Source organism: Actinocorallia sp. API 0066, from assembly GCF_020991275.1.
Taxonomy (GTDB): Bacteria; Actinomycetota; Actinomycetes; order Streptosporangiales; family Streptosporangiaceae; genus Actinocorallia.
In genome coordinates this window covers 57,672-113,216 of sequence record NZ_JAJLQY010000010.1, presented here as the reverse complement: position 1 = coordinate 113,216, position 55,545 = coordinate 57,672, and the positions used below count along the sequence as shown (strand labels likewise).

Sequence of the window (55,545 nt, the reverse complement as noted above, 5' to 3'; positions counted from 1 at the left end):
ATCAACCCGTTCAACGGCGAGGGCATCGACTACGCGATGGAGAGCGGCCACCTGGCCGCCGACATCATCGTGCAGGCGCTGGCCCGCCCGACCGCCGCACAGCGGGAACGGGCGCTCTACGAGTACCCGCGCATCCTCAAGGAGGAGCACGGGGGGTACTTCACGATCGGGCGCGTGTTCGTGAAGGCCATCGGCGACCCGCGGGTGATGAAGTTCGCCACCCGGCACGGGCTGCCCCATCCGACGCTGATGCGGTTCACGCTGAAGCTCCTGGCCAACCTCACCGATCCGCGCGGGGGAGACGCGATGGACCGGGTCATCAACGCGATGACCCGGATCGCCCCGTCGGCCTGACCTGCCCCGCCCCGACAACTGCAAACCCCACTGGTACGGACCAATGCGCGTTCTCACTAGGATGACACAGCTCACAGCGGTGAGCTGTGTCACGAACTCTGAGGGGGGTGTGTGATCCCGTGGACCTCTACCTGCCGATCGTCGTGCTCGGGGCGTTGGCGGCGGCCTTCGCCATCGGCTCGGTGGTCATGGCTGCCTTCACCGGCCCCAAACGCTGGAACCGGGCCAAGCTCGAAGCCTACGAATGCGGGATCGAGCCGACCCCGCAGCCGGTAGGCGGCGGCCGGTTCCCCGTGAAGTACTACCTCACGGCGATGCTCTTCATCGTCTTCGACATCGAGATCATCTTCTTGTATCCCTGGGCCGCGTCGTTCGACCGCCTCGGCCTCTTCGGACTCGTCGAAATGGTGCTGTTCATCGTCACCGTCCTTGTCGCGTACGCCTACGTGTGGCGGCGCGGCGGCCTGGAGTGGGATTGATTCACCATGGGTCTTGAAGAGAAACTCCCGAGCGGCTTCCTGCTCAGCACCGTCGAACAGGTGGCGGGCTGGGCGCGGCGCAGCTCCGTGTGGCCCGCGACGTTCGGCCTCGCCTGTTGCGCCATCGAGATGATGGCGACCGGCGACCCGAGGCACGACATGGCCCGGTGGGGCATGGAGCGCGCTTCGGCGACGCCGCGGCAGGCGGACCTGATGATCGTGGCCGGGCGGGTGAGCCAGAAGATGGCGCCCGTCCTCAGGCAGATCTACGACCAGATGTCGGAGCCCAAGTGGGTGATCGCGATGGGCGTCTGCGCCTCTTCTGGAGGCATGTTCAACAACTACGCGATCGTCCAGGGCGTTGACCACATCGTACCAGTGGACATCTACCTGCCCGGGTGCCCCCCGCGTCCGGAGATGCTCCTCGACGCCATCCTGAAACTGCACGACAAGATCCAGAACACCAAGCTGGGCGTGCAGCGGGAGCGGCAGATCCAGGAGCTGGAGAAGGCGAAGCTGCGGCAGTTGCCGCTGCTCGGGCAGTCCGGAGCACGGTCATGAGCGAGACAGGCGGCGTCGCGCGCCGCGGCATGTTCGGCGCCGGCAGCACGGGCGACACCTCCGGTTACGGCGGTCTTGTCGTGCGACGTCAGGTGGCCGCCTCGTCCCCCCGCCCGTACGGCGGCTACTTCGACGACGTCGCCGACCACATGGAGCGCTCCGGTCTGGGCGACGCCATCGAGCGCACCGTCGTGGACCGGGACGAGATCACGTTCTTCGTCAAACGCGAGCGGATCCGCGACGTGGCGGCGGTCATGCGCGACAACCCCGAGCTGCGTTTTGAGCTGCTGTCGGGCGTCTCCGGGGTGCACTACCCGCTGGAGGAGGGCGGCGAGCTGCACGCGGTGTACCACCTGCTGTCGATGACGCACAACCGGCGGGTCCGGCTTGAGGTCGCGATCCCGGACGCCGACCCGCACGTCCCGTCCGTCGTCTCCGTCTACCCGACGGCCGACTGGCACGAGCGGGAGACCTGGGACTTCTTCGGGATCATCTTCGACGGGCACCCGGCGCTGACCCGCATCGAGATGCCGGACGACTGGGTCGGCCACCCGCAGCGCAAGGACTACCCCCTCGGCGGCATCCCCGTCGAGTACCGCGGCGCGGAGGTCCCGCCGCCGGACGAGCGGAGGTCGTACTCATGACCACCACCTACGACGCCTACAGTGCGGGCGCCACCGACGACGGCACCGCCGAAGGCAAGGTGTTCAACCTCGCCGGGTCCGACTGGGACGAGGTCGTCGCGGGCGCCAAGGACGCGGCCGACGACGAGCGCCTCGTCGTCAACATGGGCCCGCAGCACCCCTCGACGCACGGCGTGCTCCGGCTGATCCTCACCCTCGACGGCGAGTCCGTCGACGAGGTGAGGGTCGGCATCGGCTACCTGCACACCGGCATCGAGAAGAACATGGAGTACCGCACCTGGACGCAGGGCACCACGTTCTGCACCCGGATGGACTACCTCGCGCCGATCTTCAACGAGACGGCGTACTGCCTCGCGGTGGAGAAGCTGCTCGGCGTCACCGACAAGATCCCCGAGCGGGCCAACGTCATCCGGGTGATGATGATGGAGCTCAACCGGATCTCCTCGCACCTCGTCGCGATCGCCACGTTCGGCCTTGAGCTGGGCGCGACGACGGTGATGCTCAACGGGTTCGTCGAGCGCGAGTACACCCTCGACCTGTTCGAGGAGATCACCGGGCTGCGGATGAACATGGCTTACATCCGTCCGGGTGGTGTCGCCCAGGACATCGGGCCTGCCGCGATCGCGAAGCTGCGCGCCTACCTTGAGCGCATGCCGGAGCGGTTCGGGCAGTTGCGCAAGCTGCTGGACGCGAACCCGGTCTACCTGGCCCGCACCAAGGACGTCGCCTACCTCGACCTCACGGGCTGTATGGCGCTCGGCGTCACCGGCCCGGTGCTGCGCAGCGCAGGTCTTCCGTGGGACCTGCGCAAGACGCAGCCGTACTGCGGCTACGAGACGTACGACTTCGAGGTGCACACGCAGGACACCTGCGACGTGTACGGCCGCTATCTCGTCCGGATGGCCGAGATGGAGGAGTCGCTGAAGATCGTCGAGCAGTGTGTGGAGCGGCTCACCAAGGGCTCGGCGAAGGACGGCCCGGTGATGATCGAGGACAAGAAGATCGGCTGGCCCGCGCAGCTCGCGATCGGCACGGACGGCATGGGCAACTCGCCGGCCCACATCGGGCACATCATGGGTGAGTCCATGGAGGCCCTCATCCACCACTTCAAGCTGGTGACCGAGGGGTTCCGGGTGCCCGCCGGGCAGGCGTACGCGGCGGTGGAGTCCCCCCGCGGCGAACTCGCCGCGCACGTGGTGTCCGACGGCGGCACCCGCCCGCACCGGGCGCACTTCCGCGACCCGTCCTTCGTCAACCTTCAGGCAACGGCCGCGATGTGCGAGGGCAGTTACGTCGCCGACGTCATCGCCGCCGTCGCGTCCCTCGACCCCGTGATGGGAGGTGTCGACCGTTGAGTTCCACCAGCCACTTCCCTGAGGGCTCCCCGTACGACGTGGAGACCCGGCAGCGTCTGGAGCAGGACGCCAAGGAGATCATCGCGAGGTATCCGAAGACGCGCAGCGCGTTGCTGCCGATGCTGCACCTGGTGCAGTCGGTGGACGGGTGTGTGACGCAGGAGGGTGTGAACTTCTGCGCGGCGGTGTTGGACGTGACGCCCGCGCAGGTCACCGGCGTCGCGACGTTCTACACGCAGTACAAGCGGCGGCCGATGGGCGACTACCACGTGGGCGTGTGCATCAACACGCTGTGCGCGGTGCTCGGCGGCGACGAGATCTGGGACGCGCTCAGCGAGCACGTCGGCGTCGGGCACGACGAGGTCACCGAGGACGGGAAGGTGTCGTTGGAGCGGCTGGAGTGCAACGCCGCCTGCGACTTCGCCCCGGTGATGATGGTCAACTGGGAGTTCTACGACAACCAGACCCCCGAGACCGCCAAGCGACTCGTCGACGACCTGCGCGCCGGACGCCCGGTGCCGCCCACGCGCGGCCCGGATTCGCTCTGCACGTTCAAGCAGGCGTCCCGCGTGCTCGCCGGATTCCCCGACGGACGCGCGAACGAGGGCGTCCAGGCGGGCCCGGAATCCGTGGTCGGCCTTGAGCTGGCCAAGGAGAAGGGATGGGAGGCGCCGTGACGACACTCACCCCCGTCCTCACCAGGAACTGGGACCAGGCGGACTCCTTCACCCTCGCGGGCTACGAGCGGGACGGCGGTTACTCCTCCCTGCGTCAGGCGCTCACGATGGAGCCTTCGGCGATCGTCGAGGCGGTCAAGGACTCGGGGCTGCGCGGCCGTGGCGGCGCCGGCTTCCCCACCGGCATGAAGTGGGGATTCCTCGCCCAGGGCACCGGCAAACCCACCTACCTGGTGGTCAACGCCGACGAGTCCGAGCCCGGGACGTGCAAGGACATCCCGCTGATGCTCGCGAACCCGCACGTGCTGGTCGAGGGAATCGTCATCAGCTCCTTCGCGATCGGCGCGCACCAGGCGTTCATCTACGTGCGCGGCGAGGTCCTGCACGTCATCCGGCGGCTCCAGCAGGCGGTCGCGGAGGCGTACGAGGCGGGTTACCTCGGCACCGACATCCTCGGGTCGGGTTTTGACCTGGAACTCGTGGTGCACGCCGGCGCGGGCGCCTACATCTGCGGCGAGGAGACGGCGCTGCTGGACTCGCTCGAAGGGTTCCGGGGACAGCCCAGGCTGAAGCCCCCCTTCCCCGCCGTGGCGGGCCTTTACGGCGGACCCACCGTGGTGAACAACGTCGAGTCCATCGCGTCGGTTCCCTCGATCGTCGGCAGGGGCGCGGACTGGTTCGCCTCGATGGGCACCGAGAAGTCCAAGGGCTTCGGCATCTTCTCGCTCTCCGGCCACGTCACCAGGCCCGGCCAGTACGAGGCGCCGCTCGGCATCACGCTGCGCGAACTGCTGGAGATGGCGGGCGGCATCCGCGAGGGCCACGAGCTGAAGTTCTGGACGCCCGGCGGCTCCTCCACCCCGATCTTCACGGCCGAGCACCTGGACGTGCCGCTGGACTTCGAGTCGGTCGGCGCGGCCGGGTCGATGCTCGGCACCCGCGCGTTGCAGATCTTCGACGAGACGACGTGCGTGGTGCGGGCCGTCTCCCGGTGGACGGACTTCTACGCGCACGAGTCCTGCGGCAAGTGCACGCCGTGCCGCGAGGGCACCTACTGGCTCAAGCAGATGCTGAAGCGCCTGGACGCCGGGCAGGGCACCGAAGAGGACCTGTCCACGATGAACGACATCGCCGACAACATCCTCGGCAGGTCGTTCTGCGCGCTCGGCGACGGCGCGACGAGCCCGATCCACTCGTCGATCAAGTACTTCCGCGAGGAGTACCTGGCGCACTTCACCCACGGCGGGTGCCCGTTCGACCCCGCCAAGTCCACGAAGTGGGGCGCATAAATGACCGCGACTTCCGAGACGGGCGTCGTTCCCCGGGAGGACCTCGTCTCCCTCACCATCGACGGCTTCGAGATCTCCGTCCCGAAGGGGACCCTGGTGATCCGGGCCGCCGAACTGCTCGGCATCCAGATCCCCCGGTTCTGCGACCACCCGCTGCTCGACCCGGTCGGCGCCTGCCGCCAGTGCCTGGTCGACATCCCCGACGCCGGGAACGGGCGGGGCTTCCCCAAGCCGCAGGCGTCCTGCACGATCCCGGTCGCCGCCGGCATGGTCGTCAACACCCAGCTCACGTCCCCGGTCGCCGACAGGGCGCAGAAGGGCGTGATGGAGTTCCTGCTCATCAACCACCCGCTGGACTGCCCGGTCTGCGACAAGGGCGGCGAATGCCCGTTGCAGAACCAGGCGATGTCCAACGGGCGCGGTGAGTCCCGGTTCACCGAGCGCAAGCGCACGTTCGCCAAGCCGCTGTCGCTGTCGTCGCAGGTGCTGCTGGACCGCGAGCGCTGCATCCAGTGCGCGCGCTGCACCCGGTTCTCCGACCAGATCGCCGGCGACCCGTTCATCGACCTGTTCGAGCGCGGCGCCAAGGAGCAGGTCGGGACGGCGGACGGCGAGCCGTTCTCGTCCTACTTCTCCGGCAACACCGTGCAGATCTGCCCGGTCGGCGCGCTGACCGGCGCCGCCTACCGGTTCCGGGCGCGGCCGTTCGACCTGGTGTCGTCGCCGTCGGTGTGCGAGCACTGCTCGTCGGGCTGCGCGCTGCGCACCGACCACCGGCGCGGCAAGGTCACCCGGCGCCTCGCCGGGGACGACCCGCAGGTGAACGAGGAGTGGAACTGCGACAAGGGAAGGTGGGCGTTCACCTACGCCACCCAGCCCGACCGGCTCCGCTACCCGCTCGTCCGCAACGAGGACGGCGTCCTTGAGCCCGCGTCGTGGCCGGAGGCGCTGCGCGTCGCGGCCGAGGGGCTGGGCTGGAAGCGCGCGGGCGTGCTCACGGGCGGACGGCTCACCCTGGAGGACTCCTACGCGTACGCGAAGTTCGCGCGGATCGCGCTCGGCACCAACGACGTGGACTTCCGGGCCCGTCCGCTGAGCGCGGAGGAGGCCGACTTCCTGGCGTGGGGCGTGGCAGGGCACGGTATCGAGGTGTCGTTCTCCGATCTGGAGAAGGCTCCCGTCGTGCTGCTGGCGGGCCTGGAGCCCGAGGAGGAGGCGGCCGCCGTCTTCCTGCGGCTGCGCAAGGCCGTCCGCAAGCACGGGCTCAAGGTGCTGTCGATCGCGCCGTTCGCCAGCCGGGGCCTCACCAAGCTGAACGCCAGGCTCCTCCAGGCGGCGCCGGGCGGCGAGCCGGAGGCGCTCAGCATCTCCGGCGAGGCGGCGCGGGAACTCGCCGCCGACGGCTCGGTGATCCTCGTCGGCGAGCGGCTCGCGCAGGTGCCGGGCGCGCTCAGCGCCGTCGTGCGGCTCGCCCAGTCCACCGGCGCGCGGCTCGCGTGGATCCCGCGCAGGTCGGGTGAGCGCGGCGCCGTCGAGGCGGGCGTGCTGCCGGGCCTGCTGCCCATCGGACGGCCCGTCACCGACCCGCTCGCGCGGGCCGAGGTCGCCCGGGTGTGGGGCGTCAGCTCCGTGCCGGACGCGCCCGGCCGCGACACCCAGCACATCCTCGCCGCCGCCTACTCCGGCGACATCGAGGCGCTGGTCATCGGCGGCGTCGACCCCTACGACCTGGCCGACCCCGAGTTCGCGCTCGCCGCGCTGGACCGGACGCCGTTCATCGTCAGCCTGGAGCTGCGGGCCAGCGCCGTCACCGACCGCGCCGACGTGGTGCTGCCGGTCGCGGCGGTCGCCGAGAAGGCCGGCACGTTCGTCAACTGGGAGGGCCGCGGCAGGTCCTTCGAGCGGGCGCTGAAGGTGCCCGGCGCGCTCACCGACCTCGCCGTGCTCGGCGCGCTCGCCGACGAGCTCGACTTCCACCTGGGCCTGCCCGACGCCGCCGCCGCGCGGCGCGAGCTGGCCGAACTCGGCTCCTACAAGGGCGAGCGGCCCGAGGCGCCGACCACCCTCACCGAGTTCACCTACACGCCCGGCGACGGGGAGGCGCTGCTCGCCACCTGGCGGCTGCTCCTGGACGACGGCTCCCTCCAGGACGGCGAACCGCACCTGAAGGGCACCGCGCGGCCCGCCGTCGCCCGGATGTCGCGGGCGACCGCCGACGCCAACCGGCTGTCCGGCCTCGTGACGGTCTCCACCGACACCGGCGCGGTCACCCTGCCGCTCGTGGTGGACGACCTGCCCGACGGCGTCGTCTGGCTGCCCGGCAACAGCGGCGGCGTCCGCGTCCTGAAGGAACTGGGCGCGACGGCGGGCAGCGTCGTGAAGATCGGAGGGGTGCTCTGATGGAGGACTACCCGTATCCGACACTGTCGGACTTCGGCAAGGACCCCTGGTGGCTGATGCTGGGCAAGGTCCTGGCTATCTTCGTCTTCCTTGTCCTCACCGTGCTGCTGTCCATGTGGGTGGAGCGCCGGATCATCGGCCGGATGCAACTGCGCGTCGGCCCCAACCGGTGTGGCCCGTTCGGCCTGCTCCAGGGCCTCGCCGACGGCGTCAAGCTGGCGCTGAAGGAGGACATCGTCCCGGCGGGCGTCGACAAGGTCGTCTTCTGGTCGGCCCCGGTCATCGCCGCCGTCCCGGCGTTCATCTCGTTCGTCGTCATCCCGTTCGGCCCGACCGTGTCGGTGTTCGGCCACCAGACCCCGCTCCAGGGCACCGACCTTCCGGTCGCGGTGCTGCTGGTGCTGGCGATGGCGTCGCTCGGCGTCTACGGGTTCGTGCTGGCGGGCTGGGCGTCGATGTCGCCCTACTCGCTGCTCGGCGGGCTGCGCTCCAGCGCCCAGGTGATCTCCTACGAGATCGCGATGGCGCTGTCGTTCGTCGGGGTGTTCCTGTTCGCCGGGACGCTCTCGACGTCCGGGATCGTCGCCGCCCAGCACGACCGCTGGTTCGTGGTGATGCTGCTGCCCTCGTTCGTGATCTTCGTGATCACCATGATGGGCGAGTCCGGCCGCATCCCGTTCGACCTGCCCGAGGGCGAGGGCGAGATCGTCGGCGGCTTCCACACCGAGTACTCGTCGCTGAAGTTCGCGATGTTCTTCCTCGCCGAGTACATCAACCTCGCGACGCTGTCCGCGCTGGCCACCACGCTGTTCCTCGGCGGCTGGCGGGCCCCCGCCCCGATCTCGACGTTCTGGGCGGGCGCGAACGAGGGCTGGTGGCCCATCCTGTGGTTCCTGGTGAAGATGTGGATGTTCATCTTCTTCTTCATCTGGCTGCGCGCCGCGCTCCCGCGCGTCCGCTACGACCAGCTGATGAAGCTCGGCTGGAAGGTCCTCATGCCGGTCTCGCTCGGCTGGATCCTCCTCATCGCCACCTTCCGCGCGCTCGGCAACGCCGGGTACAGCCCGCTGGTGTTCGTCGTCGGCACCTCGGCGCTGCTCGCGATCATCGCCGGGATCTCGGTGGTGGTGGACCGGCTGCGCCGCGACCGCGCCCGCGCCGCCGAAGCCGACCAGGAGCCCGCCCGGCCCACCGCCGTCAAGCCCGACCCGTTCGCCGGCGGGTTCCCCGTACCGCCGCTGGACGCCCCGCACTACCACGGCGCCGTCCCGCGGCCCGCGACCGAGAAGAAGGAGGTCGAAAGTGGGATTCACTGACTTCCTGAACCCGGTCAAGGGGTTCGGGGTCGCTTTCCACCAGCTGTTCACCAAGGTAGAGACGGTCCAGTACCCGGAGGTCAAACTCCCGACCGCGCCCCGCTTCCACGGCAGGCACCAGCTCAACCGCTGGCCCGACGGCCTGGAGAAGTGCATCGGGTGCGAGCTGTGCGCCTGGGCCTGCCCCGCCGACGCGATCTACGTCGAGGCGGGCGACAACACCGACGAGGACAGGTTCTCGCCGGGCGAGCGGTACGGCCGCGTCTACCAGATCAACTACCTGCGCTGCATCCTGTGCGGGCTGTGCATCGAGGCGTGCCCGACCCGGGCGCTCACCATGACCAACGAGTACGAGCTGGCCGACGACAGCCGGGAAGCCCTCATCTACACCAAGGAGATGCTGCTCGCGCCGCTGCGCGAGGGCATGACCGAGCCGCCGCACCCGATGGAGCTCGGCGACACCGAGGAGGACTACTACCGGCTGGGGCTGGGCGCCAAGGACGGTGACTTCTGATGGTCACCTTCTGGATCCTCGCGGTGGTGTCCGTGGCCGCCGCGCTCGGCATGATCTTCCAGAAGAAGGCGGTGTACTCGGCGCTGCTGCTGGCGATCGTCATGCTCTGCCTCGCCGCGCTCTACGCCGTCCAGGACGCGCCGTTCCTCGCGCTCGTGCAGGTGATCGTCTACACCGGCGCGGTGCTGATGCTGTTCCTGTTCGTGCTGATGCTCGTCGGCGTCTCCACCACCGACTCACTGGTGGAGACGATCTCCGGGCAGCGGCTCTGGGCGGGGATCGCCGGGCTCGGCTTCGGCGGCCTGCTCGTCTTCGGGTTCGGCTCGGCCGTCTTCTCCGAGGACGTCGGCCTCGCCGCCGCCAACGCCGAAGGCAACGTCGTCGGGCTCGCCCGGCTGATCTTCGGCAGGTACGTGTTCGCCTTCGAGGTGACGAGCGCGCTGCTCATCACCGCGGCGCTCGGCGCGATGGTGCTGGCGCACAAGGAACGGGCCCGGCCCAAGGCGACGCAGCGGGAGCTGTCGGAAGAGCGGTTCAAGTCCGGGACGCACCCGGGCAACCTGCCCGCGTCCGGCACCTACGCCCGGCACAACGCGGTGGACATGCCCGCGCTGCTGCCCGACGGCTCCGTCTCGGAGCTGTCGCTCAACCCCGTCCTCACCGGCCGCGGCGACGACCCCGCGGAACGGCACACCGACCTCGGCGGCGTCAGCGAGGCCGAGGCGATCGAGGAGGACCTCAAGGCCGTGCAGGAGACCCAGCAGTGAGCCACTACCTCGTCCTCTCCTCGCTCCTGTTCACCATCGGCGCCGTCGGCGTGCTCACCCGCCGCAACGCCATCGTGGTGTTCATGTGCGTCGAGCTGATGCTCAACGCCACCAACCTCGCCTTCGTCAGCTTCGCCAAGCTGCACGGCAACCTGGACGGCCAGATCATCGCGTTCTTCGTGATGGTCGTCGCCGCCGCCGAAGTCGTGGTCGGGCTGGCGATCATCATGACCATCTTCCGAACCCGCAGGTCCTCGTCGGTCGACGACGCGAACCTGCTGAAGTACTAGGAGCGGGGCATTGGAGAGCCATACCCTCGCCGCGACCGGGCTCCAGGCGTACGCCTGGCTGCTCGTCGTCCTGCCGTTGGCGGGCGCCGCGATCCTGCTGCTGGGCGGGCGCGCCACCGACAGGTGGGGCCACTACCTGGCGACGCTGCTGTCCGGCGGCGCCTTCGTGCTCGGCTTCGCGATGTTCTGGCAGATGCTCGGCTACGGCGGCGAAGAACGCGCCCGCAGCCTGCACCTGTACCAGTTCCTCAAGACCGGTGACCTGAGCTTCGACCTCGGGATCCTGCTCGACCAGCTGTCCATCAGCTTCGTCCTGCTGATCACCTTCGTCGGCACGCTCATCCACGTCTACTCGATCGGCTACATGGCGCACGACGCCCACCGCCGTCGCTTCTTCGCCTACCTCAACCTGTTCGTCGCGGCCATGCTGCTGCTGGTCCTGTCGGACAACTACCTCGGCCTGTTCATCGGCTGGGAGGGCGTCGGCCTGGCGTCCTACCTGCTGATCGGCTTCTGGCAGCACAAGCCGACCGCCGCTGCCGCCGCCAAGAAGGCGTTCGTGGTGAACCGGGTCGGCGACATCGGCCTCGTCATCGCGCTCGGCATCATGGTCGCGACGTTCGGGTCGCTCGCCTTCGAAGAGGTCTTCGGCAAGGTGTCGGGGGCCTCCCAGGGCGTCATGACCGCGCTCGGGCTGATGCTGCTGCTCGGCGCGTGCGGCAAGTCCGCCCAGCTCCCGCTCCAGTCCTGGCTCCTGGACGCCATGGAGGGCCCGACCCCGGTGTCGGCGCTCATCCACGCGGCGACGATGGTCACCGCCGGCGTCTACCTCATCGTCAGGTCCGGGGTGATCTTCGAGGCGTCCGTCGCGGCCCAGACCGTCGTCGCGATCGTCGGCGCGGCCACCCTGCTCGCCGGAGCGATCATCGGATGCGCCAAGGACGACATCAAGAAGGCCCTCGCGGGCTCCACGATGTCGCAGATCGGCTACATGGTGCTCGCCGCCGGTCTCGGCCCCGTCGGATACGTCGTCGCCATCGCCCACCTCATCGCGCACGGCTTCTTCAAGGCCGGGATGTTCCTCGGCGCCGGCTCGGTCATGCACGCGATGAAGGACGACGTGGACATGCGCAAGTACGGCGCGCTCCGCAAGATCCTGCCGATCACCTTCATCACGTTCTTCTTCGGCTACCTCGCCATCATCGGCGTCCCGCCGTTCTCGGGCTTCTTCACCAAGGACGGCATCATCGAGGCCGCCTGGCACGAGAACACCGTCCTCGGGATCTGCACCATCGTCGGCGCGGCCATCACCGCGTTCTACATGTCGCGCCTGATCTTCATGACGTTCTTCGGCAAGGCGCGCTGGGACGACGACGCGCACCCGCACGAGTCGCCGCCCGTCATGTGGGTGCCGCTCGTGGTGCTCGCGCTCGGCTCCATCGGCATGGGCGGGTTCCTCATGCTCGGCGACAGGTTCGGGGCCTTCCTCGAACCCGTCACCCGCACACCGCACACCGAGCACGACTACTTCAGCGCCGTCGGCATCGTCACGCTGGCGCTCGTCGTCATCGGCGTCGTCATCGCCTGGATCAAGTACGGCGCCAACCCGGTGCCGCGCGAGGCACCCCGAGGCTCGTGGCTCACCACGTTCGCGCGGCGCGACCTGTACGGGGACGCCATCAACGAGTCGCTCCTCATGCGGCCCGGCCAGTGGCTCACCCGCCTGTCGGTCTGGTTCGACAACCGGGGCGTCGACGGCGTCGTCAACGGCCTCGCCGCCGGCGTCGGCGGCACCTCCGGCCGGGTCCGGCGGCTCCAGACCGGATTCGTCCGGTCCTACGCCCTTTCCATGTTCCTCGGCGCGGGCATCCTCGTCGCCGCACTCCTGGTGGTGAGGATCTGATGCTCTCCGCACTCATCGCCCTTCCCGCGCTCGGCGCGCTCGTCGTCGCGCTGCTGCCCAAGGGGCGCGAGGAGCTGGCCAAGCAGATCGGCCTCGGCTTCGCGCTGCTCGTGCTGATCTTCGGCGTCGCCCTGGCGACGGGCTGGGACACCTCGTCCACCGCCCGCTACCAGTTCGCCGAGACCTACTGGTGGATCCGTGACTTCGGCGTCCACTGGGCGGTCGGCCTGGACGGCATGGCTCTCGTCCTCGTGCTCATGTCGCTCGTGCTCGTCCCGCTCGTCATGCTGGCGAGCTGGACCGCCGCCGACAGGTACGGCGGCGCGTTCGAGGAGGTCGCCGCAGCCAAGGCCGCCGAAGCCGCGGCCAAGGGCGGAAAGGCGCCCCTCGGGGCGGTCGGCCAGCGCTCGGCCAAGACGTACTTCGCGCTGATCCTCCTCATGGAGGCGATGATGATCGGCGTCTTCGCGGCGACCGACGTCTTCCTCTTCTACGTCTTCTTCGAGGCCATCCTCATCCCGGTGTACTTCCTCATCGGGATCTTCGGCGGGCCGCAGCGCTCCTACGCCGCCGTGAAGTTCCTGCTGTACTCCCTGTTCGGCGGGCTCCTCATGCTCGTCGCCGTCATCGGGCTGTACGTCTTCGCCGACCGCGGCTCGTTCCTGCTCACCGACCTCACCGGGCTCGACCTCGACCCGGCGACGGCCAAGTGGCTGTTCCTCGGCTTCTTCGTCGCGTTCGCGATCAAGGCGCCGATGTTCCCCGTGCACACCTGGCTGCCGGACACCGCCGCGCAGGCCCCGGCGGGCGCGCTCGTGCTCATCGTCGGCGTGCTCGACAAGATCGGCACCTACGGCATGATCCGGTTCTGCCTGGAGCTGTTCCCCGGCGCCGCGACCTGGGCGACACCCGTCGTCATCGTGTTCGCCGTGATCAGCATCGTCTACGGGGCAGTCCTCGCGATCGGGCAGGTCGACCTGAAGCGGCTCATCGCCTACACGTCGATCAGCCACTTCGGGTTCATCGTGCTCGGCATCTTCGCGATGACGTCCATGGCGCAGTCCGGCGCGATCCTCTACATGGTGAACCACGGGTTCTCCACGGGCGCGCTGTTCCTCGCCGCGGGCTACCTGATCGTCCGGCGCGGCTCGGCCCGGATCGACGCGTACGGCGGCGTCCAGAAGGTCGCGCCGCTGCTCGCCGGGACGTTCCTCATCGCGGGCCTCTCGGCGCTGTCCCTGCCGGGGCTCTCGACGTTCGTCTCGGAGTTCATGGTGCTCGTCGGGACGTTCACCCGGTACCAGGTCGCGGCCATCGTCGCCACGTCCGGGATCGTGCTGGCCGCCCTGTACGTCCTGTGGGCCTACCAGCGGATCGCCGGCGGGCCCACCGCCGACGCGATCAGCCGCAAGGGCGCGTTCCCCGACCTCAGCAGGCGGGAACTCGCCGCGATCGGCCCGATCCTCGCCGTCATCGTCCTGCTCGGCTTCTTCCCCGGGCCGATCGTGAACGTGATCAACCCCACGGTGGACCACACACTCTCGGTCGTGCAGAAACACGACCCTGAACCCACCGTCGCGGAAGCCCCGGGAGGCAACCCGTGAGCACCGTCATCCTGGCGGCGGAGAACTTCCGCGCGCCCCACCTCGAATACGGCCAGCTCGCGCCGATGCTCATCGTCTTCGGCGGCGCCGTCCTCGGCGTCCTCGTCGAGGCGGTCTTCGGCCGGACCTGGCGCGGCCGGGTACAGATCCCGCTCGCGTTCGCCACCCTCGGCTCCGCCCTTGTCTGGCTGGCCATTCTCGCGGCCAACCAGAAACCGCACAGCGTGGACGCCGAAGGCGCGCTCGGCATCGACGGGCCCACCCTGTTCATCCAGGGCGCGATCCTCGTCATGGCGATCCTCAGCCTCCTGCTCGTCGCCGACCGGCAGCAGGAGACGTTCGTCGCCGAAGGCGCGGCGCTGCCCGGCAGCGACGCGGAGGCGCAGTCCCTGGCGCGGGGCTCGGTGCAGACCGAGATCTTCCCGCTCACCCTGTTCGCCGTCGCGGGCATGCTGATGTTCCCGGCCGCGAACGACCTGCTGACGATGTTCGTGGCGCTTGAGGTCCTCTCGTTGCCGCTGTACCTGCTGTGCGGGCTCGCGCGGCGGCGTCGCCTCCTCTCCCAGGAGGCGGCGGTGAAGTACTTCCTGCTCGGCGCCTTCTCGTCGGCGTTCTTCCTGTTCGGCGTCGCGCTCGTCTACGGGTACGCGGGCAGCGTCAAGCTCGGCGACATCGCGCTGGCCGTCAGCTCGGGGCCGGGTGCGGCCACCGGGGTGCCGGTCGAGGTGCCGTCCATCGTGCTGATCGTGGGCGTCGCGATGCTGGCGGTCGGCCTCCTGTTCAAGATGGGCGCGGTGCCCTTCCACTCGTGGAAGCCCGACGTCTACCAGGGGGCGCCCACACCCGTCACCGCGCTCATGGCCTCCGGCACGCTCGTGTCGGCTGTCGGGGCGACGCTGCGGGTGTTCTACGTCGCGTTCGAGAACATGCGGTGGGACTGGCGGCCGATGATGTGGGCCGTGGCGATCCTCACCATGGTCGTCGGCGCCGTCGTCGCCATCACCCAGACCGACATCAAGCGGCTCCTGGCCTACTCGTCCGTCGCGCACGCCGGGTTCCTGCTGACGGGCATCGTGACCACCTCCACCGCCGGGCTCTCGGCCGTGCTGTTCTACCTGGCCGCCTACGGGGCGACGACGATCGGCGCGTTCGCCGTCGTCTCCATGGTGCGGGACACCGGCGGCGAGGCAGGGCACCTGTCACGCTGGGCCGGGCTCGGACGGCGCTCGCCCGTCGTCGCGGGGATCTTCGCGTTCTTCCTGCTGGCGTTCGCCGGCATCCCGCTCACCAGCGGGTTCACCGGGAAGTTCGCGGTGTTCACCGCCGCCGTCGAAGCCGGTGCGACACCGCTCGTCATCGTCGGTGTGCTGTCGTCGGCCATCGCGGCGTTCTTCTACGTCCGGGTGATCGTCGTCATGTTCTTCAGCGAACCCGAGCCGGACGGGCCGTCCGTCGTCATCGCCCCGGCGACCGCGGCGGCGGTCGCCCTCGGGCTTGCGGCTACTGTGGTACTCGGTGTGCTGCCCCAGCCGCTGCTCGACCTGGCGGGGTCGGCGGCCGGTCAGCTGTTCGTACGTTAGCCAGAAGGGGGCGCTTTCGTGAGTGCTGCCGTTCCGTTCGATCTGCGGGTGGACGACACGCTCGCCGCGCACGTGCGGCAGGGGCTCGGTGATGTCGAGTCCCTGCTGCTGGAGACGGTGCACAGCGACTATTCACTGCTCACGGAAGCGTCCGAGCACCTGCTGAACGCGGGCGGCAAGCGGTTCCGGCCCATGCTGGTGCTGCTCGCCGCCCAGTTCGGCGACCCGAAGGCGCCCGGGATCGTCCCCGCCGCCGTCGTCCTTGAGCTGACCCACCTGGCGACGCTCTACCACGACGACGTCATGGACGAGGCGCCGCTCCGCCGGGGGGCCGCGTCGGCGAACTCGCGGTGGACCAACACCGTCGCGATCCTCACCGGCGACTACCTGTTCGCGCGCGCGTCGGACCTCTTGGCCGACCTCGGGACGGACGCCGTGCGCATCCAGGCCCGGACGTTCGCCCGGCTCGTGCGCGGCCAGATCCAGGAGACCGTGGGCGTCCCCGAGGGGGGCGACGAGCTCAAGCACTACCTCCAGGTGGTCGCGGACAAGACGGCGTCCCTCATCGCCACCTCAGGGCAGTTCGGGGCCATGCTGGCGGGCGCGTCCCCCTCGGTGGTGGACACCCTGACGTCGGCGTGCGAGAAGATCGGCGTCGCGTTCCAGCTCTCCGACGACATCCTCGACGTCGCCTCGGAGTCCTTCCAGTCCGGCAAGACCCCGGGCACCGACCTCCGCGAGGGCGTCCGCACCCTCCCCATGCTCCACGTCCTGGGCTCCGCCGCCTCCGACGAATCCCGGCTGCGCGCGCTGCTCTCCGGCCCCATCACGGACGACGCGGAGCACGCCGAGGCCCTGGCCCTGCTGCGGGCGCACCCGGCCATGGCTCGGGCGCGCGCCGACACCCGTCAGTGGGCCGAGGACGCCCGCGCGGAGCTGCTGACGCTGCCGGACATCCCGGCCCGTCAGGCCCTCACCGGCCTCTGCGACTACGTGGTGTCCCGCACGGGCTGACCCTGAACGTGCGAAGGGGACGGATCCGCTGATCCGTCCCCTTTCCGCTGCGGCCCGCCTCAGGTGCGGGAGAGGTAGAACATCCCCGCGCGGTTGTCGACGGCCTGGGTGGCCTTGGCGAGGCGGCGGATCTTCATGGTGTGGGTGCCGCCGGTGAAGTAGTAGTTGTACGGGTCCCAGACCTTGACGGTCTTGTTCCGTTTGTCGTAGCCGTAGGCGACGACGATATGCCCCGGGTTGCCCTCGTTGATCTCGCCCTTGTACCAGGGGAGTTTGCGCATGTAGACCTGGATCGGCACCGCTTTGCGCAGGACGCCCACGTTGTGGACGATCCGCTGGGTCAGCTTCTCCGGGTCGTCCACGTCGTACACGAGCGTGTACTTGTAGCCCTTGCGGGCCGCGTAGGCGTTGAGGACCTTGACGGCGGCCGTGTCATAGGTGCCCGCCGGGGCCTTTGTGCCCATCTTCTTGGCCAGCACGTTCTGCGACACGCTGATGCCGAGCGTCGCCAGCGAGATCGACGAACCCGCCGGATTGCACCACAGCGGGCGCGACTGGAAGACCTTCTTGATGTCGAGCGTGATGCGCGTCGGAGAGACCGCGACGACGCGCGCGGACGCCGTCGTCTCGCGCTGCTCGGGGACCGCCGCTACGGCGGGTGCGCACGGAGCTACGAGGAGTGCTGCGGTGAGGACGGTGCCGGGCACCAAGCTCGCGAGTACCTTGTTCACCTGGTGGGACTCCGGGCGTTCGGGGTGGTTTCGAGTAAGAGTGCCAAGCGATGCCGACCGGTGCAAGTGTCTCAAGCGCCCACGGTGACCGGTGTGGCGACCCTTGCCTTATGAGCCGTACGGAACGCGTCAAAGGTCAGGATCGCGAGGGCGAGCCAGACAAGCCCGAACCCCGCCCAACGGCTCGTCGGCATCGCCTCGTGCTGGATCGTCAGCCCGACGACGAACTGGAGCACCGGGGCGACGTACTGGAGCAGGCCGACGGTGCTGAGCGGCAGCGTCCTGGCGGCGACGTTGAACAGCATCAGCGGGCCCGCCGTGACCAGGCCGAGGGTGAGCATCAGCACGACGTTGCCCGCGCCCTCGTGGCCGAACGCGGCGGTGCCCTGCGTCTGCGTCCAGACGGCGAACGCCAGCGCCGGGACGAACAGGACGGCGGCCTCCACGGCCATCCCCTCCGCCGACGGCATCGCCGCGCGCTTCTTGAGCAGCCCGTAGGTTCCGAACGTGCACGCGAGGATCAGGGCGACCCAGGGCGGGCGGCCGTAATCAACGGTGAGGATGACGACCGCTACCGTGCCGATCCCTACGGCCGTCCACTGCTGGGGGCGGAGCTTCTCGCGTAGGAGGACGACGCCGAGGAGGACGGTGAAGAGGGGATTGATGAAGTAGCCGAGGCTCGCCTCGATCGTCCTGCCGTCGTTGACCGCGACGATGTAGGTGCCCCAGTTGATGGCGATCAGTACGGCCGCGCCGGAGAGGGCCGCCCACTGGCCCTTTGTGGTCCGCCGGAGCCAGCGCCAGTTCCGTGCGACGGCGAGGGCGACGCCGACGGTGAGGAGCGTCCAGATGATCCGGTGCGCGAGGATCTCCCCTGCTCCGGCGGGCTTCAGAAGGGGGAAATAGAGGGGGAAGACGCCCCAGAGCACGTAGGCGGTGAGTCCCGCCGCGAGCCCCCGCCGTGATTCCATGGGCGGCAGCGTACCAAGCCGTAATTAGCCAAACTCTGGTGAGTCCTGTCTTGACCGGGGGCGTATCCTGAGGGCATGTTCGGATTCGCGAAGACGACGATGGTCAGCCCGGACAAGGCGCTCCCGGGCCGTGCCGACCCTCTGCCCGTCCCGGCCCGTCACACCGTCCTGGACGCCCCGCTGGCGCCGCCCTTCCCTGCGGGCACGGAAGTCGCGGAATTCGCCCTGGGCTGCTTCTGGGGCGCGGAACGCGTCTTCTGGAAGGCCCCCGGCGTCGTCTCCACCTCGGTCGGCTACGAGGGCGGCTACACCCCCAACCCCACCTACGAAGAGGTCTGCTCCGGCCAGACCGGCCACACCGAAACCGTCCGAGTGGTCTTCGACCCCGCCGCCATCTCCTACGAGTCCCTCCTGAAACTCTTCTGGGAGAACCACAACCCCACCCAGGGCATGCGCCAGGGCAACGACGTGGGCACCCAGTACCGAAGCGCCATCTTCACCCACTCCGACGCCCAGTTGGCCGCCGCCAAGTCCTCCCGAGACGCCTACCAGTCCGTCCTGACCACCGCCGGCCTAGGCGAAATCACCACCGAAATCACCCCAGCCTCCGACTACTACTACGCCGAGCCCTACCACCAGCAATACCTCTCCGAAGCCAAAAACCCCAACGGCTACTGCGGCCTAGGCGGCACCGGCCTCTCCTGCCCCATCGGCATCGCCCCAGCGGAATGACCGGGACGGATCGCGACGAACTCGCGATCCTCTGGGCGGAACACCGCTGTCTCACCTATCCCGACGATCTCAAGTTCGCCGATGGCCTGGAAGAGTGCCTTCTGCTGGACCCGTGCATCGCCGGGGCGGTGATGATCGCCCTTCGCGGAAGTCCGTTGGACACCTGGCGCGTCCGGGCGCTGCAGGAAGGGATCACTTTTCTTCGGCGGTCTCTGCGGAGGATTCCGAAGGGCGAGGGCCGTTCCTACGCTGTCCGCCTGATCAGAATGTCCAGCCTGACCCTGAACGAGCATTACAGGGTCGTCCGGGAATGAGCGTTCACAGCTTCCGGCGCGGGACTGCTTCGGCTTGTCTCGCCTGACAGATTGAGTGCATGGCGGTACCGGCATCATCTCCGAGCGGAACTCGTGGCGTCCTCTACATCGTTGCCTGCGCGGCTCCGCCCGCCTCTGACGTGGCGGAGCTGGTCTCTCTGGCTCGTGCGGCGGGTTGGGAGCGGATTCAGGTCGTGGGGACGCCTCTCGGCATGCGCTTCCTCGATCATGAGCGGTTGGCCGTCGTGTTGGACGGTCCGGCGCGGAGTGAGTGGCGGATGCCGGGGGAGCCGAAGACACTGCCGTACGCGTCCGCCGTGATCGTCGCCCCCGCCACGTTCAACACGATCAACAAATGGGCGTCCGGCATCACCGACACTTTCGCCGTCGGCCTCCTGTGCGAACTTACCGGCGCGGGCGTCCCCATCCTCGCGGTGCCTTGTCTCAAGGCCGAGTTGGCACGGCACGTCGCGTTCTCCCGAAGCCTGGCCGACCTCCGCTCGATGGGCGTCCACGTACTGTACGAACCCGACGCCCCCGCACACTCCCGTATGCCACCCTGGAAAAAGATCCTGGCGGAACTGGACGGCATGCTGTCCCCCTGAACCCCTGACGAGCGGCCCCACGACGGCCGGGCCCGGCCCCTGCCTCCGAGTACCCGTAGGTGAATCGCCGCATCTGGCTTCTCGGTGTCGAACTCTCGGACGCGCGGCGTCACCGGCTCACCGTATCCCCGCCGTCGGGTGCGCTTTGGGGAAAGGCGGGTCATTCCCGGGACGGGTATTTAGGCTGGGGGTATGTCGGGCCTTGGGGAACGGCTCCGTTCGGTGCGCAAGCGGCGGGGCGTGACACAACGGGAGCTCGCCCGGCTGTCCGGGGTCTCGTTGTCGCTGGTCCGGAAGCTCGAACAGGGTGAGCGGGAGGACACGCGGCTGGAGACGCTGCGGCGGCTCGCGGCGGCGTTGCAGGTCCCCACGGCGGCGCTGATCGTCAGGAAAGCGGACGCGGGCGAGCGTTCGGCGCGGTGGGGGGCGCTGCGCGCGGCGCTGGACGGCACCCCGGCGAGCGGTCCCGACGACGAGCCGAGCGCCCGTGAGGTCGGCGCGACCCTGAGGGCCCTGATGCCGCTCTTCTCCGGCGACAGGTACGCCGAACTGGCCGACCTCCTTCCGCCCCTGCTCCGCAGCGCCGACGAACTTGGACAGGACGGACACCGGGTACGTGCTCGCCTCCTGCACCACACGGGATGGCTACTCACCCAGACACGCCAGTTCGACGCGGCGGAGACCGCGCTGAGCAGGGCCCTTGAGGAGTCCGACGACCCGCTCGACCGCGCCGCGATCATCAACACCCGCTGCTGGCTGCTGATGCGCCAGGGCGATCTGGGCGGGGCCACCGCGCTCGCCACCCGGTGGGCCGACGAGGTCGAGCCGCGCATGTCCCGCGCGACGGCGGCCGACCTCTCGGCGTGGGGATGGCTGCTGGTCCGGCTGAGCACCGCCGCGATCCGCAACAACCAGCCGGGCGACGCCGAGGACGCGATCCGTCTGGCCCGCACGGCCGCCGTGGCCATGGGCGGCGAGTTCGCGCCGCCCGGTGACTTCCTGCGCGCGTTCGGGCCGATGACCGTCGCGATGAAGGCCGCCGAGAACGCGATGGTCGAGAACCGTCCCGACCGGGTGCTGAGCATCGCGGAACGGGTGCCGCTCGGCGATCTGCGTCCCACTTCCAACAATCGCAACCGGCACCTTCTCGACGTCGCCAAGGCGCGGGTCCTCCTGCGGCAGTACCCGCAGGCTATCGACCTTCTGATGGGAATCCGCCGTGACGCCCCGGAATGGATCACGAACCAGCGCTACGCTCGCGACATCCTGAGCGAGATCATCGCCAAACGGCGCACCCTGACCACCGACATGCGCGACCTCGCCGATTACCTCGACCTCTCCCCATAACACCCTGTGGCACTTCCCGGCCCCACACTTTCGAAGTGCCATTGTGACTGTGCGTAGACGGCTCCTACCGTCGAGCCCATGGACTCCGAAACGGCGTACGCCACCCTCACCAAAGCCCTGAACAGCCACGGCCTGAGCGTTTCGGCACGTCCGGAGGGCGGGTTGGTCGTGCGGAACCTGTCGTCTCACCCGGGCGGGGACGGGGGTCGGGAGTTGCCTTATCTGTTGCGGCAGGAGGTGGTTTGTGCGCCGCATGGGTCGGGTGGGTTGTGGTGGTTCTGGGTGTGGACGGGGCTTGAGCGGGGTGATCCTCCCGAGTTTGAGGCGCTGTGTCCGGCTGCTGATGTTGTGTTGGCTGCGGAGCGGATTGGTCGGGTTGTGGCGTTGCCGTCGCCTGGGGTGGGGGCGTGATGGACGTGGTGGGGTGTTTGGCTCGGTTCGGGGCGGTGCTTGAGGCGTCCGGGTTCGGGGTTCTCCTACGGGAGGGGGTGGACGTTGAGCCCGTGCTGAACGTGTGGAACCCGTGCTTGCCGGGCGTCGGCGTGAGCGTCGTGGCCGTGCTTGGCGAGGAGGGCGGGCCTTGGCTGAGGGCTGCTGGGCTGCGGGATCTCGGCACGTGCGGGGATCTGGCCTTGGCGGCTCGGGAACTAGCCGCGGTGTTCGTCGAGTGGGGGCTTTCGGTTCCGGTGGTGGCCTCGTGAGCGGGCTGGGCGGGATGCGCGAGCCGGATCGGGTGTTCCTGCGGGTGGCATATCTGCGGGCGATGGTGAATCTGTACGAGCCGTGGGTGGATTTGGAGGTGTTGTCGCCGGTGGAGCGGCGGCGTGCGCGGGATCTGGTGACGCGGGCCCGGTGGGAGCTGGGCCAGTTGGAGAACGTTTGGCGAGATCTGATGGAAAGGAGCGCGTGATGGGTGAGGAGCCCTCGATGGAGGAGATGGAGCGGCTGGTTCGGGAGTCGCTGGATGATCCCGAGGTGGTGGTGGGCTGGGTGCATGGGGTGGAGGTGAAGCGTTTGTATGACGGGTTGCCTGGGGTGGGGCTGACGGTAACGATCCTGGACGGGGGTGGGGAGGTGGCGTCGGCTGTGCTGTGGGTTCCCGGTCCGGGCGTGCCGGTTCTGCGTCAGTTGTTGGGGAAGCTTCGTTCGCCGGAGTTCCTGCGGGTCTTCCCGGCTAAGCTGACGGGCCGCCCGGCCTCCCGCAAGCCGGGCAAGCGTCGTCGTCCTTGAGTGCCGGTCGAGGTCGCCGGTGGATCGGTGGGGCCTGCGGGGCCGTCGATGGGAGGCGGGTGGGGGTTGTTAGGGGGTGGGGTTCGTATAGGGGTGGACGCGGGTGGGGTCTAGGTGGAGTTCGTGGGGGCCTTGGCAGTCGGCGGTGAGGGTGGCTAGTGGGGAGCCGCAGGGGCAGGCTTGGTTGGGGCCTTGGGTGCCGGAGGGGCCGCAGCAGCCCTGGTTGTTGGTGTGGGTGGGGAGGAGGGTTGGGGCGTCGTCCGGGTGGAGGACGAAGGAGCCGGAGGGGCCGGCGGAGACTAGCCAGGTGTTGTTGATGGCCATGGGGAGGCCGCGTGGCTGGGACGGGGCCGGGGCGTTCGACGGGTGTGGGACGTAGGGGGCGCCCCAGGGCTTCGTCTCGATCGCGTAGTGGCCGAGGGGGACGGTGGAGGGTGCCAGCCTGGTCGTCCTGTCTCGGGCTTCGGCGGCGTCGGGTTCCGGGACGGTGGGGAGCTGGGTGAGGTCGGGGGTGAGGGCGGTGCCGCACTTGCGGCAGAAGAAGATGGTCATGGGGTCCTTGTGGTGGTGTGTGAGGGTGGTGGCGGAGGGGGTGGGGAGAGAGTGATTATGGATTTATATCGTTATATTGTGGAGATATGTGTATGGAGTGGGGGTTTGGGGGAAGGAGGGTGGGCGTAGGAGTCGTCGCGGAAGGTGGGATCATGGGATTTCTGGACAAGGTCAAGAATCGGGCGGAGCAGTTTAAGGGGCAGGCCAAGGAGGCTGTCGGGAAGGACGGGCGTGACAACAGGATGCAGGCCGAAGGGCGTGTGGATCGGCTCAAGGGGAGTGTGAAGCAGGCCGGTGAGCATCTGAAGGACGCGGCCAAGGATCTGCGTCGTGGCTCGAAGTGACCTGACAACCAGCTGGGGTCGGGCCGTGGGGGGAACCTCGCGGCCCGGCCCCTTTTTGTGGGGAGGATTTACGCGGTGCGGGCTTGGTCGATGTCGGGCATGTGGGATTCGGCCCAGGCGGTGAGGGTGGCTAGGACGGGCAGGAGGCTTTTGCCCAAGGGTGTCAGGGAGTAGGTGACGCTTGGGGGGATGTCGGGGGCGGTGGTGCGGGCTACGAGGCCGTCGTGTTCCAGGGAGCGGAGGGTCTGGGTGAGCATCTTCTGGCTGGCGCCCGCGACGGCCCGGGAGAGCGCGTTGTAGCGCAGCGGCCCTACGGAGAGCTCCTTGAGGATCAAGGGCACCCACTTGTCCCCCAGGACGTCCAGGAGGCGGTTGGTGGGGCAGGAGGCGGCGCGGGCGCGGTGGGCGGCGGCCGAGGCGGCGCGACGGGCTGCGGCGGTGGTGGTGGTCATCTTCCCTCCGGGTGCGCAACGCACTGTGAGGTGCGTACTGCCGGGACGTCCGGGTCGGTCCCTAGGGTCGGCGCGGTAAGGATCGTTCGGCAAGTATGGGGGTGACGGCGGATGGCCGTGATCGGAATCCTGGGCGCCGGAGGGGTCGCCCGCGCGCTGGCCCGGAAGCTGACGGACGCAGGGCGGACCGTCGTGGTCGGCACAAGGGACGTGGCGAAGTGGGACGTGCCGCAAGCGCGCGCGCTCAGCCTCGCGGAAGCGGCCGACGCAGGCGCGATCCTCGTGAACGCGCTCCCCGGCGACGTCTCCGTGGATGTCCTGGGCGGCCTGTCCAAGGAGATCGCGGGGAAGACCCTCGTGGACGTCGCCAACGCCGTCGTCACGGACGCGCACGGGTTCGCCGTCGCGCTGCGGTACCCGGAGAGCAGCCTCGCGGAGGAGCTCCAGCGGGCGCTTCCGGCCGCGCGGGTGGTGAAGGCGCTGAGCACGGCCCACGTCGCCGTGATGGCCGATCCGGGCGCGCTGGGGGACGCAGCCGACGTGTTCCTCTCCGGCGACGACCCGGAGGCCAAGGCGTCCGTCACGGCCCTCCTGGACGATCTGGGCTGGCCCGTGGCGCGGATCGTCGATCTGGGCGGGGTCGCCAGCGCGCGCGGGCCTGAGGGGTTCGTCCTGATGGTCGGGCCGCTGGTCCGCGCGCTGGGCCCGGTGCCGTTCGCGCTGGCCGTGGCCCGCTGATCCGGGCCGAGCCGTTAAGGGGTTTTTGACGTCCGTGTCCGATCCCATGGCAATCGCGGGGCCGTTTCAGAGCATCTCACCAGATATGGAACTCAGGGCGGAACACACGATGTACGCGGTGGGGACGGGCGCCGCCGTCCTCGGCTTCCTGCTGGTGCTCGCGGCCCGCGGCGACGGCCTCCCGGCCTGGATCGGCGGCGTCCTCGGCATCGCCGGCGCCCTCTGGATCTTCGAGGCCGCCGTCGTCCGCCGCGCCTTCGTCCACGGCCCCGGCCTCCTCAACACCCTCGCCCCCCTCGCCGTCCTCGGCTTGGCCGCCGAGTCCGTCCTCTACTTCCTCTTCCTCCCCTAATGCGGAGGGGCCCGTCCGCAGGGGTGGACGGGCCCCGGGGAGGGGGTTAGAGGCGGGGGAGGGGGAGGAAGAGGGTTTCGCCGGTGGCGTCTTGGGTGGCGTCGTTGTCGGTGACGATCCAGGGGCGGCCGGAGGAGGTGACGGCGAAGCCTTCGACCTTTTCCTGGATCCAGCCGTTGCGGGAGGCGAGGTCCGGAAGCAGGTCGCGGAGAAGGGTCTTCTTCAGGACGGGGAGGCCCTTGGGGGTGCCCTTCGGGATCGCGACGGTGTAGAGCTTCTTGTGCTTCGCCAGGGTGCCGGACGCCTTGTCGCGCTCGACGAGGACCAGGCGGCCCCGGTAGGCGGTGATCTCCGAGAGGCCGTTCCAGTTCGTCTCGGACGCCGACGGCGCGATCGGGTACCCGAACCAGGACCACTTCCCGGTCGCCGGGACGTAGCGCCCGATCCGGACGACGTTGGCCGGGTCGCCGGTCAGCGGCCGCTGGAGCGTCACCCAGACGGTCTCCGCGCGGCCCTTGCCGGTCACCGTGACGCCTTCGAGGCCCTGGGCGCCCAGCCGCGACGTGATGGCCGCCGGGAGCGCGATCTCCTTCTGCACGGCGCCCCGAGCCGAGACGCGGACGAGAAGGTTCTCCGGCCCCTTCGCGCCCTCGTGCGCCAGCCAGAACCCGCCGGACGGACGCGCGGCGATCCCTTCGGCGTCGTAAGCGGCGGGCTTGCCCTTCTTCGTGACGGTCAGCGCCGAGGTGATCAGCGCGGGGGTCCGTCCGGTGTTGATCGTGTAGATCTTGGTCGGCTTGTAGGCGTTGTCGGAGACGGCGTAGAGGCCGTCCCGGCTTCCGGGCTTGGAAGACAGGCCGGACAGGGCGCCCCATCCGATCGGCGCGCCGCCCTTGCCGGGCGCGGACGCGAGGCCGGGCACCGAGGGCCTGCCGATCCGGAACACCTGGACGCCGGCGCGTACGCCCGCCTTCGCGTCGTCGTTCTCCGACGACACGATGAACAGCCCGCGCGACGGCACCGCGAGCAGGCCCTCGGGCCCCGCGTTGGTCGGGAGGAACTGGATGAACCTGGGCCGCGCGGGGCGGTCCACGTTGTACACGGCGACGAAGTTCGACCGCTCGGAGCCGACGAAGGCGTACCGCTTGCCCTTGATCGTCGCGACGGTCAGGCCCTCGGGCTCGGTGCCCTTGTTCTCGGACCTGTCCTCGTTGAAGTGGCCGTACTTGAGGGCGAGGCGCTCGAAGGAGTTGCCCGCGTCCCACAGCACCTTGCCGGTCTTGGCGTTGAAGACGGTCCAGCCACGGCTGCCGCCCTTCCAGTCGCCCTCGTTGGCGGTGGCGAGCGTGGTGTCGTCCACCCAGGAGATCGCGTCGGGCTCGCGCGGCACGTTGCGGATGGTGCCGGTCGGGGAGATGACGCCGTCCTCCTTGACGTCGATGCCCTTGACGGTGACCCTTCCGGCGGAGAAGACCTTCTCGATCCGGCCGGAGCGCAGGTCGACGACGGCGATGCCGTTGTTCTCCTGGAGGGTGACGGCGACCTTGCCCTTGGCGTTGATCGTCACGTACTCGGGCTCGGGGTCGGCCGGGGCGGCGAGCCCTGCGGCCTTGAAGGAGGGCAGTGCGCTTCCGTCGGGCCTGGTGAACGCCACCTTGCGCAGCTTCCACGCGGCCGGGGAGGAGCCCTTCAGGTCGAGGATCTGGAGGAAGCCGGCGGGGGCCTGCGGGAGGTCGCCCTCCTTGCCGCCGGGGGGCGTCGCCTCCTCGTCGCGCTGGTTCTCGATCGCGATGGCGGCGTACTTGCCGCGCACGGCGATCGAGTCCGGCTGGCCGCCCAGATCGATGCTGCGGACGATCCTGCGGTCGGCGATCCTGACGACGTCCACCCGCCCGGACGGGGCGGTGAAGCTCTTCGCCGCGTCGATGACGACGAGCGCGTAGCCCCCGACGACGGCGACGGACGTGGGCTGCCCGCCCGCGGTCGCCAGCGTGCCCAGGCCGCGCGGACGGGCCGGGTTGGACAGGTCGAGGAACCCGACGCGCGATCCGGGCGCGTCGGTGTAGATGAGCGTCTTTCCGTCCGGCGTGACCGCGCTGATCTCCGCGACGGTCTCGGCCGCCGGGTCGACGCCCTTCGGCAGGTTCTGGAAGACCGGGTAGGTGGCGATCCGCTCGAACAGGGGGTGCTTGCCGCCGCCCGCGTGGGCGGCGGGGGCAAGGCCGGTGATGACGGCGGCGCTCGCGAGCGCCCCCGCCGTCCAGCGCATGCGAAGTCGCATGGGGATACTCCGTTCCGTTTTCAAACGGAACGACCCTGGCAGGCGGGGCGGGCGCTCAGGTGAACGGGCGGCGACCCGGCCCTGAAGCCCCGGCGAGTACCTTCGGGTCATGACCCTGTGCTGCGCGGACATGCGCCATCAGTTGACCCGCAGGTGTGAGACGCACTCCGACCCGTTCGACTGCCCGGACCGGGTGGTGTCGCACGCGCCCGAGCACGGCCTGTGGGGCCTGATCATCCATGACGGCGGAAGCTCGGTGATCGGGATCAACTTCTGTCCGTGGTGCGGGGCGAAGCTGGAGTAGGGGCGTGGCGGGGGCAGGGGTCAGTACGGGAGGGCGCGGCCGCTGGGGGTGCGCAGGTCGAGGTCGGTGGCCGGCTTGCGGGGGACACGTGGAAGCTTGACGATCTGCTGCTGTCTTGCCATTTCGATCATCTCCCCTCGGAGACAGGCCGTTAACCGGCCAGGACGTTCACCCTCGGCGGAACGTTCCGCGAACCGCCTGCGTGTGTGGTGCGGCTCGTTGCCGCGGGTTGTGCTGAGCTTACGCACCGTTTGCCACTGCTTCATCCTATTTATCGGTGTTCAGTGTCACACGCTGCGATCGTATGGTCTCTTCCAGTCGTTGCGCAGGGGCTTTCCCGATGATCCCCCGCACGGGCTTTGACCGTGCGATACCCCGAAGTCACCTCCCCATAAACAGGAGATTGCCCGCGCTTCCCGAGAAGCCCGTGTGCCTTGGCTCAGGAGGTGATGTCCTTGGCGCGGAAGTGCCGGAAGGCGAGCGCGAGCAGCACCAGCGCGTAGGAGACCGACAGGGCCGCCCCCTTGGCCATGCCCGTCCACTGGATCTGCGGCTGGAGCGCGTCCAGCCAGGCGTACAGGTAGCGCGTCGGCAGCACGTCGCGCCACGAGCCGAGCGCCTCCACCGCCTCCAGGATGTTGCAGATGATCACCATGCCGACGGCGCCGCCGACCGCGCCGAGCGGCGAGTCCGTCCGCACCGACAGCAGGAACGCCAGCGCCGCGACGACGAGCTGGGAGACCAGCGCGTACCCGGTGACGATCGCCATCCGCCCGAACGCCGCCGACGCCGGATAGGTGCCGCCCGTGGGCAGCGTCACGTCCGACCAGCCGTAGACGAGCGTCCCGGCCAGCAGGGCCATGAGCGGCAGCGCCACCACGGCGGCCGCCGCGTAGCCGAGCGCGACGATCAGCTTCTGCCGCAGCAGCCTGTCCCGGGGGACGGGCGCCGCAAGCAGGTACCGCAAGGACGACCAGCCAGCCTCCGAGGCCACCGTGTCGCCGCAGAACAGCGCGACCGCGACGACGAGGAGGAAGCCGGTGGAGACGAACAGGGAGAAGAGCGCGAAGTTAAGGCCGCCCGTCGTGGCCACGTCCACCAGGGACGGCCGCCCGTCGGCCTCCTGCTCGCCGCCCAACTGGAACGCTGCGACGAGGATCCACGGCAGCGCCAGCAGCAGCCCGAAGGCGACGAGGGTGCGCCGCCGCCGGAACTGCCTGACCGCCTCGACGCGCAGGGGCAGCGCCCGGCTCATACCCCGCCTCCGATGATCTCCAGGAACACGTTCTCCAGGCCCCTGCCTCCGACGATCTCCTCCACCGGCCCGTCCGCGACCTTCCTCCCGCGCGTCATGACGACCACGTGGGTGCAGGTCTGCTCGACCTCGCTCAGCAGGTGGCTGGAGACGATCACGGTGCGGCCCGCCGCCGCGTAGTCCACCAGGACCTCGCGCATCTGCCGGATCTGCGGCGGGTCCAGGCCGTTCGTGGGCTCGTCGAGCACCAGGAGGTCGGGGAGGCCGAGCATCGCCTGGGCGATCGCCAACCGGGCCCGCATGCCCTGCGAGTACGTCCGGACGGGACGGGCCAGAGCCTCCTCGCTCAGGGCCGCCACCTCCAGCGCCTCGTCAAGGCGGGACTCGGCCATGGGACGCCCGGTGGCCCGCCAGTACAGGACGAGGTTGTCCCGGCCCGACAGATGAGGGAGGAACCCGGGCCCCTCGACGAACGAGCCGAGCCGGCCCAGCACGGCGGCGCCCGGCGTGACCTTGTGGCCGAAGATCCGGATCTCTCCGCCGTCCGGGTGGATGAGGCCCATGAGCATGCGCAGGGTGGTTGTCTTCCCTGCGCCGTTCGGGCCCAGGAGGCCGAGGACCTGGCCCTTCTCGACCCGGAAGGAGAGGTCCTCGACGGCCTTGAAGCCGTTCGAGTACGTCTTGGTGAGGCCGTCGATCTGGAGCGGCACGCCTTCCAGTGAAGGTTCGAAGCTCCCCTTCGGCCGCCTCCGGACGAGGAGCCCTCCGGAAACGACGAGCGCCGCCAGGGGGAGGATCCACACCCAGGCCGGAGGACGTCCGGCGGGGGTGGCCAGGCCCGGGACCGTCGGGACGGACAGCGCCGAGGCCGCCGAGATCCGGTACGTCGCGGGCGCGGACGGCCCCGCGAAGCCCTGGTCGGTCGTGCCGAGCACCACCCTGATCCGGTGGCCACGGGCGAACTCGTAATCCAACGCCGGTAGCACGACCTCGCGCTCCCCAGCCTCGGTGAACCGGACGGGCGCGGCGAGCCGCCGGGCGAGCGACGCCTTTCCGTCGGGCGAGACGTCGTAGACCTTCGCGAAGAGCACGGCCGCCCGGTCGGTCTTCACGGTGAGGCGCGGCGCGCCCGTCACCCGGAGCGACGCGCCGAGCGGTGCCGTGGTGAACGCGGCGCTCTGCCCCGGCATGTCCAGATCGACCCCGAGCGAGCCGAGCGAGCCCAACGCGTTCAGCGCGCCCAGCCCCGGCAGCGCCGACACCGCCGCGGGGAAACCGCCCGCCGGGTTCTGCACGGCCTGCTCAGCGCCTTCCAGCGGCAGCTCGCGCGGCTGCGACGCCAGCCCCGGATACGTCTTCGCGGACGCCGCGCGCAGCCAGGTGCGGCCGCTCGTGGAGTCCACCCCGGTGGCGCGGGTGACGGTGAACGGCTCCGACGCCCCGGTGTCCAGGCCCTTCAGGTGCTGGTCGAACCAGTCGGCGGTCAACTCGGTCAGAAGCGGCGACTCGTCCTCGCCGCCGTCGTGGCCGCCCTGGTACCAGACGACGGACACCGGCCCCTGGGCGCGGCGCGCGTTCGCGTCGGCGTGGTCGAGCGGGAAGAGCGAGTCGCTCTGGCCCTGGATGAGCAGGGTGGGCGCCTTGACGGGCGGGGCCGTCGCGGGCGAGGAGGCGCGGAGCACCTCGACGTCCGACTCCTTGTACTGGCCCGTCTGGGCGATCCGCTGGTACATCTCGCACAGCTCCGGAAGGAACCTTCCACAGGCTGTGGATCCGTCGGACTCGCCGGTGAAGAACAGGCCCGCCCACAGCTTCTTGAAGACGCCGTCCGGAAGCAGCGCGTCCGAAAGGTCGTGCCACGTGATGGAAGGGACCAGCGCGTCCACCCGGGAGTCGTAGGCGGCCGTCAGAAGGGAGATCGCCCCGCCGTAAGAAGGCCCGGCCATGCCGACGCGTGGATCGCCCGGCGCGTCCTTGCGGACCTCCGGGCGCCGCGCAAGCCAGTCGATCAGCTGACGGGTGTCCTTGACCTCGTAATCCGGCGAGTTCAGGGCGATCTGCCCGCCTGACTCGCCGAACCCGCGCGCCGACCACGTCAGCACCGCGTAGCCGTGCCCCGCGAGCTCCCGCGCGGCCGCCGCCTGGGAGCGCTTGGAGCCGCCGAACCCGTGCGCGAGCAGCACCGCCGGTACGGGCCCCAGCCCTTCCGGCCGGTAGAACGAGGCGTCAAGGGTGACCTTCTCGTCGTCGCCCGGACCGTCCACGACGTCGATCCGCACGTCCTCGCGCGCCACCTCGGGGCCGCCGTCGCGGGCCAGGGCGAACCCGCCCCCGGCCGCCGCCACGACACCCACCACGGCCGCGCCCGCGACCCACCGCCTCATACGCGCGATGCTACGCGTCGGCCCGTAAGCCCACGATCAAGCGCGCTGCCAGGCAGGACCCCGCTCAGCGCCGACGGTGCGCGCCCAGGAGGCTCTTGGCGTCCCTACGGCCGCTCGTGGACGGCCGCGAGCCCGGCGGGTAAGGCTCACGCCCCGCCTGTTTGCGCTTGGCGACCGCCGCGCTCACCGCGCTGATCACCATCGGGGCGGCCGCCGTCAGCAGCATCTGGATCTGGCCCTGCGGCATCCCCGTCTTGCGCGCCAGCCTCTTGGCGACCGGCCCCAGCGCCTTGCCCAGCAGCGCCGTGCCCACGATGCCGCCCCCGGCCATCGCAGCGATCTTCTTGCCATGCGACGTGCCGTGCGACGGCTCCTCTTCGAGCCACAGCAGGGTCTCTTCGTCGAACCTCTGGTTCATACCCGGAGCGATGCCCGTACCCGCGAGGGGGCTAGCCCAAGGAGGGGTCACTTTCCGGTGAGGTCGTAAGCCAGCTTGTCGGCATTGGCCTGGCTGAACTGGCCCGTCACGAGGATGCGGCCGCCCGTCACCGGCGCGTCCACCCGCGGCGCGGTGACCACCTGCCCGTTGACGACAAGGGCGAGCTGGCCGCCGGAACGCGCCCGCGTCAGGTTCGCGAAAGCCGAGCGGTCGGCCCCGACGAGGTGCAGGGAGATCCCGTAGGTGCCGTCCGGGAGCGGCTCGACGTCCACCGCGCTCACCGTCCGCACCACGAGCCCCTCGGCCACCTGGTAGCAGGACGGCTCAGGGCCGGTGATCCCCGGCGTGCCGGGGGCGCAGGCCCCGGGCACGTGCTGGGTCACCGGATAGATGAGCAGCGGCTCGGCCAGCGGGATCCGCGGCTGGCGCGCCACCGAGAGCAGCACACCCGTGAGCGCCACCGCGCAGGCGCACAACGCGATGGCGACGACCGACGTGATCATCAGGGTTCTCGGCGGTCTGCGCACGCGCCCGATTGTCGCAGACCACCGAGGAGGCCGAAAAACACGACGGCGCGGAGATCACGCGCGTCGCGGGACGCGCGAAGGGCCCGGACGCGCGGCGTCCGGGCCCTCAGAGAGCGCTGGGGCGGCTAGTCGACGCGCCAGGTGTCCCCGCTGGCCAGCAGGGCCGCGAGGTCGCCCTCGCCCTGCTGGGCCTTCGCCTCGGCCACCTGCGCGTTCAGCAGGGAGTCGTAGGACGGGCGGGGCGCCGAGCGGAACACGCCGATCGGCACATGGGTGAACGCGGGCTGGTCGAGCCGGGACAGCGCGAACGCCAGCGACGGGTCGGGCGTGTGCGCGTCGTGCACCACGACGTCCGGATCATCCGGAGAACCCACCTTGAATCCGAAGCCGTCGCGGATGAGCGCTTTGTCACGATCCTTACCGAACACCAGCGGCTGGCCGTGCTCCAGCCGCAGGGTGATGTCGTCGCGCCGCTCGGCGTCCTTGAGCGGCTCGTAGGCGCCGTCGTTGAAGATGTTGCAGTTCTGGTAGATCTCCACCAGCGCCGCGCCCTGGTGCGCGGCCGCGGCCCGCAGCACCGACTGGAGGTGCTGGCGGTCGGAGTCGAGGGTCCGGGCGACGAACGCGCCCTCCGCGCCGATCGCCAGGGAGATCGGGTTGAAGGGGCTGTCCACCGAGCCCATCGGGCTGGACTTGGTGACCTTGCCCGTCTCGGACGTGGGCGAGTACTGGCCCTTGGTCAGCCCGTAGATCCGGTTGTTGAACAGCAGGATCTTGATGTTGACGTTGCGGCGCAGCGCGTGGATCAGGTGGTTGCCGCCGATGGACAGCGCGTCGCCGTCACCGGTGACGACCCACACCGACAGGTCCTGCCGGGCCGACGCAAGGCCGGTCGCGATAGCCGGGGCACGCCCGTGGATCGAGTGGAACCCGTAGGTGTTCATGTAGTACGGGAACCGCGAGGAGCAGCCGATCCCCGAGACGAAGACCGTGTTCTCCCGCTTGATCCCCAGCTCGGGCATAAAGCCCTGAACCGCCGCCAGGATCGCGTAGTCCCCGCATCCGGGGCACCACCGCACCTCTTGGTCGGATTTGAAATCCTTCATTTTGAGCGGAAGGTCGCTCTTGGGCACGAGCGCGAGGGCGTCAGTCACTGTGCATCACATCCCGGATCACGTCGGCGAGTTCCTCGGCCTTGAACGGGAGGCCGCGGACGCGGTTGTAGCTGACCACGTCGACCAGGTACTTGGCGCGCAGCAGGGTGGCGAGCTGCCCGAGGTTGATCTCGGGCACGACCACCTTGTCGTAGGACTTCAGGACCTGGGCCATGTTGGCGGGGAACGGGTTGAGGTGCCGCACGTGCGCCTGCGCGACCTTTCCGCCCGCCTTGCGCACCCGCCGGACCGCCGCCGAGATGGCCCCGTAGGTGCCGCCCCAGCCCAGCACGAGGACGCGCGCGTCGCCGTCCGGGTCGTCGACCCGCAGCGGCTCGACGTCGTTGGCGATGCCGTCGACCTTGGCCTGGCGCAGCCGCGTCATGAGGTCGTGGTTGGCCGGGTCGTAGGAGATGTTGCCCGAGCCGTCGGCCTTCTCCAGGCCGCCGATGCGGTGCTCCAGGCCCGCGGTGCCCGGCACGGCCCAGGGCCGGGCGAGCGTCTCGGGGTCGCGCCTGAACGGCTGGAAGTCCTCCTGGTCCGGCGCGGCGAAATCCGCCTCGATCACCGGGAGGTCGGCCACCTCGGGCAGCTTCCAGGGCTCGGAGCCGTTGGCGAGGTACCCGTCCGAGAGGATGAAGACCGGCGTCCGGTACTTGACGGCTATCCGCGCCGCCTCGATCGCCGCGTAGAAGCAGTCGGCGGGCGACAGCGGGGCGATGATCGGCACCGGCGACTCGCCGTTGCGGCCGAACATCGCCTGGAGCAGGTCGGCCTGCTCGGTCTTGGTCGGCATGCCCGTGGACGGCCCTGAGCGCTGCACGTTGACGATGAGCAGCGGCAGCTCGACCGAGACGGCCAGACCGATCGTCTCGGCCTTCAGCGCCACGCCGGGGCCCGACGTGGTGGTCAGGCCGAGCGCGCCGCCGAACGAGGCGCCCAGCGCCGCGCCGACCGCCGCGATCTCGTCCTCGGCCTGGAACGTGCGGACGCCGAAGTTCTTGAACTTCGACAGCTCGTGCAGGATGTCCGAGGCGGGGGTGATCGGGTAGGAGCCCAGGAACACGTCGAGCCCCGACCGCTCACCCGCCGCGACCAGGCCCCACGCGAGCGCGGTGTTGCCGGTGATCTGCCGGTACAGGCCCGGCTCCAGCGTCGCGGGCTTGACCTCGTAGGACGTCACGAAGTCCTCGGTCGTCTCGCCGAAGCTCCAGCCCGCCTGGAAGGCCGCGACGTTGGCCTTCATGATCTCGGGCTTCTTGGCGAACTTGCGCTCCAGGAAGCCGATCGTGCCTTCGACCGGCCGGTGGTACAGCCACGAAAGCAGCCCGAGGGCGAACATGTTCTTGGCCCGCTCGGCGTCCTTCTTGGACAGGTCGAAGTCCTCCAGGGCCTTGACCGTCATGGACGTGAGCGGGATGGCGTGCACCCGGTAGTCGTCCAGCGAGCCGTCCTCCACGGGGCTCGCCGCGTAGCCGACCTTCGCCAGGTTGCGCTTGCTGAACTCGTCGGTGTTGACGATCACGTCGGCGCCCTTGGGGAGGTCGCCGATGTTGGCCCTGAGCGCCGCCGGGTTCATCGCCACGAGGACGTTGGGCGCGTCACCCGGGGTGAGGATGTCGTGGTCGGCGAAGTGCAGCTGGAAGCTGGACACGCCGGGGATGGTGCCGGCAGGGGCGCGGATCTCCGCCGGGTAGTTGGGCAGGGTCGAGATGTCGTTCCCGAACTCCGCGGTCTCTGCGGTGAACCTGTCGCCGGTCAGCTGCATGCCGTCGCCGGAGTCGCCGGCGAAGCGGATGATGACGCGGTCGAGCTGCTGGACCTGTTTGGTCACTGCGCCTCCTCGGCGTGAGCCGTGGGGACGTGGGCCACGGGGACGTGCGTCAGGGACGCGGCGCAGGGCACCGTGACGCTCAGTGCTGGGTGTGCGGGGAACTCGCTCCGCTCGGTCAACGGAGGACGGCCTTTCTCGCGCGCAACTCTGACGCCGCGGGCTGAGGGTGGCCCGGGGCGGGAGGGCTGCTAGGGCTTTGTGTTCATGTTAGGACGACCCGGATGAGCTGGGACCGGCCACGCCGAGGCCGTGCTCGTCCGGGCACTGAGGACCCCGCGCCGTGAGCCGAACAGTGCGGTACCAATGTACCGAACCGCTTGCGTGGGATTCCTGCCCGCCCTGCCCGTCGGGGCGTCCCGTGTGATTCGCGTCTCCCTGTGTGCCCCGTGGTGACGCTGAGTGAGGCTAGGTGGATTTAACGCCGGTTTTTCATGGAATGTCGGAACGAGTCCGCCCCGCGGTGTCTAGGGTCGGCCCCATGATCGCCCTCACCTCGGGGTGGGGAACGGGGGCGTCAGGGACCGCGGAGCGGCCGGCTCAACGGGGAGACGGCCGCTGCCGCTCGGCCCGGAATCACCTCCGGGAAAGCGAGGACTCACCTCCAGGTCAGGAGGTGCGCTCCTTCTCGATCTGCGAGGCGAACGTCGCGGCGCGCGCGCCGGAGACCGACTCGACCTTCACCCAGCCCTGGAAGTAGTAGGTGCTCTTGGTGCCCGGCGGGATCGCGCGCACCCACGAGCTCCAGCCCGAGCTGCTGATCCGGCACTCCAGCGTCCGCGTGCCCTTGCCCAGCTTGACCGTCCGGGTGCACGTGCCCAGCTCGGTGCCGCCCTCCCGCTGCTTCCAGATGGCCGCGTGGTACTTCACCCAGGCGGCGGCGCCGGTGTTGCTGAGCGTACGGCGGATCGTGCAGCCGGACACCGAGCAGTTCGTGCTCGTCGCCTTGTTCACGTAGCTCACGGTCGAGGCCGGGTCGAGCGCCCCCACAAGCTCGTTCTTCACCTTCTGGGTGAGGCCGGAGTACAGCGTGTCCATCTGGCCCGCGTCCAGCGCCGCGACGGTGAACGCGAAGGAGTCCTCGCCGCCTGCGCGGATCTGGAGGACCTCGTAGGGCGCGATGTTCGTCACGAGGTACTGGTTGTTGGCGCCCTCGAACGTCAGGGCGGGCCTGCCGCCTACGTCCTGGGTGGCCGGCTGCCCCGTCGGCACGACGGCGGGCGTCGCCTGCCCGACGGCCTGGCCGAGAGCGGCCGGGGTGAGCAGCGCGCGGATGTCGAAGCCGCGCAGCGCGAGCGGCGCCTTGGCCCACTTGTCGGCGTAATCCGGGGCGACGCCCTCGGTGATGCCCGGCTGCGTCAGCCAGAACGCCTTGTTCGCCTTCACGTACATGTCGCCGTCGAGCAGCATCATGTCCATGACCTGGCCGCGGATGGTGAGCGTGCCCGACGCGGTGCCGGCGTGCGTCACCGAGAGGTCGGCCTGCACGGGCAGCGTGTCGGAGGTGAAGTCGCCGGTGTAGCGCAGGCCCTTGGCCTTGCCGATGGCGTCGGCGGCCTGCGCGAGCTTCTCCTGCGGTGTCGCGACCTTCGGCCGGTCGTCGCCGCCCGTCGCCACGACCAGCGCGACGACCGCCAGAACGACGACGAGGGCCCCGACCGCCGAGAGGAGGGCGAGCAGTGGCTTGCGGCTCCGGCGCGGCCCCTGCGGGCCCTGGGCGCCGGGCGGGAACATGCCCGGCGGCGTGTGGCCGGGGAACGGCGGCTGTCCGAATCCCCCTCCGGGCGGCTGCCCGAACTGGCCGCCGGGGGGCTGCCCGTACGGGCCGCCGGGCGGCTGCTGCTGGAACGGCGGGGGCCTCCACGGGGGCGGTGTGCCCGGCTGTCCAGGCTGGCCGGGGACACCCGGGTGCCCCGGATGGCCTGGCTGACCTGGTTGTCCCGGTTGTCCCGGCTGCCCGTGCGGGCCCTGGGGAGGCGGCTGCGGCGCGCCCCATCCCTGGGCAGGCGGCTGCCAACCCGCTTGTTCCGGACCCTGCTGCTCCGGACCCTGTGCCATGACCGCACCACCCCGTATAACCCGTGTTCCTGGCGAGACTCTATGTTTGTCCCATTGATCCGTAAAGATGGATGCACCGCGCGCGGCACTGGTTCCCCACGACGGTCTACAGTGCCCTGGTGCGCGACTACTACGGCTCCTATGTCCTCGTCGCGGTCCTCTTCCTGATCGGAGGAGGGATCGTCGCGGGCGGCCTGGCCGCGAACCGGCTGCTGCGTCCGAACCGGCCCACCCCCGAGAAGCTCACCACCTATGAGTGCGGCATCGACCCCGTCGGGGAGGGGTGGGCTCAGTCCCATGTCCGCTACTACGTCTTCACGTACCTGTACGTGGTGTTCGCCGTGGACGCCATCTTCCTGTTCCCGTGGGCGACCATCTTCAGCGCCGCCGGGTACGGCGCGCTGACGCTCGGGGAGATGTTCGTCTTCCTGGGGTTCCTCGCCACGGGACTCCTGTACGCCTACAAGAAGGGAGTGCTCACATGGGTGTAGTGGACCTCCCCGAGCCGACCGTGGGACCGCTGTCGCGGCTCGCGCCCCAGCCGGTCAAGTTCGTGCTCAACTGGGGGCGCCGCTACTCGCTGTGGGTGTTCAACTTCGGGCTCGCCTGCTGCGCGATCGAGTTCATCGCGGCGTCGATGGCGCGGCACGACTTCATGCGGCTCGGCGTCATCCCGTTCGCCCACGGGCCGCGCCAGGCCGACCTCATGGTGGTGTCGGGCACGGTGAGCGACAAGATGGCCCCCGCCGTCAAGCGCCTGTACGAGCAGATGCCGGAGCCGAAGTACGTGATCTCGTTCGGGTCGTGCGCCAACTGCGGCGGCCCCTACTGGGATTCTTACTGCGTGACCAAGGGCGTCGACCAGATCATCCCCGTTGACGTCTATGTCCCGGGGTGTCCGCCGCGTCCCGAGGCGCTGCTGCACGGGATCGTCAAGCTCCAGGAGAAGATCGCGGGTGAGGACCCGGCCGCCCGGTTCGCCGGGACGCAGCCGCCCCCGCCGGTGTGGGACGCGCCCGCCAGCGTGCTGCGCCGTCCGCTCCAGCCGGTGCCCGAGCTGCTCGCGGAGAACGACGCGCCTACGCAGGGCCTGGCGTCGGTGCGGACACGACCGCTCGGGGCCGTCGACTACTCGATCATCCCGGGGATGGGTGACGAATGACACCCGAGGAGTTGAGCGACGCGTTCGTCACACGCTTCCCCGACGCGGAGGCGGCGACGAACCTGGGCGAGCTGACGGTCGATGTCGCTCCGACGGAGTGGCTTACCGCGCTCACCTTCGCGCGCGACGATCTGGACTGCGGCTACTTCGACTGGCTCACCGGCGTGGACGAGCTGGAAGACGGCTTCCGTGTGGTCGTCCACGTGTACTCCCTCGACGGACACCACCACGTCCTGCTGCGCACGCTCGTCCCCAAGGAGGAGCCCGTGCTCGCGTCCGCCGTGACGGTGTACCGGGGCGCGAACTGGCACGAGCGGGAGACGTTCGAGATGTTCGGCGTCGTCTTCGACGGCCACCCCGACCTGAAGCCGCTGCTGCTGCCCGACGGGTTCGAAGGCCATCCGCTCAGGAAGGACTTCGTGCTCGCGGCGCGCGTGGCCAAGGCGTGGCCGGGCGCCAAGGAGCCGGGCGAGGGAGGCGGCGGCGCCCCGTCGCGGCGCAAGAACCTTCCGCCGGGCGTGCCGCAGGGTTGGGGGCCCAATGCGTGACGTCGTCGCGCTCGCCCTCGTCACCGTCGCCTTCCTCGTGCTGCCTCTGCTCATCGGGCAGACCGAGCACAAGGTGATGGCGCACATGCAGAACCGGCTGGGCCCGATGTACGCGGGCGGCTTCCACGGCTGGGCGCAGCTCATCGCGGACGGCGTGAAGTTCGCGCAGAAGGAGGACGTGGTCCCGGAGCGCGCGGACCGCAGGATCTTCCTTCTCGCGCCGGGTGTCGCGCTGGTGCCTTACCTGGTCGTGCTCGCGGTCATCCCGGTGGGTCCGGGGCAGGTCGCGATAGATCTGTCGCTCGGCCTGTTCTTCGCCTTGGCCGTCATGGGGATCGGCGTCATCGGCTCGATCATGGCGGGCTGGGCGTCAGCCAACAAGTTCTCTCTCCTCGGCGGTATCCGGTCGGCCGCCCAGCTCGTCTCCTACGAGCTGCCGATGGTGCTGGCGGCCGCGTCGTTCGCGATGGCGGCCGGGACGCTCAGCCTCACCGGGATCGTCGAGGAGTGGCGCTGGTACTGGCTGTTCTGGCAGGCGGGCGCGGCGGCGGTGTTCTTCGTCGCGGGCCTCGCCGAGCTGCGCCGGCCGCCGTTCGACATGCCGATCGCCGACTCCGAGATCATCTTCGGCCCGTACACCGAGTACGGCGGCCTGCGGTTCGCGTTCTTCCTGCTCGCGGAGTACGCCGGGATCCTGGTGCTCTGCGCCCTGACGACGGTGCTCTACCTCGGCGGATGGAAGGGCCCCCTGCTTCCGGACGCCGCCTGGACCCTCATCAAGGTGTTCGCCCTTGCGTTCATCGTCATCTGGGTGCGTGTGTCGTTCCCCCGGATGCGCGAGGACCAGCTACAGCGCCTCGCCTGGGTCTGGCTCGTCCCGATCTCCCTGGCCCAACTCGCGCTCACCGGCGTGGTGAAGGTGGTGACCGACCTGTGAAGCTCGGCCTCGCCAAGGGTCTCGCGGTGACGCTGCGGACCATGATGAAACGTTCCGTCACCCGGCAGTACCCGGACGTGTCGCCCGACCTCGCGCCCCGCTCGCGCGGCGTCATCGCCCTGTTCGAGGAGAACTGCACCGTCTGCATGCTGTGCGCCCGGGAATGCCCGGACTGGTGCATCTACATCGACTCGCACAAGGAGACGCTGCCCGCCGAGGGCTCGGCGCGCGCCAGGTCACGCAACGTCCTCGACAGGTTCGCCATCGACTACTCGCTGTGCATGTACTGCGGGATCTGCATCGAGGTGTGCCCCTTCGACGCGCTGTTCTGGTCGCCGGAGTTCGAGTACGCCGCCTACGACATCGCCGAGCTCACCCACGAGCGCGACCGGCTGCGCGAGTGGATGTGGACGGTGCCGCCGCCGCCCGCGCACGAGCCGAACGCCGACCCCCCGAAGGAGCTGCGGTGACGGCCGCCGAGATCGTGTTCACCGCCCTGGGCGTCGTCGCGCTGGGCGCCGGCGTCTGCACGGTGACGACGAAGCAGCTCGTGCACGCGGCGCTGTGGCTCGTCGTGTCGTTCGGCGCGGTCGCCGGGATGTACCTGGTGCTGACGGCCGAGTTCGTCGCGTGGGTCCAGGTGCTCATCTACGTCGGCGCGATCGTGGTGCTGCTGCTGTTCGGCATCATGCTCACGCGCGCGCCTGTGGGGCCCTCTGAGGGCCTGAACTCGCGGAACCGGTTCGCGGCGCTGCTCGTCGCCGGATCGACCGCCGTCGTGCTCGTGACGCTGCTGTGGCGCGGGTTCCGGGACGCGCGGATCGAGCTGGAGCCGGGCGGCGGGTCGGGCGACGCGCTCGGCGCGGCGATCTTCCGGCAGTGGGTGCTGCCGTTCGAGGTGCTGTCGGTGCTGCTGCTCGCCGCGCTGGTCGGCGCGATCGTGCTGTCGAAGTCCAGGGCCGACCGCGGCTCGCGGACGCCGAAGGAGGGGTGATGTCGGTCGCCTACCCGGCGGTGTTCGCCGCGCTGCTGTTCTCCGTCGGCGTCTACGGGGTGCTCGCGCGGCGCAACGCGATCCTCGTGCTGATGTCGGCGGAGCTGATGCTCAACGCCGTCAACATCAACCTCGTCGCCTTCGACATGTGGTTGCGCGACGTCCTGCACGGCGGACAGGTGCTCGCGCTGTTCACGATCGTCATCGCCGCCGCCGAGATCGGCCTCGGCCTGGCGATCGTGCTCCTGCTGTTCCGCGACCGGGGGAACATCGACGTGGACCGGCAGGACGTCCTGCGCGAGTCCGACCTGGAGGCACGGTGACCGTCCTCGCGGCGCAGGCGATCGCCCTGCCGTTCCTCGGCGCCCTGTTCGGGCTGCTGCTCGGCCCCTGGACCACGCGCAGGCTCGCGGAGGTGGGGCTGCGCGCCTCGGTGCCGCCCGTCGCGTCCGTGCCGCCCACCGAGGCGCCGGGCTCCGAGGCGCACGTGGAGGCCGAGCCCGACGTGACGGGCGAGGCGGTGCCCCCCGAGGGGCGGGCCGCGCCCGGCTTCGCCCCCGGTGGCGGCGCTCGGGGCGCGCTCGGGCCCGTTCTGTACGCGGTGCTGCCTACGGTGCTCACAGCCGGGCTCACCATCGTCATCGGCCTGGGCGCCTGGCTCGACCCCGGCGTCCGCACGGCGGCCCTGACGACGATCCCCACCGGCGGCCCCGACATCACCGTAGGGCTGAGCGTCGACGGGCTCGCCGCGCTGCTCGGGGTGCTCGTCGGCCTTGTCGCGCTCGCCGTGCAGGTGTACTCGGTGGCGTACATGCGGGACGAACCCCGGTACTCCTCCTACGCGGCGTTCGTGTCGCTGTTCACGGCGGCGATGCTGCTCGTCGTCTACGCGAGCGACCTCCTTGTCCTGTACGTCGGCTGGGAGGTCATGGGCATCTGCTCGTACTTCCTGGTCGGCCACCACTGGGAGGAGCGGACGGGCTCGCGGGCCGCCGTCAAGGCGTTCCTCGTGACGCGGGTCGGCGACGCGGGACTCCTGCTCGGCATCATCGTGCTCGGCCTCGGTGCGGGCAGCTTCGACATCGCCACGGTGCTGGCCAAGGCGCCCGACCTGCCTTCCGGCACCGTCCTGGCCGCCGCCCTCCTCGTGCTGTGCGGGGTCGCGGGCAAGAGCGCGCTCTTTCCCCTGCACACGTGGCTTCCGGACGCGATGGCGGGCCCCACGCCCATCAGCGCGCTCATCCACGCGGCCACGATGGTCGCCGCGGGCGTCTACCTCGTCGCGCGGCTCTACGACGTGTTCCTCGCGGCCCCGGCGGCGCTGGCCGTCCTCGGCCTGATGGCGGCCGTCTCGATGCTGGGGTCGGCCTGCGCGGCGCTCGCCCAGGTCGACCTGAAGCGGGTGCTGGCCTACTCGACGATCAGCCAGCTCGCCGTCATGGCGGCGGGCCTGGCCGTCGGCGCGAAGTCGGCGGCGATGTTCCACCTGGTGACGCACGGCGCTTTCAAGGCGCTGCTGTTCCTCGCCGCAGGGTGCGTCATCCACGCCGTCGGGTCCAACCTCCTCGCCGACATGGGCGGCCTCGCCAAGGCCATGCCCTACACCTTCGGCGCGATGACGATCGGATACCTCGCCCTCGCAGGGGTGCCTCCGACATCGGGGTTCTTCTCCAAGGACGCGGTGCTGGAGCACGTCCAGGACACCGCGCTCAGGGGCGGGGACCTGCCTGGATGGGCGTCCTGGGCGGTGTACGTCTCGCTGCTCGTCACGATCGCCCTGACGGCCGCGTACTCGACCCGCGCGTGGTTGCTCACCTTCCTCGGACCCGCGCGGGAGGCCCACGAGGCACCCGGACTGATGCGTTGGCCCGTCCTGCTGCTTGCCGGGGTGACGCTCGTCCTCGGGTTCGCGGGCCTCGGGTCGGCCGAGCTGCGTCCGCATGTGGCGCCCGCCGCGATGAGCCTGCTGTTCACCGTCGCGGGCGCGGCCGCCGTCTACTACGCGTGGCGTGACGACCCGGCCAAGGACCCCGCGCTCAGGCTGGGCGTCCTACGCCGTCCCTTCGAGCGGGCGTTCTACGTGGACGAACTCTACGACCGCACGATCGTCGGCCCGGTGCGGCTGCTGGCCAGGGCCGTCAAGGGGATCGACACGCACGCCGTGGACGGGGCCGTGGAGGCGTCCGTGCCCGTCACCAGGTTCGCCGGGCGGCTCGCGCGGCTGCCGCAGAACGGCAACCCGCAGACCTACCTCACCGGCCTCCTCGCCGGAGCCGTGTTCCTCGTCCTCGCGGTGGTGGCCCTGACATGAGCACCCTCGTCCATCTGCTCTGGATCCCCCTCCTGGGGGCGGTCCTGCCCTACGCGCGGATAGGTTTCCTCACCCGCGACCCCTTCACCTTCGGGCGCTACGTCTCGGGGTTCGTGCTGGCGATGGCGCTCGTCCAGGCCGCCGCGTTCGACTACGCCGACCCCGCCCGCATGCAGCAGCGGATGAACGAGCCCTGGATCCCCGCCCTGAGCGTGCGGTTCCACCTGGGCATCGACGGGGTCTCCCTGCCGCTCGTCGTTCTGACCGCGCTGCTGACGTTCCTCTGCTTCGTCTACCTCGGACGGCGTGAGGTGAAGGACGCGCGGCTGCTCACCAGCCTGCTGCTCGTCCTCGAAGTCGGGATGATCGGGACGTTCCTGTCCCTCGACCTCATCCTGTTCTTTGTCTTCTTCGAGATCGTCCTGCTGCCGATGTACGCGATCATCGCGCTGTGGGGCGGGCCGCGTAGGCGACACGCCGCCTACAAGTTCATCCTCTACACGCTGCTCGGATCGGCCGTCCTGCTCGCCGGGCTCGTCCTGCTCGGCTGGAACGCGCGCACGTTCGACATGGTCGCGCTCGCCGAGGCGCACGGCGACGGCCTGACCCACGGCATCCAGGTGACGGCGTTCGCGCTGATCGGCCTCGGACTGGCCGTGAAGGCCCCGATGTGGCCGCTGCACACCTGGCTGCCCGACGCGCACACCGAGGCCCCCACGGTCGGCTCGGTGCTGCTGGCGGGCGTCCTGCTGAAGATGGGCACGTACGGGTTCGTGCGGATCGCCGTCCCGGCCCTGCCGGAGGGCGCCGCGTACTGGGCGCCCTGGCTCGGGGTGCTCGCCGTCGTCGGGATCGTGTACGGGGCGCTCGCCTGCCTGGCGCAGACCGAGCTGAAACGGATGATCGCGTACTCGTCGGTCGGGCACATGGGTTTTGTGCTGCTCGGCATCGCCACCCTCACCCCGGCCGGGCTCAACGCCGCGCTGTTCGGCAACATCGCGCACGGGCTCATCACCGGCCTGCTGTTCTTCGTCGCGGGCTCGGTGAAGGACAGGTACGGCACCGGCGACCTCGCGGCGCTCGGAGGCGGCATGCTCGCCCGCGCGCCCCGCCTGGCGTCCGTCCTGACGTTCGCCTGCGTCGCCTCCCTCGGACTGCCCGGCCTCGCCGGGTTCTGGGGCGAGATGCTCGCGCTCGTGGGCGCCTACTCGCCTGCCGAAGGGCTCCCGCGCGACACCTTCCTCGTCCTCATGGTGGTCGCCGCCATCGGAGCCGTGCTTACGGCCGCCTACTTCCTGCGGCTGCTGCGGAAGATCACCCACGGCCGGTCCGGGACGGGCGAGGTCGTCGCCGACGTCCAGACCGCCGAGTGGGCGGCCTGGACGCCGCTGATCGTCTGCGTGCTGCTCGTCGGGCTGTGGCCCAAGGTCCTGCTGGCCCTCACGGACGGCCCGGTGCGGGCGCTGATCGGAGCCGGATCATGATTCAGCAGATCGACTACGCGGCCGTCGCGCCCGTGCTCGTCACCGCGGTGGCGGCCGTCGCGGTGCTGCTCGCCGGGGCGTTCGACGTCGGCGCGCGGGTGCTGGGCTGGGCGACGGCGGGGGCGCTCCTCGCCGGGCTCGTCTCGGTGTTCACCCTCGCGGGCGGCGACGTGCGGCGCACCTTCTGCGTGCCGCCCACGCTGCGCGGCGACGGGCTCGCCTCCTGCTCGTACTCGGCGGACAACTTCACGCTCGTCTTCCAGGGCATCATCCTGGCGTCCGCCCTGCTCGTGGTGCTGCTGTCGCTGACGGACGTCTCGCTGGCGAAGGCGCCTGCGGGGGAGTACTGCTTCCTGCTGCTTTCGTCCGTGACGGGTGTGCTCACCCTGGTGGCCGCGCGGGACCTCGTCCTCCTGGTCGTCGGCCTGGAGACGCTCGCCCTGCCGGTGTTCGCCCTGGTGGCGCTGCGGCGGGGGGACGGGCGTTCCACCGAAGCGGCTGTGAAGCTGCTGCTGGTGTCGGTCGCCTCGGCTGCCGTCCTCCTGTTCGGCGTGAGCCTCGTGTACGGGGCGACCGGGGCGCTGCACTTCGACAGGATCGCCACCGCTTCGGTGCCCTCGGCGCTGGAACCCGTGCTGACGGCCGGGATCGTCATGGTGATCGCAGGGCTCGGGTTCAAGGTGGCTGCCGTGCCCTTCCACGCCTGGACGCCCGACGTCTACCAGGGCGCGCCCCTGCCCGTCGCGGCCTACCTGTCGGTCGTCTCCAAGGCCGGCGGGTTCGCCGGGCTCGGGCTCGTCGTGGCGCTCGCCTTCCCCGGCCACGGGGACTCCTGGGGGCCGCTCCTGGCCGTCCTGGCGGCGCTGACCATGACCGTCGGGAACGTGCTCGCGCTCCGGCAGACCCAGGCCCTGCGGCTGCTCGCGTGGTCGTCGGTCGCGCAGTCCGGGTACATGCTGGCGCCGCTCGCCGTCGGGGAGGAGACCATCACCGCCGCCGTCGCGGCGATGGCCGGATACCTCGGCTTCTACGCGGTGATGAACCTCGGCGCCTTCGTCGTCGTCACCGCCTTCGCCAGCCGGAAGGGCGACGGGTCGGAAGGCAACCTCCTCGCCTCCTACCGGGGGCTCGTGCGGCGCAGCCCTGCGGCGGGCCTGGCGCTCGCGTTCTTCCTCGTCTGCCTTGCCGGGCTGCCTCCGGGCATCATGGGGCTCATCGCGAAGGTCGTCGTCTTTGAGGCGGTCATGACGGGACCCGTCGTGTGGCTCGCCGTCGTGATGGCCGTCAACACCGTCATCGGGCTGTACTACTACCTCGTCTGGGCGGTGCGGCTCTTCGCGCCGGAGACGTCGGGGGAGACGGCGGCGCTGCCTTCCGTGCTGCCGTACCGGATCGCCCTGGGCGCGACGGCCTTGGGCGCCGTGGTGCTGTCCGTACTGCCGAACCTGCTCCTGCACGCCACCCTCTCGGTCGGGTAGCGCGCGCCTGGGCGGTTCGCCCGGAACGTTTCCCCAGGTCCCTCCGTTGTTTCGGACGTAGGGCCAAGGGGAGGTTCTCGGACATGAACGGCATCAAGACGGCGTTGCTCATCGGCGCCCTCTCGGCGCTGATGCTGCTCGTCGGGTGGGGGCTCGGCGGGCGCGGCGGGCTGACGATCGCCCTCATCATCGCGCTCGTGAGCAACGGGGTCGCCTACTTCTTCAGCGACAAGATCGCGTTGCGGTCGATGCGGGCGCACCCGATCAGCGAGGTGGAGGCGCCGGGGCTGTACGCGATGGTCAGGGAGCTGTCCACCCAGGCCAGGCAGCCCATGCCGCGCCTGTACGTCTCCGAGACGCCCCAGCCCAACGCGTTCGCCACCGGCCGCAACCCCCGCAACGCGGCGGTCTGCGTGACGCGCGGCATCCTCCAGATGCTGGACCAGCGCGAGCTGCGCGCGGTCATCGGGCACGAACTCTCGCACGTGTACAACCGGGACATTCTCATCTCGTCGTTCGCGGCGGCGCTCGCCACCGTCATCACCTACCTGACGTACCTCGGCATGTTCATGCCGGGCCGCAGCGACCGCGGTGGCGGGCCCGGGATCTTCGGCGCGCTGCTCATGGTGTTCCTCGGCCCGCTCGCCGCTGGGGTCATCCAGATGGCGATCAGCCGCACCCGCGAGTACCAGGCCGACGCCTCGGGCGCCGAACTCACCGGCGACCCCCTGGCGCTCGCCGACGCGCTCCGCAAGATCTCCGGCGGGGTGCGGGCCCGGCCGCTGCCCGCCGACCCGCAACTGGAGTCCACCAGCGCCCTCATGATCGCCAACCCCTTCACCGGCGGCGGCCTCGCCCGCCTGTTCTCGACGCACCCGCCGATGGAGGAGCGCATCGCCCGCCTCCAGCGGATGGCCGGGCCCAGCCAGTACCACCTGCACTGACGACCCTGGGCGCGTGGGCGGGTTCCACGGGGTGGGAACGGGTTGGGAGGATGTCCGGTGGTTGTGGGCCGCATCGGGTGGCTCGCTCGGTGTCGGGGGTGCTTGGCGTGGTGGAGGGGTGGCGGGCGGCTCGGAGGTTCCCGGAGACGTATCCGGGTGAGTGTCCGGCTTACGACTACCTGTTGTGGAACGACTCCGTGCGTCCGTTGCCTGAGGGGGAGGGGCTCGGGGGGCTTGATGCCCATTTGAAGGGGCTTGGGCTGCCGGGGGTCGCGGAGCGGGTGCCGGTGCTCGCGTACGGGGCCAATCGGAATCCGGCGACGTTGCACGTGAAGATGGGCGATTACCGGTATCGGGCTCCGTTCGGGCGGGATGTGTGTCTGCCGGTGCTGCGGGCCACCCTTGCCGACGCGGAGGTCGTCGCGTGCGGGCTGCACGGGCAGGGCTACCTGTACGGGGAGCTTCTGCTGGACTCTCCGCACGCGGACGGGGTGGTGCTGGAGGCTCGGGTCTGCCTTGCGGACGCGGACCAACTGCGGGTCCTGAACGACAGCGAAGGGATACGGGAGGGGCACTACCGGCTGGTGCGGGTGCCCGGAGTGCGGGTGGAAGCCGCCGGGGTGGAGATCAGCGCTGTCGCTTACGCGGCGGACGCGCACGTGTGGGTCTCACCGGTGCACGAGAGCCCGCTGGGGTTCGACACGGTGCCCGCGTTGGGCAGGCGGGTGCCTTCGTTGAACGCCACTGAGGGGCTTGACCACGTGATCACGGTGTTGGGGCTGCGGGAGGACGTGTGCCGGTGGACGGGGCTTGATGACACGGGCTCGCTGGCGGCGGAACTGGCCAAGTACCTGAACGGGCAGTGGTGGTACGCGCGGCATACCGGGCGGGAGCCTATCGCCGGATACGGGCGGGTGTTGGGGGCGGTGCGGGAGGGCATGGCGGGGCGGACTCTTCGTAGCCGGACCTTCGACTCTCTGGCCGAGAGGGGGCTGGTCATAGGGGACGCCTACGCGCCGGAACCCTTGGGCGGGGTGCTGCTGCCGTGAGGGGGTGGCACGGGTCGTCAAAGGGGTCGCTACCAGGCGAGGAGGACGAGTTCGGCGCAGAAGCCGGGGCCGAGCGCCATGAGGAGGGCGTGGCCTCCGGCGGGCGGGGGGCTCGCGGCGAGCGTGTCGGACAGGACGTGCAGGACCGACGCCGAGGAGAGGTTCCCTTTCTCGCGTAGGGAAGTCCGGGTAAGGGCGAGCGCCGAAGGGGACAGGCCCAGGGTCTCCACCACCGCGTCGATGATCTTCGGGCCGCCCGGGTGGCAGATCCACGGTGTGATGTCGCGCGGGGTCAGCCCGTGCGCGGCGAGGAACCCCCGGACGTCGTCGGCGAGGTGGGCGCGGACCATCTCGGGGATGCCCGGGTCGAGCATCACGCCGAACCCGTCGCCGGAGACCCGCCACCCCATGAGGTGCTCGGAGTCGGGGTAGAGGCGGCTGCGGCTGGCCAGCACGGTGGGCGCGGCGGGCAGGTCGTGCGCGGCGCCGCAGACGACGACGGCGGCGGCCCCGTCCCCGAACAGCGCGCTCGCCACGAGGTTGGCGAGCGTGCGGTCGTGGCGCTGGAGCGTCAGCGAGCAGAGCTCCACCGACAGGAGGACGGCGACGTGCCCCGGCCAGCCCGTCAGGTGGTCGTGCACACGGGCCAGGCCCGCCGCGCCGCCCACGCAGCCGAGGCCGAAGACGGGGACGCGCCGCACGTCGGCGCGCAGGCCCAGCTCGGCGGCGATCCGCGTGTCGATCGAGGGCGCCGCGACGCCGGTGGTGGAGACGGTCAGGATGAGGTCGACGTCCTTCGCGTCGAGCCCGGCGTCGTCCAGGGCCCCCTCGACGGCCCGTGCCCCCAGGGTGACGCTCTCGGCCACGTAGGCGTCGTTGGCGCCTCCGAAGCCGTCCAGGCCCGCGTAGCGCTCGATCGGGAGGGCGAGGCCCCGCCTGCGCACCCCCACGGCGGTGTGCAGGCGCCGCAGGAGCGCCTGCTTTGTCCCGGTGAGGCCCCAGCCGTCGATGAGGGCGCCGGTGATCCGCTCCTGCGGATACCGGTGCTCGGGCACCAGGGCACGAACCGCCGCGATACGCGTCATTCTTCTTGGATAAGCCCTGCTTGCCCAAGAACGGGGCTTCTCGTGGGCAAGCGACGGCGACGGTTGTTCGCGGCATTCATCCGGTGTTCCGGCGGGCGCTCGGCTCCCGTCGCCCGGTGGGCGCTCACACCACCGAAGGTAAGCGGCGGCTCAAGGGCCGCGCCCGCGGCCCGCCGAACGCGGGAGAACGCCGATGACCACGCCCCTGCGCAGCCGCCCGCCGGTGGAGGCGGCCGCCGGCGCCTACACGATCTCCCTCGCCGACACCCCCGAGCAGGTGCGGGCCGCCCAGCGGCTGCGCCACCAGGTGTTCGCGCACGAGCAGGGCGCCCTGCTCGACACCCCGGTGCCGGGCCACGACATCGACTCCTTCGACGCCCACGCCGACCACCTCCTCGTCACCGAGCGGGCGACGGGCGAGGTCGTCGGCACCTACCGGCTCTTCCCGCCCGGCCGGGGCGGCCCGTCCTACTCCGCCACGGAGTTCGACATGGACGGCCTGCCCGGCGACGTCCGCGGGTCCCTCGTCGAGACGGGCCGGGTCTGCGTGCACCCGGACCACAGGTCCGGCGCGGTGATCACCCTGCTGTGGTCGGGGATAGCCCGATACGTCCTGCTTTCGGGGTACCGGTACCTCGGCGGGTGCGCCTCGGTGTCGCTCGACGACGGGGGAGAGGCCGCAGGCGCCGTCCGCGCCCTCACCGCCGCCCGGCACGCCGCGCCGCCGGAGCTCACCGTCCACCCCCGCACCCCGTGGCGGCCCGCCAGGCCGCGGCCGGGCACGGGCGACGAGGACCAGACGGCGCTGCCCGCGCTGCTCCGGGCCTACCTGCGGCTGGGCGCCTGGGTGTGCGGCGAGCCGCACTACGACCCGGCGTTCGGCACCGCCGACTTCTTTGTGCTGCTCGACACCGAGCGGCTGAACCCCAGGTACCGGCGCTTCTTCCTGGGCGAGCGGTGAACGTCTGGGCGCCCCGGTCACCCTGCACGGCCGCCTGCGTGGCGCACGCGCTGTCCCCGGCGTCCCGGCTGGTCGCCGCCCGGCGTGCCGCCGCGCTGGCCGGAGCGGCCGCGTGGGCCGCCGTGCTGCCCGTCTCCCCGGCCAGGCTGACGCCGATGACGCGGTCCCTCCTCGCCGCCCTGGGCGTCCGCGCGGAGCTGGAGGGACCCGGCTTCTCGGTGCCGGGCGAGGTGGGGACGCTGATCGTGGCGAACCACGTGTCCTGGCTCGACGTGCTCGCGGTGCTGTCCGTCGAACCCGTCACCATGCTCGCCAAACGCGAGGTGGGCGACTGGCCGGTCATCGGCCGGATCGCGCACGAGGCGGGCACCGCCTTCATCGACCGGGACGGCCTGCGCTCGCTGCCCGGCACCGTCGCCGAGCTGACGGCGCTGCTCCGGGCCGGCCAGTCCGTCATGGCCTTCCCCGAGGGCACGACGCGGTGCAGCACGCCGGGCCCGCTGCGCCGTGCCGTCTTCCAGGCGGCCCTGGACGCTGGCGCGCCCGTCCGTCCCGTGACGCTCGCCTACCGGCAAGACGGCAGGCCCAGCACCGTCGCCGCGTACGTGGGCGTCGACTCCTTCGGCGTCTCCCTCGGCCGTGTCCTCACCGCGTCATCCCTGACCGTCCACCTACGCGTCCATCCGCCGCTGCACCCCTCCGCCGCCGACACCCGCCGCACCCTCGCCGCCCGTGCCACCGCCGTCCTGGAGGGGGTCGCCCAGCCCGCGCCCGCCTCTGTTCCGTCTCCTCAGGAGGCTATGGAGTCGGGGGAGGGCGGCGGCGCCAGCAGCCGGTCGATGACGGTGTGAAGGATGTGACGGAACAGTTCGAGGGTGTCCGGGTCGTCGGCGTAGGTCATGCCGCCGCCGCGCGCCGGGATGCCCGAGCCGAGGAAGCCGTTGATCGACCACAGCACGATCCCGAGCAGCGCGTAGGGGCCGAGGTCGGCTGGCGCGGCGTCGCCTACGCGGTGGGCGGCGAAGCGCAGTAGGGGCCGCATGTACCTGTCTTCGATCTCGGTGATGTCGCGGGCGTCCGACGCCCACCGGTGCACCCAGAGCGCCATGAAGTCCGGATTGTGGGCGTAGAAGTCGAGATAGGCGTCGGCGATCCGGTGCATCGCCGCGCCGCCGCCCTCGCCGTGCGCCACCGCGGCCTCGATCTTGACGAACTTCAGTTCCGCGATGCGGTCCATCACCCGCACGTACAGCGCCCGCTTCCCGCCGGTCAGCTGCATCACCGTGGACGTCGGCACGCCCACGGCGTCGGCGATGAGATCCATCGACGTAAGGTCGTAGCCCATCCCCGCGAACAACCGCGTGGCGACGTCGACGACGACCTCGTCCGTCACCGCTTCCCCCATTCCTCGACGCTAAGGCCCGACGCCTCTGCCCTTCGCCGGGACCGGGTCATGCTTCGGCCAAAACGCCGCCTTTGCGCCGGTGGCCCCGCGCCGGACGGTTCAGGGGCGGGTGTCGCGGCGTAGGGGGTGGTCGGCGGGGATCTCGACGAGGACGACGCGTAGGCCGTCGGGGTCGGCGATCCAGCCCTCGACCAGGCCCCAGGGCTCCACCTTGGGCTCCCGCAGCATCTCCACCCCGACCCAGGCCAGCCGCGCGAACTCCGCGCGCACGTCCCGCACCTGGAGCCACAGCGCCACGGACTCCGAGGGCGCCTCCGCCGACCGCCCCGAGACCTCGAGGAACCCCGTCCCGAGGAAGAACACGGTGCCGGGCTCCTCGGGCGTGCCGAACTCCCGATATACCGCGAGCCCCAGCACATCCCGATAGAACCGGATGCTCCGCTCCGGATCCGAAGCCCGCACCAACACCCGGCTGCTCAACACATCCACACCCGCCTCCTCCCCACCCCTCTCCCGCCCAACCCCCACAACCCGCCCGAGCCCACGCCCCTGCGGCCCCACCAGCCGACGAGCGCGCTTCAGCGGCCCGCGACGAGCGAACGTGGCCCGACGGACGACCGAGCCGCCCCCGGGCGTCCTGGCGGCTCGTGACGGGCGGACGCGGCCCTTCGGACGCGCCGGTCTCCGGCGGTGTCGGCCGGGTGGGGAACCCTGACGGCTGTGGGAAGGTCGCGGGGGCTCAGGCGAGGGCTGTGACGGCGGACAGGTAGCCGTCGATGGCGTCGCGGTTGCGGATGAGGCATTCGATGCGGCGGGTCATCCTGTCGCGTTCGCGTTGCAGGGTGGCGAGCATCTCGGGTGTCGCGTCGCGGAAGTGGATGACGCGTGGTTTGTCGAGGCAAGGCAGGATTTGCCGGATAATCCGGGTGGGGAGTCCGGCGTCGAGAAGGCCGCGAATCTGGATGACCCGGTCGACCACCTGGTCGTCGTACTCCCGGTACCCGTTCTCGCGGCGCCGGGGCAGAAGGAGTCCCTGCTCCTCGTAGTAGCGCAGGGACCGGGCCGGGGTGTCGGTCAGCCGGGCCAGTTCGCCGATGCGCACTGTGATCACCCCCACGTCCGGTCGCGGTGTCCGATCGGTTGACCTTCACACCAATGTCAACCCTTGACGATACGGGCCATGACGCAGACAACACAATCCGCGCCGCCGCTTCCCCTCGCGGGACTGCTCGCCCTGGCGACGGGCGGATTCATCACCGTCATGACCGAGGCGCTGCCTGCGGGCGTCCTGCCCGCGATGAGCGCGGATCTTGCGGTGAGCGAGTCGGCGGCCGGGCAGACCGTGACGATCTACGCGATCGGCTCCGCCGTCGCCGCCGTGCCCCTGACCGCCGCGACCGCGGGCTGGCCGCGCCGCCGCCTGCTGCTCCTCGCGATCGCCGGATTCGCCGTCGCGAACACCGTCACCGCGACGTCCACCAGCTATCCGCTGACGATGGCGGCCCGCCTCCTCGCGGGCGTCGTCGCGGGCCTGCTGTGGGCCCTGCTCGCCGGATACGCCCGGCGTATGGTGTCGGCCCCGCAGCGCGGCAGGGCGATGGCGATCGCGATGGCGGGCATTCCGGTCGCTTTGTCGGTAGGGATTCCGGCCGGGACGTTCCTCGCCGGCCTCGTCGGCTGGCGCTGGACGTTCGGGATCATGACGGTGCTCAGCCTCGCCCTGCTCGGATGGGTCGCCCTGACCGTGCCCGCGTTCCCCGGAGCGTCCCGTCAGGAGCGGCTCCCGCTACGTCGCGTCCTGCGCATCCCAGGGGTCGCGCCAGTCCTGGCGGTCACCCTGACGTTCGTGCTTGCGCACAACCTCCTGTACACCTACATCGCGCCGTTCCTGGAGCCGGTAGGACTCGGACACAGGGTCGACGCCGTTCTATTGACCTTCGGCGTCGCCTCCTTGGTGGGTCTCCTTGTCACCGGAACCCTCATCGACACCCGGCTACGGCACCTGATGGTCGCGTCCTGTGCCCTCTTCGCCGTCGCCACCCTGGGCCTCGCTCTCTTCGGCGGCTCCGCTGCCCTCGTCTACGTCAGCGCCGCCGTGTGGGGCCTGGGCACCGGCGGCGTCGCCACCCTTGTCCAGACGGCCTCCGCCGAGGCCGCGGGCGACGCGGGCGACGTCGCCCAGTCCCTCATCGTCACGTCATGGAACATCGCCATAGGCTCCGGCGCGCTCTTGGGCGGCGCCCTACTCACCGCCACGCCCGTGACCGCGCTGCCTTGGTGGGCCCTTCCCCTGATCCTGATCGCTCTCCTTACGACCGCCCGAGCACGTCACGCTTTTGTCACCCGCACCCCGTAGCCTCCTGATCGACTCATAGGCCCGCGTTGGTAGGGAGGGGTGCGCGTGCGGTCACTCAGCCCGTCCCAGGCCAGGCTGCTCCGGGCGGCGTCGCAGGGCATCGGGGACGGTCGGCGCGCGACGTCGGCGGCGGCCGTGCTGGCGCGCTGCCTCGCCGTCCAGGCGCAGGACCTGCGGGCCGCCGCGCTCGGCATCCGGGCGCGCGCCACCGGGCTGACCGAGGCGGATGTGCACGCCGCGCTCGGCGCCCGCGACCTCGTCCGAGGCTGGTTCATGCGCGGCACGCTGCACCTCGTCCCGGCCCGCGACGCGGGCTGGCTGCGCGAGCTGTTGGCGCCGTCGCTGTTGCGCCGCAGCGAACGCCGCTACCGCGAGCTGGGGCTCGGCCCGGCGGAGCTGGCCCGGGGCGAGCGGGTGATCGCCGACGCCCTCGCTGACGGCCCGCTCACTCGGGACGAGCTCGCGGTACTCCTGAAGGAGGCGGGCCTGGACGTCTCAGGGCAGGTCCCTTTCCATCTGGTCCGCCGCTCCGCCCTGCTCGGCGCCGTCTGCTTCGGCCCGCTCCGCGAGGACGGCGCCGCCACCTACGTCCTCGTAGCCGACTGGCTGCCTTCGGCTGCGGGCCCGTCGGGTGAGGACGCCGTCCGGGAGCTCCTGCACAGGTACCTGGCCGCACACGGCCCGGCGACAGCCGCCGACTTCGCTACCTGGTCCGGCCTCGGACTGCCCGCCACACGCGCCGCCTGGACGCACCTGCTTACCTCCGGCTCGATCGAACCATGCCGCGTCGGCGACCAACCCGAGCACGCGCTACCCGCAGGAGAGCCCCTCACCTTGGAGCCCACCGGCGACGTCCGTCTCCTCCCGGCCTACGACAACTACCTGGTCGCCTACAAGAACCGACACCTCTCCGTCCCACCCGAACACGAACGCGCCGTCTGGCCCGGCGGCGGCCAGATCAACCCCACCATCGTCGTCGACGGCCTGGTCCAGGGCACCTGGCGCCAGAACCACACACCCACCCCCTTCCACCCCCTCCCCCAACCCGCCCTCACCACCGAACTAACCGACATCTCCCACTTCCTCCACCCCACCGGCCGCTGACCGCGCGGACGAACTCCGGGTGGCTCCGGGTTCGCTGGAAATCGGTGTCCCGGAAAGCGGGAACGGCTCGCATATGTCGGATGATCCGAGGGGGCGACGCGGGTATTCGCCGATGGTGCGGTGGTCGAGGCGCCGGTCGCCGACGCCCGTGCCGCGCTTTCTCCGACCTGTTCTCCATCCGCGGTTCTGGTCCGCGCGCGCCGGGCGGGCCGACGGTGTGGTCCGGGGGCCCTCGGGTGGGCGCTCTGTCGATGCGCAGGGTGGCGCCGGTCGCCGCCGACGGCGGAAGCGCGGCCGCCGGGGCGCGGCGGGGGTTCGCGCGCGCACCACAACCGGCCTGGCGCACTCAACGGAGATCCGGCGGTAATCGAACGGACGA

Annotated in this window: 58 protein-coding genes and 1 pseudogene (1 of these 59 cut by a window edge); 43 read left to right on the top strand and 16 right to left on the bottom strand. The window is 70.4% G+C overall.

From position 1 onward, the window contains the following. The 16 genes from LO762_RS23870 to LO762_RS23795 all read left to right on the top strand — a co-directional run. Positions 1–354, top strand: partial view of a geranylgeranyl reductase family protein gene (locus LO762_RS23870; protein ID WP_230618171.1) — the 3' end only. Its footprint begins 897 nt before the window's first position; the window shows 354 of its 1,251 coding nt (coding positions 898–1,251); its start codon lies beyond the left edge, outside the window; it ends in the stop codon at positions 352–354. Between the two features lie 119 nt (positions 355–473). Then, entirely contained in the window at positions 474–833 is a 360-nt protein-coding gene (locus LO762_RS23865) for an NADH-quinone oxidoreductase subunit A (protein WP_230618449.1), read from the top strand. 6 nt (positions 834–839) lie between these two features. Further along, on the top strand, positions 840–1,394 hold the full coding sequence (locus LO762_RS23860) for an NADH-quinone oxidoreductase subunit B family protein (RefSeq protein WP_230618169.1): 555 nt from the start codon (positions 840–842) through the stop codon (positions 1,392–1,394). Further along, the gene (locus tag LO762_RS23855) at positions 1,391–2,038 is read left to right on the top strand and encodes an NADH-quinone oxidoreductase subunit C (RefSeq protein ID WP_230618167.1); all 648 of its coding nucleotides are present in this window, start codon (positions 1,391–1,393) and stop codon (positions 2,036–2,038) included. The genes LO762_RS23860 and LO762_RS23855 overlap by 4 nt, the downstream gene beginning before the upstream one ends. Further along, complete coding sequence (locus tag LO762_RS23850; protein WP_230618165.1) at positions 2,035–3,393, top strand: NADH-quinone oxidoreductase subunit D; 1,359 nt, start codon at positions 2,035–2,037, stop codon at positions 3,391–3,393. The genes LO762_RS23855 and LO762_RS23850 overlap by 4 nt, the downstream gene beginning before the upstream one ends. Continuing rightward, entirely contained in the window at positions 3,390–4,070 is a 681-nt protein-coding gene (gene nuoE / locus LO762_RS23845) for an NADH-quinone oxidoreductase subunit NuoE (RefSeq protein WP_230618163.1), read from the top strand. The genes LO762_RS23850 and nuoE overlap by 4 nt, the downstream gene beginning before the upstream one ends. Beyond that, a complete protein-coding gene (nuoF, locus tag LO762_RS23840; RefSeq protein WP_230618161.1) occupies positions 4,067–5,359 on the top strand; it encodes an NADH-quinone oxidoreductase subunit NuoF in 1,293 nt (430 codons plus the stop codon). The genes nuoE and nuoF overlap by 4 nt, the downstream gene beginning before the upstream one ends. Further along, entirely contained in the window at positions 5,360–7,759 is a 2,400-nt protein-coding gene (locus tag LO762_RS23835; RefSeq protein WP_230618159.1) for an NADH-quinone oxidoreductase subunit G, read from the top strand. Further along, positions 7,759–9,075 carry an NADH-quinone oxidoreductase subunit NuoH gene (gene nuoH, locus LO762_RS23830; RefSeq protein WP_230618158.1) on the top strand — a complete coding sequence of 439 codons (1,317 nt, stop codon included), beginning with the start codon at positions 7,759–7,761 and terminating at the stop codon, positions 9,073–9,075. The genes LO762_RS23835 and nuoH overlap by 1 nt, the downstream gene beginning before the upstream one ends. Continuing rightward, positions 9,062–9,589, top strand: coding sequence for an NADH-quinone oxidoreductase subunit NuoI (nuoI, locus tag LO762_RS23825; RefSeq protein ID WP_230618156.1), 528 nt, complete (start codon positions 9,062–9,064; stop codon positions 9,587–9,589). The genes nuoH and nuoI overlap by 14 nt, the downstream gene beginning before the upstream one ends. Further along, positions 9,589–10,356 (top strand): NADH-quinone oxidoreductase subunit J, encoded by a 768-nt coding sequence (locus LO762_RS23820; protein WP_230618153.1) that lies wholly within the window; start codon positions 9,589–9,591, stop codon positions 10,354–10,356. Before nuoI ends, LO762_RS23820 begins: the two co-directional genes overlap by 1 nt. Then, a complete protein-coding gene (gene nuoK, locus LO762_RS23815) occupies positions 10,353–10,646 on the top strand; it encodes an NADH-quinone oxidoreductase subunit NuoK (RefSeq protein WP_230618151.1) in 294 nt (97 codons plus the stop codon). The genes LO762_RS23820 and nuoK (LO762_RS23815) overlap by 4 nt, the downstream gene beginning before the upstream one ends. 10 nt (positions 10,647–10,656) lie before the next feature. Further along, on the top strand, positions 10,657–12,549 hold the full coding sequence (gene nuoL, locus LO762_RS23810) for an NADH-quinone oxidoreductase subunit L (protein WP_230618148.1): 1,893 nt from the start codon (positions 10,657–10,659) through the stop codon (positions 12,547–12,549). Continuing rightward, positions 12,549–14,153: an NADH-quinone oxidoreductase subunit M gene (locus LO762_RS23805; protein WP_230618146.1), complete on the top strand. Its 1,605-nt coding sequence runs from the start codon at positions 12,549–12,551 to the stop codon at positions 14,151–14,153. The genes nuoL and LO762_RS23805 overlap by 1 nt, the downstream gene beginning before the upstream one ends. Before the next feature lie 65 nt (positions 14,154–14,218). Further along, positions 14,219–15,733 carry an NADH-quinone oxidoreductase subunit NuoN gene (nuoN, locus tag LO762_RS23800; protein WP_230618448.1) on the top strand — a complete coding sequence of 505 codons (1,515 nt, stop codon included), beginning with the start codon at positions 14,219–14,221 and terminating at the stop codon, positions 15,731–15,733. An 18-nt stretch (positions 15,734–15,751) separates the two neighbouring features. After that, positions 15,752–16,747: a polyprenyl synthetase family protein gene (locus LO762_RS23795; RefSeq protein ID WP_230618144.1), complete on the top strand. Its 996-nt coding sequence runs from the start codon at positions 15,752–15,754 to the stop codon at positions 16,745–16,747. A gap of 59 nt (positions 16,748–16,806) precedes the next feature. Here LO762_RS23795 and LO762_RS23790 read toward each other — a convergent pair whose 3' ends face one another. Together LO762_RS23790 and rarD are read right to left on the bottom strand one after the other, a co-directional pair. Next, entirely contained in the window at positions 16,807–17,478 is a 672-nt protein-coding gene (locus LO762_RS23790) for a C39 family peptidase (RefSeq protein ID WP_230618143.1), read from the bottom strand. A gap of 71 nt (positions 17,479–17,549) precedes the next feature. After that, entirely contained in the window at positions 17,550–18,449 is a 900-nt protein-coding gene (gene rarD, locus LO762_RS23785; protein WP_230618141.1) for an EamA family transporter RarD, read from the bottom strand. Between the two features lie 75 nt (positions 18,450–18,524). On the opposite strand from rarD, the gene msrA reads away from it, so the two are divergent. The 7 genes from msrA to LO762_RS23750 all read left to right on the top strand — a co-directional run bounded on the left by msrA (position 18,525) and on the right by LO762_RS23750 (position 22,677). After that, positions 18,525–19,181, top strand: coding sequence for a peptide-methionine (S)-S-oxide reductase MsrA (gene msrA / locus LO762_RS23780; RefSeq protein WP_230618139.1), 657 nt, complete (start codon positions 18,525–18,527; stop codon positions 19,179–19,181). Beyond that, positions 19,178–19,495 carry a hypothetical protein gene (locus LO762_RS23775; RefSeq protein WP_230618136.1) on the top strand — a complete coding sequence of 106 codons (318 nt, stop codon included), beginning with the start codon at positions 19,178–19,180 and terminating at the stop codon, positions 19,493–19,495. Before msrA ends, LO762_RS23775 begins: the two co-directional genes overlap by 4 nt. Positions 19,496–19,554: 59 nt before the next feature. Beyond that, positions 19,555–20,100, top strand: a complete 546-nt coding sequence (locus LO762_RS23770) for a flavoprotein (protein ID WP_230618134.1) — start codon at positions 19,555–19,557, stop codon at positions 20,098–20,100. Positions 20,101–20,292: 192 nt separating this feature from the next. Further along, the gene (locus tag LO762_RS23765; RefSeq protein ID WP_230618132.1) at positions 20,293–21,447 is read left to right on the top strand and encodes a helix-turn-helix domain-containing protein; all 1,155 of its coding nucleotides are present in this window, start codon (positions 20,293–20,295) and stop codon (positions 21,445–21,447) included. A 407-nt stretch (positions 21,448–21,854) separates the two neighbouring features. Next, positions 21,855–22,148 (top strand): hypothetical protein, encoded by a 294-nt coding sequence (locus LO762_RS23760; RefSeq protein ID WP_230618130.1) that lies wholly within the window; start codon positions 21,855–21,857, stop codon positions 22,146–22,148. Beyond that, on the top strand, positions 22,145–22,357 hold the full coding sequence (locus LO762_RS23755; RefSeq protein ID WP_230618129.1) for a hypothetical protein: 213 nt from the start codon (positions 22,145–22,147) through the stop codon (positions 22,355–22,357). The genes LO762_RS23760 and LO762_RS23755 overlap by 4 nt, the downstream gene beginning before the upstream one ends. Further along, positions 22,357–22,677, top strand: coding sequence for a hypothetical protein (locus LO762_RS23750; protein ID WP_230618127.1), 321 nt, complete (start codon positions 22,357–22,359; stop codon positions 22,675–22,677). The genes LO762_RS23755 and LO762_RS23750 overlap by 1 nt, the downstream gene beginning before the upstream one ends. 69 nt (positions 22,678–22,746) lie before the next feature. Here the strand turns inward: LO762_RS23750 and LO762_RS23745 are convergent, their stop codons facing one another. Further along, a complete protein-coding gene (locus LO762_RS23745; RefSeq protein ID WP_230618125.1) occupies positions 22,747–23,229 on the bottom strand; it encodes a hypothetical protein in 483 nt (160 codons plus the stop codon). Positions 23,230–23,381: 152 nt separating this feature from the next. On the opposite strand from LO762_RS23745, the gene LO762_RS23740 reads away from it, so the two are divergent. Then, complete coding sequence (locus tag LO762_RS23740) at positions 23,382–23,573, top strand: CsbD family protein (protein ID WP_230618122.1); 192 nt, start codon at positions 23,382–23,384, stop codon at positions 23,571–23,573. 68 nt (positions 23,574–23,641) lie between these two features. Here the strand turns inward: LO762_RS23740 and LO762_RS23735 are convergent, their stop codons facing one another. Then, entirely contained in the window at positions 23,642–24,025 is a 384-nt protein-coding gene (locus LO762_RS23735; RefSeq protein WP_230618119.1) for a helix-turn-helix domain-containing protein, read from the bottom strand. 111 nt (positions 24,026–24,136) lie between these two features. Here LO762_RS23735 and LO762_RS23730 point away from each other — a divergent pair, with 111 nt between their 5' ends. Beyond that, positions 24,137–24,763: an NADPH-dependent F420 reductase gene (locus tag LO762_RS23730; RefSeq protein WP_230618118.1), complete on the top strand. Its 627-nt coding sequence runs from the start codon at positions 24,137–24,139 to the stop codon at positions 24,761–24,763. Between the two features lie 85 nt (positions 24,764–24,848). Beyond that, positions 24,849–25,115 carry a hypothetical protein gene (locus LO762_RS23725; RefSeq protein ID WP_230618115.1) on the top strand — a complete coding sequence of 89 codons (267 nt, stop codon included), beginning with the start codon at positions 24,849–24,851 and terminating at the stop codon, positions 25,113–25,115. A 46-nt stretch (positions 25,116–25,161) separates the two neighbouring features. Here LO762_RS23725 and LO762_RS23720 read toward each other — a convergent pair whose 3' ends face one another. Continuing rightward, on the bottom strand, positions 25,162–27,396 hold the full coding sequence (locus tag LO762_RS23720; protein WP_230618113.1) for an esterase-like activity of phytase family protein: 2,235 nt from the start codon (positions 27,394–27,396) through the stop codon (positions 25,162–25,164). Between the two features lie 109 nt (positions 27,397–27,505). On the opposite strand from LO762_RS23720, the gene LO762_RS23715 reads away from it, so the two are divergent. Then, the gene (locus LO762_RS23715) at positions 27,506–27,700 is read left to right on the top strand and encodes a hypothetical protein (RefSeq protein WP_374201591.1); all 195 of its coding nucleotides are present in this window, start codon (positions 27,506–27,508) and stop codon (positions 27,698–27,700) included. A gap of 439 nt (positions 27,701–28,139) precedes the next feature. On the opposite strand, the gene LO762_RS23710 is transcribed toward LO762_RS23715, so the two are convergent. The 7 genes from LO762_RS23710 to LO762_RS23680 all read right to left on the bottom strand — a co-directional run bounded on the left by LO762_RS23710 (position 28,140) and on the right by LO762_RS23680 (position 37,024). Then, positions 28,140–28,955 (bottom strand): ABC transporter permease, encoded by an 816-nt coding sequence (locus LO762_RS23710; RefSeq protein ID WP_230618109.1) that lies wholly within the window; start codon positions 28,953–28,955, stop codon positions 28,140–28,142. Next, entirely contained in the window at positions 28,952–31,339 is a 2,388-nt protein-coding gene (locus tag LO762_RS23705) for an alpha/beta fold hydrolase (protein WP_230618107.1), read from the bottom strand. Before LO762_RS23705 ends, LO762_RS23710 begins: the two co-directional genes overlap by 4 nt. 64 nt (positions 31,340–31,403) lie before the next feature. Next, a complete protein-coding gene (locus LO762_RS23700; protein WP_230618106.1) occupies positions 31,404–31,757 on the bottom strand; it encodes a DUF937 domain-containing protein in 354 nt (117 codons plus the stop codon). Between the two features lie 47 nt (positions 31,758–31,804). Further along, on the bottom strand, positions 31,805–32,305 hold the full coding sequence (locus tag LO762_RS23695; RefSeq protein WP_230618104.1) for a hypothetical protein: 501 nt from the start codon (positions 32,303–32,305) through the stop codon (positions 31,805–31,807). Between the two features lie 125 nt (positions 32,306–32,430). Continuing rightward, positions 32,431–33,411 (bottom strand): 2-oxoacid:ferredoxin oxidoreductase subunit beta, encoded by a 981-nt coding sequence (locus tag LO762_RS23690; protein ID WP_230618447.1) that lies wholly within the window; start codon positions 33,409–33,411, stop codon positions 32,431–32,433. A gap of 40 nt (positions 33,412–33,451) precedes the next feature. Then, positions 33,452–35,293 (bottom strand): 2-oxoacid:acceptor oxidoreductase subunit alpha, encoded by a 1,842-nt coding sequence (locus LO762_RS23685; RefSeq protein ID WP_230618102.1) that lies wholly within the window; start codon positions 35,291–35,293, stop codon positions 33,452–33,454. Positions 35,294–35,899: 606 nt separating this feature from the next. Beyond that, positions 35,900–37,024 carry a hypothetical protein gene (locus LO762_RS23680; protein WP_230618100.1) on the bottom strand — a complete coding sequence of 375 codons (1,125 nt, stop codon included), beginning with the start codon at positions 37,022–37,024 and terminating at the stop codon, positions 35,900–35,902. A gap of 443 nt (positions 37,025–37,467) precedes the next feature. On the opposite strand from LO762_RS23680, the gene LO762_RS23675 reads away from it, so the two are divergent. From LO762_RS23675 to LO762_RS23620, 12 genes and pseudogenes are all read left to right on the top strand, one after another. Continuing rightward, positions 37,468–37,839 (top strand): NADH-quinone oxidoreductase subunit A, encoded by a 372-nt coding sequence (locus LO762_RS23675; RefSeq protein WP_230618098.1) that lies wholly within the window; start codon positions 37,468–37,470, stop codon positions 37,837–37,839. Continuing rightward, positions 37,830–38,309 (top strand): annotated as a pseudogene (locus LO762_RS23670) (NADH-quinone oxidoreductase subunit B); the annotation flags it as partial. The gene LO762_RS23675 and the pseudogene LO762_RS23670, both read left to right, overlap by 10 nt. A 212-nt stretch (positions 38,310–38,521) precedes the next feature. After that, on the top strand, positions 38,522–39,058 hold the full coding sequence (locus LO762_RS23665; RefSeq protein WP_308104409.1) for an NADH-quinone oxidoreductase subunit C: 537 nt from the start codon (positions 38,522–38,524) through the stop codon (positions 39,056–39,058). After that, complete coding sequence (locus LO762_RS23660) at positions 39,051–39,995, top strand: complex I subunit 1 family protein (protein WP_230618093.1); 945 nt, start codon at positions 39,051–39,053, stop codon at positions 39,993–39,995. Before LO762_RS23665 ends, LO762_RS23660 begins: the two co-directional genes overlap by 8 nt. Beyond that, positions 39,992–40,465, top strand: a complete 474-nt coding sequence (locus LO762_RS23655; RefSeq protein WP_230618091.1) for an NADH-quinone oxidoreductase subunit I — start codon at positions 39,992–39,994, stop codon at positions 40,463–40,465. Before LO762_RS23660 ends, LO762_RS23655 begins: the two co-directional genes overlap by 4 nt. After that, positions 40,462–40,989 (top strand): NADH-quinone oxidoreductase subunit J, encoded by a 528-nt coding sequence (locus LO762_RS23650; protein ID WP_230618090.1) that lies wholly within the window; start codon positions 40,462–40,464, stop codon positions 40,987–40,989. Before LO762_RS23655 ends, LO762_RS23650 begins: the two co-directional genes overlap by 4 nt. Then, positions 40,989–41,312 carry an NADH-quinone oxidoreductase subunit NuoK gene (gene nuoK / locus LO762_RS23645; RefSeq protein WP_230618088.1) on the top strand — a complete coding sequence of 108 codons (324 nt, stop codon included), beginning with the start codon at positions 40,989–40,991 and terminating at the stop codon, positions 41,310–41,312. The genes LO762_RS23650 and nuoK (LO762_RS23645) overlap by 1 nt, the downstream gene beginning before the upstream one ends. After that, positions 41,309–43,300: an NADH-quinone oxidoreductase subunit L gene (locus LO762_RS23640; protein WP_230618086.1), complete on the top strand. Its 1,992-nt coding sequence runs from the start codon at positions 41,309–41,311 to the stop codon at positions 43,298–43,300. The genes nuoK (LO762_RS23645) and LO762_RS23640 overlap by 4 nt, the downstream gene beginning before the upstream one ends. Next, complete coding sequence (locus tag LO762_RS23635) at positions 43,297–44,784, top strand: NuoM family protein (protein WP_230618085.1); 1,488 nt, start codon at positions 43,297–43,299, stop codon at positions 44,782–44,784. Before LO762_RS23640 ends, LO762_RS23635 begins: the two co-directional genes overlap by 4 nt. Continuing rightward, positions 44,781–46,262 (top strand): NADH-quinone oxidoreductase subunit N, encoded by a 1,482-nt coding sequence (locus LO762_RS23630; RefSeq protein WP_230618083.1) that lies wholly within the window; start codon positions 44,781–44,783, stop codon positions 46,260–46,262. Before LO762_RS23635 ends, LO762_RS23630 begins: the two co-directional genes overlap by 4 nt. Positions 46,263–46,345: 83 nt before the next feature. Further along, positions 46,346–47,206 carry a zinc metalloprotease HtpX gene (gene htpX, locus LO762_RS23625; protein ID WP_230618081.1) on the top strand — a complete coding sequence of 287 codons (861 nt, stop codon included), beginning with the start codon at positions 46,346–46,348 and terminating at the stop codon, positions 47,204–47,206. Positions 47,207–47,451: 245 nt separating this feature from the next. Continuing rightward, the gene (locus LO762_RS23620; RefSeq protein ID WP_230618079.1) at positions 47,452–48,255 is read left to right on the top strand and encodes a hypothetical protein; all 804 of its coding nucleotides are present in this window, start codon (positions 47,452–47,454) and stop codon (positions 48,253–48,255) included. 29 nt (positions 48,256–48,284) lie between these two features. Here LO762_RS23620 and LO762_RS23615 read toward each other — a convergent pair whose 3' ends face one another. After that, complete coding sequence (locus tag LO762_RS23615) at positions 48,285–49,340, bottom strand: type III polyketide synthase (RefSeq protein ID WP_230618077.1); 1,056 nt, start codon at positions 49,338–49,340, stop codon at positions 48,285–48,287. Positions 49,341–49,533: 193 nt separating this feature from the next. Between LO762_RS23615 and LO762_RS23610 the strand changes: the two genes are divergently transcribed. Then, complete coding sequence (locus tag LO762_RS23610; protein ID WP_230618075.1) at positions 49,534–50,301, top strand: GNAT family N-acyltransferase; 768 nt, start codon at positions 49,534–49,536, stop codon at positions 50,299–50,301. A 38-nt stretch (positions 50,302–50,339) separates the two neighbouring features. Then, positions 50,340–51,152 carry a 1-acyl-sn-glycerol-3-phosphate acyltransferase gene (locus tag LO762_RS23605; RefSeq protein ID WP_230618071.1) on the top strand — a complete coding sequence of 271 codons (813 nt, stop codon included), beginning with the start codon at positions 50,340–50,342 and terminating at the stop codon, positions 51,150–51,152. Here LO762_RS23605 and LO762_RS23600 read toward each other — a convergent pair. From LO762_RS23600 to LO762_RS23590, 3 genes are all read right to left on the bottom strand, one after another. Next, positions 51,092–51,706, bottom strand: a complete 615-nt coding sequence (locus LO762_RS23600) for a TetR/AcrR family transcriptional regulator (RefSeq protein ID WP_230618069.1) — start codon at positions 51,704–51,706, stop codon at positions 51,092–51,094. The two genes, LO762_RS23605 and LO762_RS23600, sit on opposite strands and share 61 nt — an antisense overlap. 99 nt (positions 51,707–51,805) lie before the next feature. Then, entirely contained in the window at positions 51,806–52,195 is a 390-nt protein-coding gene (locus tag LO762_RS23595; protein ID WP_230618068.1) for a VOC family protein, read from the bottom strand. 250 nt (positions 52,196–52,445) lie between these two features. Beyond that, complete coding sequence (locus tag LO762_RS23590) at positions 52,446–52,808, bottom strand: MerR family transcriptional regulator (RefSeq protein WP_230618446.1); 363 nt, start codon at positions 52,806–52,808, stop codon at positions 52,446–52,448. 78 nt (positions 52,809–52,886) lie between these two features. Here LO762_RS23590 and LO762_RS23585 point away from each other — a divergent pair, with 78 nt between their 5' ends. Beyond that, positions 52,887–54,062 carry an MFS transporter gene (locus LO762_RS23585; protein WP_230618066.1) on the top strand — a complete coding sequence of 392 codons (1,176 nt, stop codon included), beginning with the start codon at positions 52,887–52,889 and terminating at the stop codon, positions 54,060–54,062. 45 nt (positions 54,063–54,107) lie between these two features. Further along, the gene (locus LO762_RS23580; RefSeq protein ID WP_230618064.1) at positions 54,108–55,166 is read left to right on the top strand and encodes a winged helix DNA-binding domain-containing protein; all 1,059 of its coding nucleotides are present in this window, start codon (positions 54,108–54,110) and stop codon (positions 55,164–55,166) included. Positions 55,167–55,545: the final 379 nt, after the last annotated feature.

Excerpts from the sequence above, each read along its gene's own strand:
- LO762_RS23860 (WP_230618169.1), top strand. The coding sequence starts at position 840 with ATGGGTCTTGAAGAGAAACTCCCGAGCGGCTTCCTGCTCAGCACCGTC.
- LO762_RS23855 (WP_230618167.1), top strand. The coding sequence starts at position 1,391 with ATGAGCGAGACAGGCGGCGTCGCGCGCCGCGGCATGTTCGGCGCCGGC.
- LO762_RS23850 (WP_230618165.1), top strand. The coding sequence starts at position 2,035 with ATGACCACCACCTACGACGCCTACAGTGCGGGCGCCACCGACGACGGC.
- LO762_RS23835 (WP_230618159.1), top strand. The coding sequence starts at position 5,360 with ATGACCGCGACTTCCGAGACGGGCGTCGTTCCCCGGGAGGACCTCGTC.
- nuoH (WP_230618158.1), top strand. The coding sequence starts at position 7,759 with ATGGAGGACTACCCGTATCCGACACTGTCGGACTTCGGCAAGGACCCC.
- LO762_RS23820 (WP_230618153.1), top strand. The coding sequence starts at position 9,589 with ATGGTCACCTTCTGGATCCTCGCGGTGGTGTCCGTGGCCGCCGCGCTC.
- LO762_RS23805 (WP_230618146.1), top strand. The coding sequence starts at position 12,549 with ATGCTCTCCGCACTCATCGCCCTTCCCGCGCTCGGCGCGCTCGTCGTC.
- nuoN (WP_230618448.1), top strand. The coding sequence starts at position 14,219 with ATGCTCATCGTCTTCGGCGGCGCCGTCCTCGGCGTCCTCGTCGAGGCG.
- rarD (WP_230618141.1), bottom strand. The coding sequence starts at position 18,449 with ATGGAATCACGGCGGGGGCTCGCGGCGGGACTCACCGCCTACGTGCTC.
- msrA (WP_230618139.1), top strand. The coding sequence starts at position 18,525 with ATGTTCGGATTCGCGAAGACGACGATGGTCAGCCCGGACAAGGCGCTC.
- LO762_RS23775 (WP_230618136.1), top strand. The coding sequence starts at position 19,178 with ATGACCGGGACGGATCGCGACGAACTCGCGATCCTCTGGGCGGAACAC.
- LO762_RS23770 (WP_230618134.1), top strand. The coding sequence starts at position 19,555 with ATGGCGGTACCGGCATCATCTCCGAGCGGAACTCGTGGCGTCCTCTAC.
- LO762_RS23765 (WP_230618132.1), top strand. The coding sequence starts at position 20,293 with ATGTCGGGCCTTGGGGAACGGCTCCGTTCGGTGCGCAAGCGGCGGGGC.
- LO762_RS23750 (WP_230618127.1), top strand. The coding sequence starts at position 22,357 with ATGGGTGAGGAGCCCTCGATGGAGGAGATGGAGCGGCTGGTTCGGGAG.
- LO762_RS23745 (WP_230618125.1), bottom strand. The coding sequence starts at position 23,229 with ATGACCATCTTCTTCTGCCGCAAGTGCGGCACCGCCCTCACCCCCGAC.
- LO762_RS23740 (WP_230618122.1), top strand. The coding sequence starts at position 23,382 with ATGGGATTTCTGGACAAGGTCAAGAATCGGGCGGAGCAGTTTAAGGGG.
- LO762_RS23735 (WP_230618119.1), bottom strand. The coding sequence starts at position 24,025 with ATGACCACCACCACCGCCGCAGCCCGTCGCGCCGCCTCGGCCGCCGCC.
- LO762_RS23730 (WP_230618118.1), top strand. The coding sequence starts at position 24,137 with ATGGCCGTGATCGGAATCCTGGGCGCCGGAGGGGTCGCCCGCGCGCTG.
- LO762_RS23725 (WP_230618115.1), top strand. The coding sequence starts at position 24,849 with ATGGAACTCAGGGCGGAACACACGATGTACGCGGTGGGGACGGGCGCC.
- LO762_RS23720 (WP_230618113.1), bottom strand. The coding sequence starts at position 27,396 with ATGCGACTTCGCATGCGCTGGACGGCGGGGGCGCTCGCGAGCGCCGCC.
- LO762_RS23715 (WP_374201591.1), top strand. The coding sequence starts at position 27,506 with ATGACCCTGTGCTGCGCGGACATGCGCCATCAGTTGACCCGCAGGTGT.
- LO762_RS23710 (WP_230618109.1), bottom strand. The coding sequence starts at position 28,955 with ATGAGCCGGGCGCTGCCCCTGCGCGTCGAGGCGGTCAGGCAGTTCCGG.
- LO762_RS23705 (WP_230618107.1), bottom strand. The coding sequence starts at position 31,339 with ATGAGGCGGTGGGTCGCGGGCGCGGCCGTGGTGGGTGTCGTGGCGGCG.
- LO762_RS23700 (WP_230618106.1), bottom strand. The coding sequence starts at position 31,757 with ATGAACCAGAGGTTCGACGAAGAGACCCTGCTGTGGCTCGAAGAGGAG.
- LO762_RS23690 (WP_230618447.1), bottom strand. The coding sequence starts at position 33,411 with ATGAAGGATTTCAAATCCGACCAAGAGGTGCGGTGGTGCCCCGGATGC.
- LO762_RS23680 (WP_230618100.1), bottom strand. The coding sequence starts at position 37,024 with ATGTTCCCGCCCGGCGCCCAGGGCCCGCAGGGGCCGCGCCGGAGCCGC.
- LO762_RS23660 (WP_230618093.1), top strand. The coding sequence starts at position 39,051 with ATGCGTGACGTCGTCGCGCTCGCCCTCGTCACCGTCGCCTTCCTCGTG.
- nuoK (WP_230618088.1), top strand. The coding sequence starts at position 40,989 with ATGTCGGTCGCCTACCCGGCGGTGTTCGCCGCGCTGCTGTTCTCCGTC.
- LO762_RS23635 (WP_230618085.1), top strand. The coding sequence starts at position 43,297 with ATGAGCACCCTCGTCCATCTGCTCTGGATCCCCCTCCTGGGGGCGGTC.
- LO762_RS23630 (WP_230618083.1), top strand. The coding sequence starts at position 44,781 with ATGATTCAGCAGATCGACTACGCGGCCGTCGCGCCCGTGCTCGTCACC.
- htpX (WP_230618081.1), top strand. The coding sequence starts at position 46,346 with ATGAACGGCATCAAGACGGCGTTGCTCATCGGCGCCCTCTCGGCGCTG.
- LO762_RS23615 (WP_230618077.1), bottom strand. The coding sequence starts at position 49,340 with ATGACGCGTATCGCGGCGGTTCGTGCCCTGGTGCCCGAGCACCGGTAT.
- LO762_RS23610 (WP_230618075.1), top strand. The coding sequence starts at position 49,534 with ATGACCACGCCCCTGCGCAGCCGCCCGCCGGTGGAGGCGGCCGCCGGC.
- LO762_RS23600 (WP_230618069.1), bottom strand. The coding sequence starts at position 51,706 with ATGGGGGAAGCGGTGACGGACGAGGTCGTCGTCGACGTCGCCACGCGG.
- LO762_RS23585 (WP_230618066.1), top strand. The coding sequence starts at position 52,887 with ATGACGCAGACAACACAATCCGCGCCGCCGCTTCCCCTCGCGGGACTG.